The sequence below is a fragment of the Bradyrhizobium sp. 142 genome (genome assembly GCF_023074015.1).
In the GTDB taxonomy this organism is placed as follows: Bacteria; Pseudomonadota; Alphaproteobacteria; order Rhizobiales; family Xanthobacteraceae; genus Bradyrhizobium.
Genome location: NZ_JADPKQ010000454.1, coordinates 1 through 55,921 on the forward strand (window position 1 = coordinate 1; position 55,921 = coordinate 55,921).

At 64.4% G+C, this 55,921-nt stretch carries 52 protein-coding genes, 1 tRNA gene and 4 pseudogenes (1 of these 57 cut by a window edge); 23 read left to right on the forward strand and 34 right to left on the reverse strand.

Annotated features, from left to right (window positions below):
• A partial coding sequence (locus IVA82_RS41420) for a hypothetical protein (protein WP_247384252.1) occupies nt 1–192 on the forward strand: 192 nt, incomplete at its 5' end.
• A 191-nt stretch (nt 193–383) separates the two neighbouring features.
• A pseudogene (locus tag IVA82_RS41425) lies at nt 384–701 on the forward strand (transposase); the annotation flags it as partial.
• Between the two features lies 1 nt (nt 702).
• On the opposite strand, the pseudogene IVA82_RS41430 reads toward IVA82_RS41425, so the two are convergent.
• The 18 genes and pseudogenes from IVA82_RS41430 to pncA form a co-directional block, all read right to left on the reverse strand.
• Nucleotides 703–1,009: pseudogene (locus IVA82_RS41430) on the reverse strand (IS5/IS1182 family transposase); the annotation flags it as partial.
• A gap of 143 nt (nt 1,010–1,152) precedes the next feature.
• Complete coding sequence (locus tag IVA82_RS41435; RefSeq protein WP_247384254.1) at nt 1,153–1,950, reverse strand: Crp/Fnr family transcriptional regulator; 798 nt, start codon at nt 1,948–1,950, stop codon at nt 1,153–1,155.
• A gap of 187 nt (nt 1,951–2,137) precedes the next feature.
• Entirely contained in the window at nt 2,138–2,899 is a 762-nt protein-coding gene (locus tag IVA82_RS41440) for a Crp/Fnr family transcriptional regulator (RefSeq protein WP_247384257.1), read from the reverse strand.
• Nucleotides 2,900–3,337: 438 nt separating this feature from the next.
• Nucleotides 3,338–3,880, reverse strand: a pseudogene (locus IVA82_RS41445) (site-specific integrase); the annotation flags it as partial.
• Nucleotides 3,881–3,949: 69 nt separating this feature from the next.
• Nucleotides 3,950–4,651, reverse strand: a complete 702-nt coding sequence (locus IVA82_RS41450) for a DUF4102 domain-containing protein (RefSeq protein WP_247493879.1) — start codon at nt 4,649–4,651, stop codon at nt 3,950–3,952.
• 75 nt (nt 4,652–4,726) lie between these two features.
• A tRNA-Ser gene (locus IVA82_RS41455) sits at nt 4,727–4,816 on the reverse strand.
• Between the two features lie 490 nt (nt 4,817–5,306).
• Nucleotides 5,307–7,172 carry a dihydroxy-acid dehydratase gene (gene ilvD, locus IVA82_RS41460; RefSeq protein WP_247384262.1) on the reverse strand — a complete coding sequence of 622 codons (1,866 nt, stop codon included), beginning with the start codon at nt 7,170–7,172 and terminating at the stop codon, nt 5,307–5,309.
• A gap of 209 nt (nt 7,173–7,381) precedes the next feature.
• The gene (locus IVA82_RS41465; RefSeq protein ID WP_247384264.1) at nt 7,382–8,242 is read right to left on the reverse strand and encodes an ABC transporter permease; all 861 of its coding nucleotides are present in this window, start codon (nt 8,240–8,242) and stop codon (nt 7,382–7,384) included.
• Nucleotides 8,239–9,168 (reverse strand): ABC transporter permease, encoded by a 930-nt coding sequence (locus tag IVA82_RS41470; protein ID WP_247384266.1) that lies wholly within the window; start codon nt 9,166–9,168, stop codon nt 8,239–8,241. Before IVA82_RS41470 ends, IVA82_RS41465 begins: the two co-directional genes overlap by 4 nt.
• The gene (locus IVA82_RS41475; RefSeq protein WP_247384267.1) at nt 9,168–10,184 is read right to left on the reverse strand and encodes an oligopeptide/dipeptide ABC transporter ATP-binding protein; all 1,017 of its coding nucleotides are present in this window, start codon (nt 10,182–10,184) and stop codon (nt 9,168–9,170) included. The genes IVA82_RS41470 and IVA82_RS41475 overlap by 1 nt, the downstream gene beginning before the upstream one ends.
• A pseudogene (locus IVA82_RS41480) lies at nt 10,181–11,163 on the reverse strand (ABC transporter ATP-binding protein). Before IVA82_RS41480 ends, IVA82_RS41475 begins: the two are co-directional and overlap by 4 nt.
• Before the next feature lie 3 nt (nt 11,164–11,166).
• Nucleotides 11,167–12,804 (reverse strand): ABC transporter substrate-binding protein, encoded by a 1,638-nt coding sequence (locus tag IVA82_RS41485; protein ID WP_247384268.1) that lies wholly within the window; start codon nt 12,802–12,804, stop codon nt 11,167–11,169.
• 30 nt (nt 12,805–12,834) lie between these two features.
• A complete protein-coding gene (locus tag IVA82_RS41490; protein WP_247384269.1) occupies nt 12,835–13,650 on the reverse strand; it encodes a sugar phosphate isomerase/epimerase family protein in 816 nt (271 codons plus the stop codon).
• A 460-nt stretch (nt 13,651–14,110) separates the two neighbouring features.
• Nucleotides 14,111–15,193: a DUF1236 domain-containing protein gene (locus IVA82_RS41495; protein WP_247384270.1), complete on the reverse strand. Its 1,083-nt coding sequence runs from the start codon at nt 15,191–15,193 to the stop codon at nt 14,111–14,113.
• A gap of 319 nt (nt 15,194–15,512) precedes the next feature.
• Nucleotides 15,513–15,899: a GrlR family regulatory protein gene (locus IVA82_RS41500; protein ID WP_247384271.1), complete on the reverse strand. Its 387-nt coding sequence runs from the start codon at nt 15,897–15,899 to the stop codon at nt 15,513–15,515.
• Between the two features lie 14 nt (nt 15,900–15,913).
• Nucleotides 15,914–17,947 carry an NAD(+) synthase gene (locus IVA82_RS41505; protein WP_247384272.1) on the reverse strand — a complete coding sequence of 678 codons (2,034 nt, stop codon included), beginning with the start codon at nt 17,945–17,947 and terminating at the stop codon, nt 15,914–15,916.
• 155 nt (nt 17,948–18,102) lie between these two features.
• A complete protein-coding gene (locus IVA82_RS41510) occupies nt 18,103–19,218 on the reverse strand; it encodes an alpha/beta fold hydrolase (RefSeq protein WP_247384273.1) in 1,116 nt (371 codons plus the stop codon).
• Nucleotides 19,219–19,234: 16 nt separating this feature from the next.
• The gene (gene pncA / locus IVA82_RS41515; RefSeq protein ID WP_247384274.1) at nt 19,235–19,861 is read right to left on the reverse strand and encodes a bifunctional nicotinamidase/pyrazinamidase; all 627 of its coding nucleotides are present in this window, start codon (nt 19,859–19,861) and stop codon (nt 19,235–19,237) included.
• A gap of 278 nt (nt 19,862–20,139) precedes the next feature.
• On the opposite strand from pncA, the gene glk reads away from it, so the two are divergent.
• Nucleotides 20,140–21,168, forward strand: coding sequence for a glucokinase (gene glk, locus IVA82_RS41520; RefSeq protein WP_247384275.1), 1,029 nt, complete (start codon nt 20,140–20,142; stop codon nt 21,166–21,168).
• A gap of 151 nt (nt 21,169–21,319) precedes the next feature.
• Nucleotides 21,320–21,523 carry a hypothetical protein gene (locus IVA82_RS41525; RefSeq protein WP_148744426.1) on the forward strand — a complete coding sequence of 68 codons (204 nt, stop codon included), beginning with the start codon at nt 21,320–21,322 and terminating at the stop codon, nt 21,521–21,523.
• 115 nt (nt 21,524–21,638) lie between these two features.
• Here the strand turns inward: IVA82_RS41525 and IVA82_RS41530 are convergent, their stop codons facing one another.
• The 3 genes from IVA82_RS41530 to IVA82_RS41540 all read right to left on the reverse strand — a co-directional run bounded on the left by IVA82_RS41530 (nt 21,639) and on the right by IVA82_RS41540 (nt 23,160).
• Nucleotides 21,639–21,875, reverse strand: coding sequence for a hypothetical protein (locus IVA82_RS41530; RefSeq protein WP_247493880.1), 237 nt, complete (start codon nt 21,873–21,875; stop codon nt 21,639–21,641).
• Nucleotides 21,876–21,891: 16 nt separating this feature from the next.
• Complete coding sequence (locus IVA82_RS41535) at nt 21,892–22,269, reverse strand: response regulator (RefSeq protein ID WP_247384278.1); 378 nt, start codon at nt 22,267–22,269, stop codon at nt 21,892–21,894.
• A gap of 111 nt (nt 22,270–22,380) precedes the next feature.
• Nucleotides 22,381–23,160, reverse strand: coding sequence for a Spy/CpxP family protein refolding chaperone (locus IVA82_RS41540; RefSeq protein WP_247384280.1), 780 nt, complete (start codon nt 23,158–23,160; stop codon nt 22,381–22,383).
• Nucleotides 23,161–23,649: 489 nt separating this feature from the next.
• Between IVA82_RS41540 and IVA82_RS41545 the strand changes: the two genes are divergently transcribed.
• The 6 genes from IVA82_RS41545 (at nt 23,650) to IVA82_RS41570 (ending at nt 29,742) form a co-directional block, all read left to right on the forward strand.
• Nucleotides 23,650–24,990: an extracellular solute-binding protein gene (locus IVA82_RS41545; protein WP_247384283.1), complete on the forward strand. Its 1,341-nt coding sequence runs from the start codon at nt 23,650–23,652 to the stop codon at nt 24,988–24,990.
• 130 nt (nt 24,991–25,120) lie between these two features.
• Nucleotides 25,121–26,059: a sugar ABC transporter permease gene (locus tag IVA82_RS41550; RefSeq protein ID WP_247384284.1), complete on the forward strand. Its 939-nt coding sequence runs from the start codon at nt 25,121–25,123 to the stop codon at nt 26,057–26,059.
• On the forward strand, nt 26,059–26,970 hold the full coding sequence (locus IVA82_RS41555; RefSeq protein ID WP_247384286.1) for a carbohydrate ABC transporter permease: 912 nt from the start codon (nt 26,059–26,061) through the stop codon (nt 26,968–26,970). The genes IVA82_RS41550 and IVA82_RS41555 overlap by 1 nt, the downstream gene beginning before the upstream one ends.
• A 5-nt stretch (nt 26,971–26,975) precedes the next feature.
• A complete protein-coding gene (gene ugpC, locus IVA82_RS41560) occupies nt 26,976–28,076 on the forward strand; it encodes a sn-glycerol-3-phosphate ABC transporter ATP-binding protein UgpC (RefSeq protein ID WP_247384288.1) in 1,101 nt (366 codons plus the stop codon).
• A gap of 34 nt (nt 28,077–28,110) precedes the next feature.
• Nucleotides 28,111–29,100, forward strand: coding sequence for a hydroxyacid dehydrogenase (locus IVA82_RS41565; RefSeq protein ID WP_247384290.1), 990 nt, complete (start codon nt 28,111–28,113; stop codon nt 29,098–29,100).
• A gap of 180 nt (nt 29,101–29,280) precedes the next feature.
• Nucleotides 29,281–29,742, forward strand: a complete 462-nt coding sequence (locus IVA82_RS41570) for a hypothetical protein (RefSeq protein ID WP_247384292.1) — start codon at nt 29,281–29,283, stop codon at nt 29,740–29,742.
• Nucleotides 29,743–29,744: 2 nt separating this feature from the next.
• Here the strand turns inward: IVA82_RS41570 and IVA82_RS41575 are convergent, their stop codons facing one another.
• Nucleotides 29,745–30,254 carry a DUF1993 domain-containing protein gene (locus IVA82_RS41575; RefSeq protein ID WP_247384293.1) on the reverse strand — a complete coding sequence of 170 codons (510 nt, stop codon included), beginning with the start codon at nt 30,252–30,254 and terminating at the stop codon, nt 29,745–29,747.
• A 101-nt stretch (nt 30,255–30,355) separates the two neighbouring features.
• Here IVA82_RS41575 and IVA82_RS41580 point away from each other — a divergent pair, with 101 nt between their 5' ends.
• The 3 genes from IVA82_RS41580 to IVA82_RS41590 all read left to right on the forward strand — a co-directional run bounded on the left by IVA82_RS41580 (nt 30,356) and on the right by IVA82_RS41590 (nt 32,711).
• Nucleotides 30,356–31,138: a transporter substrate-binding domain-containing protein gene (locus tag IVA82_RS41580; RefSeq protein ID WP_247384294.1), complete on the forward strand. Its 783-nt coding sequence runs from the start codon at nt 30,356–30,358 to the stop codon at nt 31,136–31,138.
• A gap of 188 nt (nt 31,139–31,326) precedes the next feature.
• Entirely contained in the window at nt 31,327–32,175 is an 849-nt protein-coding gene (locus IVA82_RS41585) for a DUF2147 domain-containing protein (RefSeq protein ID WP_247493881.1), read from the forward strand.
• A gap of 185 nt (nt 32,176–32,360) precedes the next feature.
• Nucleotides 32,361–32,711, forward strand: coding sequence for a hypothetical protein (locus IVA82_RS41590; protein WP_247389241.1), 351 nt, complete (start codon nt 32,361–32,363; stop codon nt 32,709–32,711).
• A gap of 140 nt (nt 32,712–32,851) precedes the next feature.
• On the opposite strand, the gene IVA82_RS41595 is transcribed toward IVA82_RS41590, so the two are convergent.
• Nucleotides 32,852–33,256: a cupin domain-containing protein gene (locus tag IVA82_RS41595; RefSeq protein ID WP_247389240.1), complete on the reverse strand. Its 405-nt coding sequence runs from the start codon at nt 33,254–33,256 to the stop codon at nt 32,852–32,854.
• A gap of 23 nt (nt 33,257–33,279) precedes the next feature.
• The gene (locus IVA82_RS41600; RefSeq protein WP_247389239.1) at nt 33,280–33,978 is read right to left on the reverse strand and encodes a ribonuclease activity regulator RraA; all 699 of its coding nucleotides are present in this window, start codon (nt 33,976–33,978) and stop codon (nt 33,280–33,282) included.
• A 249-nt stretch (nt 33,979–34,227) separates the two neighbouring features.
• Here IVA82_RS41600 and pxpB point away from each other — a divergent pair, with 249 nt between their 5' ends.
• From pxpB to IVA82_RS41615, 3 genes are read left to right on the forward strand one after another with little or no spacing between them, the layout of a single operon-like run.
• Nucleotides 34,228–34,959: a 5-oxoprolinase subunit PxpB gene (pxpB, locus tag IVA82_RS41605; protein ID WP_247389238.1), complete on the forward strand. Its 732-nt coding sequence runs from the start codon at nt 34,228–34,230 to the stop codon at nt 34,957–34,959.
• Nucleotides 34,956–35,993 carry a biotin-dependent carboxyltransferase family protein gene (locus tag IVA82_RS41610; protein ID WP_247389237.1) on the forward strand — a complete coding sequence of 346 codons (1,038 nt, stop codon included), beginning with the start codon at nt 34,956–34,958 and terminating at the stop codon, nt 35,991–35,993. The genes pxpB and IVA82_RS41610 overlap by 4 nt, the downstream gene beginning before the upstream one ends.
• A gap of 32 nt (nt 35,994–36,025) precedes the next feature.
• Nucleotides 36,026–36,796: a 5-oxoprolinase subunit PxpA gene (locus IVA82_RS41615; protein WP_247389236.1), complete on the forward strand. Its 771-nt coding sequence runs from the start codon at nt 36,026–36,028 to the stop codon at nt 36,794–36,796.
• Here IVA82_RS41615 and IVA82_RS41620 read toward each other — a convergent pair whose 3' ends face one another.
• The 5 genes from IVA82_RS41620 to IVA82_RS41640 form a co-directional block, all read right to left on the reverse strand.
• Nucleotides 36,797–36,949, reverse strand: coding sequence for a hypothetical protein (locus IVA82_RS41620; protein ID WP_247389235.1), 153 nt, complete (start codon nt 36,947–36,949; stop codon nt 36,797–36,799).
• A 215-nt stretch (nt 36,950–37,164) separates the two neighbouring features.
• Nucleotides 37,165–38,778: a sulfite reductase subunit alpha gene (locus IVA82_RS41625; protein WP_247389234.1), complete on the reverse strand. Its 1,614-nt coding sequence runs from the start codon at nt 38,776–38,778 to the stop codon at nt 37,165–37,167.
• Nucleotides 38,775–40,556: a NirA family protein gene (locus IVA82_RS41630; RefSeq protein WP_247389233.1), complete on the reverse strand. Its 1,782-nt coding sequence runs from the start codon at nt 40,554–40,556 to the stop codon at nt 38,775–38,777. The genes IVA82_RS41625 and IVA82_RS41630 overlap by 4 nt, the downstream gene beginning before the upstream one ends.
• A 334-nt stretch (nt 40,557–40,890) precedes the next feature.
• Nucleotides 40,891–42,054, reverse strand: a complete 1,164-nt coding sequence (locus IVA82_RS41635; protein ID WP_247389232.1) for a CmpA/NrtA family ABC transporter substrate-binding protein — start codon at nt 42,052–42,054, stop codon at nt 40,891–40,893.
• The gene (locus IVA82_RS41640) at nt 42,051–42,641 is read right to left on the reverse strand and encodes an ANTAR domain-containing protein (RefSeq protein ID WP_148741541.1); all 591 of its coding nucleotides are present in this window, start codon (nt 42,639–42,641) and stop codon (nt 42,051–42,053) included. The genes IVA82_RS41635 and IVA82_RS41640 overlap by 4 nt, the downstream gene beginning before the upstream one ends.
• Before the next feature lie 108 nt (nt 42,642–42,749).
• On the opposite strand from IVA82_RS41640, the gene rimO reads away from it, so the two are divergent.
• Nucleotides 42,750–44,075: a 30S ribosomal protein S12 methylthiotransferase RimO gene (rimO, locus tag IVA82_RS41645; protein WP_247389231.1), complete on the forward strand. Its 1,326-nt coding sequence runs from the start codon at nt 42,750–42,752 to the stop codon at nt 44,073–44,075.
• 235 nt (nt 44,076–44,310) lie between these two features.
• Nucleotides 44,311–45,507: an acetylornithine transaminase gene (locus tag IVA82_RS41650; RefSeq protein WP_247493882.1), complete on the forward strand. Its 1,197-nt coding sequence runs from the start codon at nt 44,311–44,313 to the stop codon at nt 45,505–45,507.
• A gap of 109 nt (nt 45,508–45,616) precedes the next feature.
• On the opposite strand, the gene IVA82_RS41655 is transcribed toward IVA82_RS41650, so the two are convergent.
• From IVA82_RS41655 to pcsA, 3 genes are all read right to left on the reverse strand, one after another.
• The gene (locus IVA82_RS41655) at nt 45,617–46,591 is read right to left on the reverse strand and encodes a quinone oxidoreductase (RefSeq protein ID WP_247389229.1); all 975 of its coding nucleotides are present in this window, start codon (nt 46,589–46,591) and stop codon (nt 45,617–45,619) included.
• Between the two features lie 92 nt (nt 46,592–46,683).
• A complete protein-coding gene (locus tag IVA82_RS41660) occupies nt 46,684–47,409 on the reverse strand; it encodes a TerC family protein (protein ID WP_247389228.1) in 726 nt (241 codons plus the stop codon).
• Nucleotides 47,406–48,173 (reverse strand): phosphatidylcholine synthase, encoded by a 768-nt coding sequence (gene pcsA / locus IVA82_RS41665; RefSeq protein WP_247389227.1) that lies wholly within the window; start codon nt 48,171–48,173, stop codon nt 47,406–47,408. The genes IVA82_RS41660 and pcsA overlap by 4 nt, the downstream gene beginning before the upstream one ends.
• An 86-nt stretch (nt 48,174–48,259) precedes the next feature.
• Here pcsA and IVA82_RS41670 point away from each other — a divergent pair, with 86 nt between their 5' ends.
• Nucleotides 48,260–49,444 (forward strand): UbiH/UbiF family hydroxylase, encoded by a 1,185-nt coding sequence (locus IVA82_RS41670; protein WP_247389226.1) that lies wholly within the window; start codon nt 48,260–48,262, stop codon nt 49,442–49,444.
• A gap of 179 nt (nt 49,445–49,623) precedes the next feature.
• On the opposite strand, the gene IVA82_RS41675 is transcribed toward IVA82_RS41670, so the two are convergent.
• On the reverse strand, nt 49,624–50,577 hold the full coding sequence (locus tag IVA82_RS41675; protein WP_247389225.1) for an AEC family transporter: 954 nt from the start codon (nt 50,575–50,577) through the stop codon (nt 49,624–49,626).
• Nucleotides 50,578–50,683: 106 nt separating this feature from the next.
• On the opposite strand from IVA82_RS41675, the gene hspQ reads away from it, so the two are divergent.
• Entirely contained in the window at nt 50,684–51,016 is a 333-nt protein-coding gene (hspQ, locus tag IVA82_RS41680) for a heat shock protein HspQ (RefSeq protein ID WP_148741532.1), read from the forward strand.
• 77 nt (nt 51,017–51,093) lie between these two features.
• On the opposite strand, the gene IVA82_RS41685 is transcribed toward hspQ, so the two are convergent.
• Nucleotides 51,094–51,912 carry an invasion associated locus B family protein gene (locus IVA82_RS41685; RefSeq protein ID WP_247389224.1) on the reverse strand — a complete coding sequence of 273 codons (819 nt, stop codon included), beginning with the start codon at nt 51,910–51,912 and terminating at the stop codon, nt 51,094–51,096.
• Nucleotides 51,913–52,172: 260 nt separating this feature from the next.
• Between IVA82_RS41685 and IVA82_RS41690 the strand changes: the two genes are divergently transcribed.
• The 3 genes from IVA82_RS41690 to IVA82_RS41700 form a co-directional block, all read left to right on the forward strand.
• The gene (locus tag IVA82_RS41690) at nt 52,173–54,020 is read left to right on the forward strand and encodes an extracellular solute-binding protein (RefSeq protein WP_247389243.1); all 1,848 of its coding nucleotides are present in this window, start codon (nt 52,173–52,175) and stop codon (nt 54,018–54,020) included.
• Between the two features lie 4 nt (nt 54,021–54,024).
• Nucleotides 54,025–55,524 carry a class I adenylate-forming enzyme family protein gene (locus tag IVA82_RS41695; RefSeq protein ID WP_247389223.1) on the forward strand — a complete coding sequence of 500 codons (1,500 nt, stop codon included), beginning with the start codon at nt 54,025–54,027 and terminating at the stop codon, nt 55,522–55,524.
• Nucleotides 55,525–55,608: 84 nt separating this feature from the next.
• On the forward strand, nt 55,609–55,921 hold the 5' end (the start) of the coding sequence (locus tag IVA82_RS41700) for a GGDEF domain-containing protein (RefSeq protein ID WP_247389222.1). The gene runs 911 nt beyond the window's last position; only the first 313 of its 1,224 coding nucleotides appear in the window; it begins with the start codon at nt 55,609–55,611; the stop codon falls past the right edge of the window.

Below are 55,921 nucleotides of genomic sequence, written 5' to 3' on the forward strand. Positions count from 1 at the left end.
TCGCTCAAAACCTTCGTCGTCTCGCCAAGCTGGCGCTACACCCGCCCGACATGGCCGGGCCATGCGTCGCGTAAGTGGCGTCCGTTGCGTTGGTTGCGTTGGTTGCGTCAGCCGTTAGCGTCGCCGCCCACCCATTGCGGGCAGGCAGCGAGACATCGCAAGCTCCATTTTTCAGAACTCAGCTCCGACTGAGACCGCCGAGCCCGCCGACTTCTGCAACAACATCGGGTCCATCGCTTCCGTTGGCGCGGTGTCGCTGCATGTCGGCGCACAAGGGCAGACCGGAAGTTTGCAGCCGGGCGCCAGTTCGGCGGCTTGTGGCCCTGGCTGTGTGAAAACGTCGTGTCTGCTAGGATTCCCGCACTGAATCGGCGGGGCTGGGCATGGAGCGCTTCGTTCAAGGGGCTGATCGCGGGCAATCGACTTTGTTGCCGGAATGCCTGGATGACTGGGTTTCAGATGACAATCCGGTTCGCGTGATCGACGCCTTCGTTGCAGCCCTCGATCTGGCTGAACTTGGGTTCGGTGGCGTTGAGCCTGCCGGCACAGGTAGGCCGTCGTATCATCCGGCCGCGCTCTTAAGGCTCTACATTTACGGTTATCTCAACCGTGTGCACTCGAGCCGCCGGCTCGAGCGTGAAGCTGGCCGCAACGTCGAAGTGATGTGGCTGCTCGCCCGGCTTGCGCCCGATCACAAAACGAATCGGCGACAACATCGAGCGTGTCGGCCTCAAGAACGGCTTTGGCTTGCTGGGCTATGTTTGCAAGTTGTGACCGGTCTGAGCCGCTTGTTGTCACCTCGTGCGCGACGATCAGATGGCTTTCTGTATCGACCGCCGTCTGCACGTTGTAGCCGACGACACCGGAACCACGGCCGCTCGTGGCCATCGAACGGGCCATCGGGATCGGTGAACGATATCTGCTGATCGGGCGACGCCAGAACCTGTTTTTCAATGGCTGCGAGTTTCGCCATTTCAACGGTCAGATTTTCGAGCCGTTCTTTGATCCGGGTCTTTTTTAATTCCAGCGTTTCCGACGGCTCCTGCCGGTCGGCGGTATCGAGTTGAGGAATCGTCTGCCGTTAGCTCGCGATCTCTCCAGGTATGCTCAGTACCATTCCTGTCACGGAAGCGGGACACCGCCGCGCGAGTGCTATTTTCCCTCCGGCGAAGTGCCATTGAATTCAGGATCGGCTTTGTCGGAGGCGACGACGAAGCTTTCCCGGAACGGCGCAAGGGCAGGTTGCGGCGCGGGCAATTCCTGGCAGTACATGCGATCGATCGTGCGCTGCATCAGCGCATAGCAGTCGCACGCCACGCTCTCGAGCCGCGCCCGGTCGACTTCGACGAGGCCGCGCCGGTCGGATGGGACCGCACCCGCCGCGCGAAGATTGCTCATCGTCAGCGTCACCGTCGTCCGCCGCACCCCGAGCAATTGGGCAAGCGCCTCCTGCGTCAGCGGAAGCACGTCGTTGGGAACGCGGTCGTGGAGCTGCAGTAGCCACCGCGCCATGCGGCCATCCACCCGATGCAGCGCGTTGCAGGCGGCCACGTGCTGGAGCTGCAACAACAGCGAGCGAGCGTGGACCTGCACGACATGCCTAATGGCCGCGCTTCGCGCATAGGCGACCCGGAATTTTGCTGCGGAAATCCGCGATGCGGTGCCGGCCACGCGAGCAATCGCGGTGACTGACGAACGCGCGGGGCCCAGCACCGAGAGCGAGGCCAAGGCGCCCTCCCGTCCCATCAACGTGGTCGCGACCGTTTCCCCGTCCGGCATATCGACCATGAAGACGATCGCGCCGCTGTGGGGAAAATAAACCTGGTCGAGCTCATCGCCCGACCGCACTAACACGGCGTCGGGTTCGAACGAGACTCTCTGGAAGTGAGGCGTGAGCGAGCCCAAATCCGCCGGCGGCAACGCCGCCAGAAGCCGATTTTCAATGCTCATTGGGCGCCCGATCACGGTATCTCTCTGTGAACGAGCAACCAATGCATCAAGGTGTTTGAGGCCGCATCCATGAATGTCATTTTTGGCTTAACGCAACGCGCGGCGGGTACAGGTCTTCTCGCCTGGGCCCGGCAGCACGGCACCGGCTTCCGCACCGTCGCCTGACTCACCCATTGAGATGTGCCCATCATCCGGAACATCCAGAATGCGAGATCGGCGCCGTTTTCATCGAAAAGATTGCTTCGACGTCGAGACGGATGGTGCCATGGCAATCGCACGCCGCCGCAGCGAGCCGCGATCGGTCGACCTCAATCTGGCCGCGTCGCTCTGATCTGATCGCTCCGGACGCGCGCAGATTGCGCATCAGAAGGTTCACGGTCGTCCGCCGCACGCCGAGGATCTGCGACAGCGCCTCCTGGGTGAGCGGGAGGACGTCGAGGTCGATGCGGTCGCGAAGATGGAGCAGCCAGCGTGCCATGCGGGCTTCGACCGGATGCAGCGCATTGCAGGCTGCGCTGAGCTGAAACTGTATCAGCATGGCGCTGACGTGGATCTGGATCATGTGCCGGATCGCGGGGCTGCGATTGAAAGCGGCGTGAAATCGGGAAGTGCGGATCCGCGAGGCGGTCCCCGCCGCGCGAACGATGGCGGTTATGGCCGAAGGTGACGGCCCCAGCACCGAGAGGCTGCCGACTGTCCCTTCGCGCCCGACCATCGCGGTGGCAACCGACTGCCCGTTCGCGTCGATCATCAGCGAGATGGCACCGCTATGAGGGAAGAAGAGATGCTCGATCGGGTCACCCGCTCGCGAGAGTACCTCGTCCTGGTCGAGCGCGACCGTCTCCAGCCCGGGCGCCAGCAGATCAATATCCGCTGGCAGCAGTGTTGCAAGAAGGCGGTTACCAATTCCGACGCTGCGGGTCACCGCAGGTAACCCGCCGTGAGGCATCCGCCGTCTTCTGCATTCCGAGCAGCGTGGAACGGCGGCTTCAAACTTTGTTTTAATACGCCTACGCTGCGCGCTCCGAGATCGAATTCAGTTGCGGAAGCTCTCAGTCTCAAAACAAAACTCCAAACTCGCCACCGCGAGGCGAACTTCTGCCTCGCATCATTGGGATTAAATGTGGGGACATGCTGCCCGCCACAATTGCAAAATACGTATAGGTAATACCGTAGGGAGTTCCAGTTTCCGGGTCGCGGCAAACGCTGCCGGCATCGCCGTTGAGGCGGAGGATGCGCGGCATTTCCGACATCCGCCTTTGGCCCTTAGCCGACCGTTTTCCGAGCGCCTTCCCATATCGGCTTCTTGGAGCAGACCGGACGACATGAAGATTGGGCGCATCCAACGCTTTTGCTTCCCGTTGTATAAGTCCGGCCGCTCGACGCCCTACCCTGTCCTCCAGTCATCCAATTGGGTCACCTTGGTGCCGCTCAGGAACACGGCCCAATCCTTCATTAGTGCCCGGCGCTTTTCTAACTTTTGGCCTCGCTGATATGCTGCGGTGGTTTCGCTCTTGTACTTGTGGGCCAGCGCGGCCTCGCGCACGCCGTCCGGATAGTCGGTGCATTCCTCAGCCCAAGTTGCGAAGGTCGACCGGAAACCGTGCACCGTTACATGTCCGTAGCCGAGGCGATCAAGTACGGCGAGCATAGCGTTTTCGGAGAACGCTCCGCCTTCGGGATTGGTGAAGATCAGTTCGCCTTGACGGCCGCCTCGCATCTCGTCGAGGACCGCCAACGCGGGATCTGTCAAGGGGACGTATTGATCCTGGTCCATCTTCATTCGCTCACCGGGGATTTTCCAGGTCGAGCTCGGGGGATCGATCTCCCAATGCCCTTCGACCGCCTCGTTCGTGCGGCAAGCCGTGAAGATTAGGAAGCGTAGCATGGCGGCAGCTGTGCCCGACGTACCGGCAAGTAGCTTCATGAACGCAGGCGCCTCGGTGTACGGTAAGGCCGGATGATGGCGGACGGCCCGCTTGGGGCGCTTTGGTAACTTTTAGCGCAGCTGCCTCGTAAGCTCGGCCGGATTGCGGAAGTCTAGATCGTCGATATCGACGTTCTTCGCGATAATCGTTTCAATGCGGCCGCGAACCCGGTTCGCAGTCTCGCGCTTCTCTACCCAGATCGGCTTTAGCAGATCGTGGATGTGGCTTGGCCTGATCTCCTGGATGGTGAGCATGCCAATGGTGGGATAGACGTAACGCTTGAGGGAGGACGGCCACTGATCGCGATGCTTCTCGCTCCAGGTCGACCAATTCGTCCGGATGTACGCTTCCGCGCATTCCTCGAACGTCGGCAACACAACCTTGGCCTCGACAGCTTTCGCCTCTTCGCGCGCCTTTCGCCTCTCCTGCACAATGTCCACGCCGGCGGTGCTGCGATCGCCTTTCACGCGCAGCCGCGCCGCATCCCGTGCCAGCCGCGCATCCTTTAGCGACACGTCTTTTAAGGAGCCGAGGCCGTGCCAGCGCTCCTTGCCGTCCTTCCAATATCGGTATGACCAGCTCTTCGATGTTGGTCCGGTAACGATCAAATAAAGCCCGCCGCCCTCGGCGTATTTGCCGGGCTTGGTTTGGCGTTCTACGTCGAGCGGTTTGAACCTTCCAGCCATTGTCCCTCCGGGAAAAACCGTCCTCCGAACCCACGGGCCAAAACCACGGTCAGTGATCCGATCAGGAGGAACACCGGCGAACTGCAAAGTACAGTCTTTCGGCGCAAGACCCTGATTTTGCTGTGGAGTTCGAACGACTGAGAACAGAGGAGAACAATATACTGGCGGAAGGGGTGGGATTCGAACCCACGGTACCCTTGCGGGCACGCCGGTTTTCAAGACCGGTGCCTTAAACCACTCGGCCACCCTTCCGGATCAGCAGCATCAAGCACTTACAGGCGCCGAGATCAAGAACAGCCGCGCACAGATTGTGGTTGGGGACAAGTTCGGACACTTTCAGGACCACAGGAAGCTAAGGGGCAATGAGGTAATCGCCGCTTGCATCGATTGTTTACGCTTCACGTAGGCAGCGCCGTCGTCCCCTCAGCCGACTTGCTCCGATCGGCCCGCGGGCGTCCGCATAGTCGCTTCAACTATTCTCTTTCGGTCAACGCCTCAATGAATGGCCGGTATTTCTTGGAGACCTCGCGAAGCGCCTCGACGATCCGCTCTTTCTTGGCTTCAGTCATATCGGGCTGGTCAGCAAACGCTGTGAGGTTGACTTCGACTTCGCGCCAGAAGGTTGGCCCGGCACAGCGCAATCCGGGACGGTGTCCCGTCCGGTCTCGCACTTGCCCCGATTGCGCTCTCGGACGGCGCTTCGCGCCGACCCGTTCGCTCCATCCGGGCTACAAGGACGCGCTTACCTCGGGCGACGCTTGACCTCGCGCACCGCGCCGCGCGCGGCGCTGGTGGTGAGTGCGGCATAGGCCTGAAGCGCGGTGGAGACGGTGCGTTTGCGGTTCGTCGCCCGCCAGGCGGCATCGCCCTTCGCCTCTTCCGCAGCGCGGCGGCTGGCGAGCTCCTCGTCGGAGACCTCCAGGCTGATGCTGCGGTTCGGAATGTCGATCGCGATCAGGTCGCCGTCGCGCACGAGCCCGATGTTGCCGCCTTCGGCGGCTTCCGGCGACAGATGCCCGATCGACAGGCCCGACGAGCCGCCGGAGAAACGGCCATCGGTGACGAGCGCGCAGGCTTTGCCGAGGCCCATCGATTTCAGATAGCTGGTCGGATAGAGCATCTCCTGCATACCGGGACCACCGCGCGGGCCTTCGTAGATGATGACCACGACCTCGCCGGCGACGACCTTGCCGCCGACGACCTTGCCGCCCAAGATGCCTTCCACTGCGGCGTCCTGGCTTTCGAACACGCGCGCGGGGCCGGAGAATTTCAGGATCGAGGCGTCGACACCGGCGGTCTTCACGATGCAGCCGTCCTGCGCGAGGTTGCCATAGAGCACCGCAAGGCCGCCGTCCTTGCTGAAGGCGTGCGCGAGGTTGCGGACCACACCTTTCTCGCGATCGGTATCGAGCTCGTCGTAACGGCGCTCCTGGCTGAAGGCGACCTGCGTCGGGATGCCGCCGGGCGAGGCGCGGAAAAAGGTGCGGACCGCTTCGCTTTTCGAGCGCTTGACGTCCCAGCGCTCCAGCGCGTCGCTCATGGTCGGTGCATGCACGGTCGAGACCGAGGTGTCGATCAGGCCGGCGCGATCGAGCTCGCCCAGAATGCCCATGATGCCGCCGGCGCGATGCACGTCCTCGACATGCACATCGGCGACCGAGGGGGCGACCTTGCAAAGGACAGGCACGCGACGCGAGAGACGATCGATGTCGCGCATGGTGAATTCGACCTGCCCTTCATGGGCCGCCGCGAGCAGATGCAGCACGGTGTTGGTCGAGCCGCCCATCGCGATGTCGAGCGTCATCGCGTTCTCGAACGCCTTGAAGTTGGCGACGTTGCGCGGCAGCACCGAGGCGTCGTCCTGCTCGTAATAGCGGCGGACGAGATCGACGATGGTGTGGCCGGCCTCGACGAACAGCCGCTTGCGGTCGGCATGGGTAGCGACCACCGTGCCGTTGCCGGGCAGCGCAAGGCCCAGCGCCTCGGTCAGGCAGTTCATCGAATTGGCGGTGAACATGCCCGAGCAGGAGCCGCAGGTCGGACACGCCGAGCGCTCGATCACCTTGACGTCCTCGTCGCTGACCTTGGAGTCGGCCGCCGCGACCATCGCGTCGATGAGGTCGACGGCCTTGGTCTTGCCCTGCAGCTTGACCTTGCCGGCTTCCATCGGCCCGCCCGAGATGAACACGGCGGGAACGTTGAGCCGCAACGCCGCCATCAACATGCCGGGCGTGATCTTGTCGCAATTGGAGATGCAGACGAGGCCGTCGGCGCAATGGGCGTTGGCCATGTATTCGACGCTGTCGGCGATCAGCTCGCGCGACGGCAGGCTGTAGAGCATGCCGTCATGGCCCATGGCGATGCCGTCGTCGACCGCGATGGTGTTGAACTCTTTCGCCACACCGCCGGCCTGCTCGATCTCGCGGGCGACGAGCTGACCGAGGTCCTTGAGGTGGACGTGGCCGGGCACGAACTGGGTGAAGGAGTTGACGACCGCAATGATCGGCTTGCCGAAATCGGCATCCTTCATGCCCGTCGCGCGCCAAAGGCCGCGGGCGCCCGCCATGTTGCGGCCGTGGGTGGTGGTGCGGGAGCGATAGGCTGGCATGGCGGTTTCCGTCCTGGTTGGGCAGCCGGGCGGGAAATATGGAAGCCGCCTCAGGCCTTTCCGGCCGGATAGCGCACGGGGTGGGCGCGCGCAACGGGAACTTGGCCCGGACAGAGCTCCCCTGCTCCGGACGCGGGCTTTTCGTAGCCTGGATGGAGCGTAAGCTCCATTCAGGCTACGATAGCGGCGCTTGGGCTTCGCCTTGCCCCCTACTGCAAGGTCGGATCGAGTTTGTCACGCAGCCAGTCGCCGATCACGGAGACGGCCAGCGTCGTCACCACGATCGTCGCAGCCGGCGCCAGCATGATCCAGGGCGCCCGGGTCAGATATTCGCGGCCATACCCGACCATGTTGCCGAGGCTGGTCATCGGCGGCTGCACGCCGAGGCCGAGGAAGGACAGGCCGGACTCCATCAAAATCACCTCGGGGAAAACCAGCGTGGTCGAGACGATCAGGGTCGAGGCGATGTTGGGCAGGATATGGCGCAGATAGATCCGCGACGGCCGCGCGCCGAGCTGGCGGACCGCGGCCGCGTAGCCTTGCGCATTGGCGGAGATGGCGAGCCCGCGCGCGATGCGGGCGTAGCGCTCCCAGCCGAAAAAACCCATCAGGCCGATCAGCAGCGGCAGCGAATTGCCGAAGAAAGCCAGAACGGCGAGCGCCATGATCAGGAACGGCATGCTGGCCTGGAAGTCAGACAGCATCAGCACGAGCTGCTCGACGAGGCCGCGGAAATGCGCGGCGAGGAAGCCGAGGGTGGTGCCGACGACGGCAGAAATGGCCGTCGCGCCGAACGCGATCAGCAGCGAGATGCGGATCGAGACGAGCAGCCGCGACAGCACGTCGCGGCCGAGCTCGTCCGTGCCGAGCCAATGCGCCACATTGCCAGGTGCGGCCAGGCGATTGCGCAGGTCGAGTTGCGTATAGCCGTAGGGCGCGATCTTCTCGGCGAGGGCGGCAATCACGAGCATCGCGATGATCCAGCCCACTGCAAGCGCGACCGAGACCGGAATCGCGGGAAGGCTGATGCGGCGGCGGACGGCGGTGTCCTTCAGGGTCGCGTCCGTCATGCATGGGCTCCCTTCATGCGCAGGCGCGGTTCGAGGAAGCCGTAGAGGAAGTCGACGATCAGATTGGACGTGACCATGGTCAGCGCGACCAGCAAGAGGATGCATTGCACGACGGCGAGGTCGCGGTTGGCGACGGCAACGACGAGCAGGCGCCCTACTCCCGGCCACGAAAACACGCTCTCGACCACGACTGCGCCCGCGATCAGCGTGCCCACCATGAAGCCCAGAATGGTGACGGTCGGGATCGCCGCATTCGGCAGCGCATGCGATGTCACCACCTTGCGCCACGGCACGCCCTTGGCCGAGGCGGTGCGGATATAGGGCTGGCCCAGCACTTCCAGCATCGCGCTGCGGGTGAAGCGCGCCAGCACCGCGGCGCCGCCGAGGCTCAGCGTGGCGATTGGCAGGATCGCATGACGCCAGCTGTCCTGCCCGCCCGACGGCAGCCATCCCAGCTGCACGGCGAAGACGAGAACAAGCAGCAGCGCGAGGACAAAACTCGGCACCGTGAAGCCCGCGACCGCCGCTGTCATCACGGCGCGGTCGATCGCGGAGCCCCGATGCAGCGCGGCGTAGAGGCCGGCGGGAATGCCGAGCGCCACCTTGAACGCGAAGGCCGGCAGTGTCAGCGCCAGCGTCGCCGGAATCCGCTCCAGCACGAGTTGAATTGCAGGCCGGCCGTCGCGCATGGAGCGACCGAGCTCGCCCTTAGCGATGGCGCCGAAGTAATCAAGATACTGCATCCAGATTGGATCATCGAGACCCCAGGCCTTGCGGAACGCCGCGAGGACCTCCGGCGGCGCTTCCGGTCCCAAAATCATCAGCGAGGGATCGCCGGAGAGGCGCAACACCACGAAGGCGAAGGTGACGACGAGGACGATGGTCAGCATCGCGCGTCCGATGCGGATTGCGAAATAGCGTCCCATCACGCCGCGTCCCGCGTCGCGGGCTTGGTCTCGGGCTTGGTCGCAGGTTTGGAGCCCGTCACGAGATGGCACGCGACCTGGCGGTCTCCGCCGACGGCCGAGAGAATTGGTGTCTCGGTCGCGCACCGCGCCACCGCGCGCGGGCAGCGCGGATGAAAAGCGCAGCCTTGGGGGCGCGCAGCCGGGTTCGGCGGATCGCCTGACAGCACGATGCGGCCTGCGCTGCGGCGGCCCGGCGCCGGCGAGGCCGAGACCAGCGCCTGCGTGTACGGGTGCTCCGGCCGCGCAAAGAGATCATCGGCGCTGCCGATCTCGACGATGCGGCCGAGATACATCACAGCGACCACATTGCTGATCTGCCTGACAACGCGCAGATCGTGGCTGATGAACAGCAAGGTCAGCGAGAGCTGCGCCTGGAGATCGGCGAGCAGGTTCACCACCTGCGCCTGGATCGAGACATCGAGCGCGCTGACCGGCTCGTCGCAGACCAGGAAGTCGGGCTTCGTGGCCAGCGCCCGCGCCATGACGATGCGCTGACGCTGGCCGCCGGAGAGTGCGCCGGGATAACGCGCGCCATGCGCCGGCGTCAGCTCGACCGCGCGCAGCAGTTCGCGAACACGCTCCTCGCGCTCGGCGGCCGTGCCGACACCGTGAATGTCCAGCGGCTCGCGTATCTGCGCGGCCACCGGCAACCGCCGGTCCAGCGCGCCCAGCGGGTCCTGAAAGATCATCTGCATGCGCGCCCGCTGTGCGCGCCACGCCGCCGTCCCGGGCGCGGCCATCGGTTTTTCGTCAAACTGCACCTCGCCGCGATCCGGCGGCTCCAGCCCGAGCACAATGCGTCCCGTGGTGGATTTGCCTGAGCCGGACTCGCCGACGAGACCCAGCGTTTCACCCCTAGGAATCGTGAGCGACACGCCATCGACTGCGTGAACTGCGGTGCTTCGCCCGAACATTCCGGAGCGCATGGCGTAGCTGCGCGAGATCGCGGCCACCTCGACGAGCGGCGCACTCATTCGGCGGCCATCCCCAGCAGCGCCCGGCGCGAGGCCTCGGCGCGAATGCAGGCGACGGTCCGGTTGTCGGCAACTGGCGCCAGGCTCGGCGCAGCGTGGCGGCACGGCTCGGCCGCAAGGGCGCAGCGCGGCGCGAAGGCGCAGCCGCCCGGCATGCTGGCGGGATCGGGCACGGTCCCGGGAATGGCGGTGAGGCGGCGGCGCGGCCCGTCAAGCGGCGGCAGCGCACCGATCAGGCCTTGCGCATAGGGATGCACGGGATCCGCAAAGAGCTGGTTGCTAGGTGCCTCCTCGACGATGCGGCCAGCATACATCACCGCGACGCGGTCGCAGTTCTCCGCAACGACGCCGAGATCGTGGCTGATCAGCACCATCGCCATGCCCATCTCACGGCGGACCGACGAGAGCAGCTCCAGGATCTGCGCCTGAATGGTGGCGTCGAGCGCGGTGGTCGGCTCGTCCGCGACGAGGAGATCGGGATTTCCGGCCAGCGCCATCGCGATCATGATGCGCTGGACCTGGCCGCCGGAGAATTCGTGCGGATAGGCCGACAGCCGCCGCGCCGCATCAGGAATGCCGACGAGGTCGAGCAGCCGCAGTGCTTCCGCCTTCCCCGCCGCGCCCGAGAGCTCGCGATGCAGCGCCAGGGTTTCGCAAAGCTGCTTGCGGATGGTCAGCACCGGATTGAGCGCACTCGCCGGGTCCTGGAAGATCATGGCGACGCGCCCGCCCCGCACCTGGTCGAGCTCGGCTTCGCCGGCGCCGAGGATCTCACGTCCGTCGAGCCGCACCGAACCCGACACCTGCGCGTGCCGCGGCAGCAGACCCAGGGCAGCCAGCCAGGTCACCGACTTGCCGGACCCGGACTCGCCGACGAGGCCAAGGCCTCGCCCTTCTGCAATTTCAGATCGACGCCGCGCAGGACCATGACGCCGTTGAAGGCGACGCTCAGGCTTTCGATACTGATCAGCGGTGACACCGATCAGACCTCGAAATTGCCGGCGCGGAAATCCATCGCGAAGGCCGGCGACGCCTTCCACTTGATCGACTTCGGTTTGGCCGTGAAGGTTGCGTTCTGATGCAGCACCGTAAAGGCCGGGTCCTCGCGCTCGGCGATCTCCAGCATGCGGCGGAACGCCTTCTTGCGCGCAGCACGGTCGATCGAGGTTTCTAGGAATTCTGAGAGCGTGTTCAGCTCGGCATTGGTCCATTCGCCGATCTGCTGCTGCTGGCCATTCGGCCCGTGCTGGGCAACCAGCGAGGAGACGGGATCGTTGAAGGCGGCCGAGTTCGACCAGTCGCGCACTGCCCGGGTCGGCGCGCGTTCCATGATCTGGGACCAGTTCTCCTTGGTCTCGATCTGGACGTTGAGGCCAACCGACTTCCACATCTCGACCAGGACCTGCGCGGTTGCGACCTGGTTGGTGTAGTAGTTGTTGAGCAGGCGATAGGGGATCGGATCGCCCTTGTAGTTGGCCTGCTTCAACAGGTCCTGCGCGAGTTTTGGATCATAGGCCGGCACGCTCCAGTCGGCGTTGAACATGTCGCCGTAAAATTCCCACTGCAGGCCCTTCGGCACGCGGGTGCGGCCGGCCCACAGGCTGTCGACGATCGCCTGCCGGTCGATCGCGTGGGTGAAGGCGCGTCGCACCAGCGGATTGGCGAGCTGGACGTGGTTCTTGTCGAAGACGGTCAGGCGGTGGTTGAGGATGGTGCCGCCCTGCACTTCGAACGCGGCGTTCTTCTCGATGCCGGCGATCTGGTCCGGCGGGATATCGCAGGCGAACTGGTACTCGCCCGACAGCAGGCCGTTGATGCGGCTTGCGACCTCGGGCACCTCGAGGAAGTGGATTCGCTTGAGCGGCGGCCGGCCGCCCCAATATTCGTCATGCGCCTCCAGCGTCAGCGAGACGTCGGGCTTGAGCTCGACGACCTTGTAGGGGCCGGTGGTGATCGGCTTGCGCGCCCAGTCGAGATAGCTGGCGGATTCGGCCCAGGCCCGGCGGTTCGCGATGTCGGAGCCGTAACGCGACAGCCGGCCCTCGATCGTGACGTCGGGCGTGGCGTTGTAGAAGCGTACCGTGTACTTGTCGACGGCATCGACGCGCACGAGGTCCGGCCAGATCCGGCGTGCCACCGCAGGAACGTCCGGCGGCAGCTCCTTGCCCGGCCGAGGCGTCGGGATCTTTTCAAAAGCCTGGATGGTGGAGCGGCTCTTGGCCTCGGTCTCGCCGAACATGCGCTCGCGGCTGAAGGTGAAGACGACGTCATCCGCCGTCAGTTCGTCGCCGTTGTGGAATTTCACGCCCTGGCGCAGCTTCACCTCGACGGTCTGGTCGTCGATGCGGCGCCATTCGGTGGCGAGCCCCGGCGCGGCCTCGAGGCTGCCGCGCCAGTTCTTGGAGATCAGCCCTTCCCAGATCGAGGAGAAGAACACGCGCTCGCCGACATTGGATTGCTCGCGCAGCACATCGAGCACGTTCGAATTCGTGACCTTCTGCACCGCGATCGTCACCGACGGACGATTGTCGCCTTGCGCGATCGCAAAGCGCGGAAGGAACAACGTGCCTGCGGCTGCAGTGCCGGACTTCAGGATGGTGCGACGGGTGAGCTTGCTCATGACGTTAACCCCTGCCCTCTGTGATGCCGGTTAGTCAGCGAGACCGAGCGCGGCGAGATGCGCGGCGCCGGCGCGGACGTCGTCGTGATTGCGCAGTTCCAGGATCAGCCGCGGATTGGAGGTCAGCCGGCCGAGTGCGCGGAAAACGGCGGTCCAGTGGATGTTGCCCTCGCCCGGTGCCCAGTGCCGGTCAGCAAAGCCGTCGGAGTCCTGGAGATGGACATGCGTCAACATGTTGCCGGCGGCATCGACGTAATAGTCGACGGGCGGCGCGCCGGTGGACACATGTGCGTAGTTGGCATGCCCGGTATCCAGCGAGACGCGCACCCTGGTGCTCTCGAGCGCCTTGGCCAGATGCACGCGGTCGCGCGGATCCTTGTCCTCGATGTTCTCGAGGACGATTTCGCAGCCGATCGTCTCGGCGCGTGCGATCACCTCGGCGAGCGTCGCGCGCACGCGCTCGATCAGGTTGCCGCGATTTTCAGGATAGAGGTCGAGATTGTTGCGGTCCCAGGTGGTGAACGGCGAATGGATCACCATCTGCGTCGCGCCGAGGAATTCGGCGGCGTCTAACCCCTGGAGCAGGCGTTTTGTCACTGCCTGGCGGATCATCGCGTCGTGGCTGTCGATCTTGAACCCCCAGAACGGCCCGTGAATGCCGAGCCGGCCGGTGTGGCCTGCGAGCATCTGCTTGATGTCGCCGGCTGCGCTGCGCCAGTCGCCGTCAAGCAGGTCCGCGCGAAAGAAGTCCTGGATTTCGAGATCGCGCTGCCGTTCCAGCAGCCAGTCGCGGTGCGCGGGGATCGATCTGATGGACAATGCGGCGCCCAGTACCGGCTTCGACATAGCTTGCTCTCCTTGGCCGTCAGCGATGACGAGAGCAGCGCTAAACCAGTTCAATGACAGGCCGGTGAAATGCAGGTTCTGCAACGCTGAAGGATGTGGACATCCTGCCGATCGTCTGCATCGATTTCAGGCAGAGACGATCACGTCTTGATCGCAACGCGCATACTTGCAGTGCGCGGAGTGCGCGCGTGTCCGTAGTGATCCGGAATGGAATCCTATTGCGATGTCGCGTACATCGCGGGACATCGATCGGCGGCCACTTCCAGGGCATCATCCTCTGATCGCGCGACATGGGGTTGGGGGACCACATGGGGCGGGGATTGAAGGCTGAGGCAAGGTGAGAGGTCCGGACTCCTAGGCACTCCGGACCTCGAACTTTTGACATCGAACGCGATATCGCGCCGCCCGGCTCTTCAGCCTGGCGGCGCGTTTTCGTGTGCCGTCCTGTTGGCGCGGGCGCTCACCGCGTCTGCGGTTCGATCGTGACGGTGCAATCGTCCTGCCCTTGCGTGGCGACCACGATATCGCCGGCTGCAGCCCCGAGCGCGATCGGCGCGGACGAGCCGCCGCCGGGCAGTTGAACAGTCACGCTCAACGAATCCGTGCGGGCGCTCGAGCCAACCGTCGACGGTTCCGCTTCCGCGACGTTGCCTGAGGCATCGCGCCGCATGATCCGGCAGTTCACATTGCTGCCGCCGGCCGCCGCCATGCTCGAGATGGCACCGCCAACCATTTGCGCCCGGGCTCGCGAAGGATCGCGCGGCACCTGGCTCACGATCCGGTGGGTCCCGGGCTCCACAATGACGACATCGTCATCCGTAGCGAAATATTCGTAGTCCCGATATTCGGGCTCGATCGAAACGATCCCGGGCGGCAGCCGATAAAGGCGTACGCGCGGAGGAATCGTCTCGCCCACACGGATCGAGATATTCAGATTGCGTTCCGGCTGCGCCAGGCGTTCTCGGCTCAGCGTTTCGGAGATCCGCACCTGCTTCTCGGAAGTGACGCGGGTCTGCTGATCGACCTGCGCGTTGCTCTGGGTCGTTTGATTGGCTTGATTGGTCTGCGTGCCGGTTTGAGCCGGCGCGGTCTGTGCATTGGTGCTCGGAGGTGTCCGGCTCGTGTCGGTTGCCGTTGCCGGACGGTTGCCCTGTTGCGCAGGAGCTTGCTGCTCGGTCGCATTGCGCTGCGGCTGGTTCTGGTTGCGCTCGTTCTGGCTGGCCGCCGTGCCGGCGCGATCATTCTGCTGGCCGGCCGTTCCCGCCTTTGATTTCTCTGACTCGGCCGTTGATTTCTGCGGCGCGGACTTATCCTGCTTGGTCTCGGCGCTGCTCTTGGTCTCTGCGCTGCTCTTGCCACTCTCGCGACCTTGCTTGGCGCTCTCCGCCTCACGGTTGCGACCTCGCGCCGGCTCACGGGATTCTTGCGCCTGCTCTTTCGCGTTGGGTTGACGGCGCTCGGTAGCCGCCGCGGGCCGGTTCTTCTCGTCGTTGGCCTGGCGATTGGCACCGCCCTTGTCCTCGCGTCCGGCGGTCCCCTGCATTCTTTCCTGGCGGCCTTGCGCGCGTTCCGGACCGCGTTCTTGAGCCCGTTCCTGAGCCGATCCACGATCGTGTTGTTGTGCGCCCCCTTTCGCCGGTTCCTCCGTCCGTCTCGGTTCGTCTTTCCGCTCGCCGGGCGCCTGAGCGTAGGCCAAACCCGTTGCGAGCATCAGCCCGACGGCAGCAGTCGACAGCATCAAGTGCTTGCGCATATCCCTCTCCTGATGATTCTACCAACAAACGCGAACGTGGGTTGCGTGCGAAGGTTCCTGAGGAGAACGGCGGCCGTGCGCCTCATCAGCGTGCCGGATCAGGACGTGCTCACATCGCATCCTTCAGCGTGAGCCGTGCCGTGAATGTCACGCTGGTCTTGCCGACCAGCGCCATGCCTTCGACCTCGGCGGCGTCGGCGGAGTAGTCGCCCGAGAACCCGCAGGTCACCTCTCCGCCGCCGAACGCGAGTGTCTTGCCGACGGCCTCGGTGTGCTGATTGACGATCATGTCGCCGCGCCACTTGCCGTTCCGGAAGGTGTAGCTGCCGGTATAGTAGAAATAGCTGTCGCCGCCCATGATGCGGCCATCGTAGAGCACGACGACACCTTTGGCCTGGCCGCGCTTGCCGTCGCGCATCTCAATCTCAAAGATGTAGAGGCCGTTGAGGACCTTGCTCTGGTCGCCGCTCTGCTCGGGCTCATCGCCGGCCGACATGGCTCATCTCCCGCTCAAACCGGCACGTTCAGTTCCAGATCCTCGAGCCACGCCGCTGCGCTCGAATCGGACGGCGCGCGCCAGTCGCCACGCGGCGACAACGAGCCACCGGCCGAAACCTTCGGTCCGTTCGGCATGGCCGATCGCTTGAATTGGCTGAAGGCGAAGAAGCGGCGCAGGAACATCTCCAGCCAGCGGCGGATCTCGGGGAGATCATAGGCCTTGCGCCGGTCGTTCGGGAAAGCCGGCGGCCACTCGCCCTTGGCAACATCCTTCCACGCCTGGAGCGCCATGAAGGCGATCTTGGAGGGCCGCATGCCGAACCGGAGTGTGTAGAACAGGTTGAAATCCTGGAGCTCGTATGGCCCGACTGAGGCTTCACTGCTTTGCGGCTTCTCGCCGGGCTTGACCGGAACCAGCTCGGGCGAGATCTCGGCCGACAGGATCAACGAAAGGGTCCGGTTCACCTCGTCGCTGAACTGCTTCGAGGCGATCACCCAACGGATCAGATGCTGGATCAGCGTCTTCGGTACGCCCGCGTTGACATTGTAGTGCGCCATCTGGTCGCCGACGCCATAGGTGCACCAGCCGAGCGCGAGCTCGGAAAGGTCGCCGGTGCCGATGACGATGCCACCACGATGGTTGGCAAGCCGGAAAAGGTAATCCGTGCGCAGGCCCGCCTGCACGTTCTCGAACGTAATGTCGTAGACCATCTCGCCCTTGCCGAAGGGATGGCCGATATCCTTTAGCATCTGCGTGGCCGTGGTGCGGATATCGAGTTCCTGCCAGGTCGTCTGCAGCGACTTCATCAGCGCAAACGCATTCGTCTTGCTCTCGCCGCCGGTGGCAAAGCCCGGCATGGTGTAGGCGAGGATGTTTTCGCGCGGCAGGCCGAGCAGGTCGACCGCCTTGGCGGCGACGATCAGGGCGTGGGTGGAATCGAGCCCACCCGATACGCCGATGACGACACGCTTGGTGCCGGTGGCGCGCAGGCGCTGCACCAGGCCGGCGACCTGGATGTTATAGGCCTCATAGCAATCCTGTTCGAGCAGGCTCTCGTCGCTCGGCACGAACGGAAAGCGTTCGACCTTGCGTTGGAAGCCGATATCGGCGGCCGGCGGCTTCACGGCGAAGGCGACTTTGCGGAAGAAACCCTCGCGCTGACGGCGGTTGTCGTCGAACGTCCCCATCAGCGCGCGCTCCTGCCGCAGCAGGTCGAGATCGACGTCGGCGAGGGTGATCTGCCCGCCCTGCCGGAACCGCTCGCCCTCGGCCAGAAGCACGCCGTTTTCATAGATCGAGGTCTGGCCGTCCCAGGCCAGATCAGTGGTCGACTCCCCTGCTCCGGCGGCGGAATAAACGTAAGCCGCAAGGCAGCGCGCCGAGGTCGATTGACACAGCAACGCGCGCGAGCGCGCCCGGCCGATCGTGATCGGGCTGCCGGAGAGATTGATCAGGACGCTCGCACCCGCGAGCGCCAGCTCCGATGCCGGCGTCACCGGGATCCACATGTCCTCGCAGATCTCGACGCCGATGGTCAGGCCCGGAACGTCCTCGGCCGCAAACAGCAGATCGACACCGAACGGTGCGCGCAGCTCGCCGAAAGCTATCGCTTCCCCGACGATCCCAGCGCCGGAGGCGAAATGCCGTCCCTCATAGAACTCGCGATAGGTCGGCAGGTACGTTTTCGGCACCACGCCCAAAACGGCGCCGCGGTGAATGACGACGGCGCAATTGTAGATGCGGGCTCCAAAGCGCAGCGGCGCGCCGACGATGAGGACGGTCATCAGCGTCGACGAGGCCGCGACGATCGTGGCGAGCGCCCGCTCGACCGCATCGAGTAGCGGATCCTGTTTCACGAGGTCTTCGATCGCATAGCCTGACAGGCAGAGCTCGGGAAACACGGCCACCGCCACCGACTGCTCATGGCACGCATTCGCCGCAGCCAGAACCGCTTTGGCATTGGCCGTGGGATCGGCCACATAGGAGGTGGTGACGCAGGCCGCGACGCGCGCAAATCCGTGGGCGTAAATCGAGTGAAAACTCATCGAGCGCAGTACCCTTGATCTTTTCGCGAGCGGCGGAGGTGATCCGGCCGCCGTCGGGTCAGGCTATATTTAGCCCATCGACGTCGCCTCGTGCAGGCCATTCGCCGTCATGCATAACGGAATTGCAACTTCGCCTGTCCCAGCCGCTGGCGGTGTCAGGCGCTGCGCGCCAGCACGCCGGGCAGATCGTCGCGCAGCCACTCGGCGATCCGGGGCCAGGCATGCGCATGCGTGCGCGCGCCCATGAACAGACCGAGATGATTGCTGGGCTGGGAGGCCGCCGCAACGAACGCTGGTGGCGTACCGAGCAGCTCGGCGGTGGCGAGCGCCTGCGCGGCCGGAACGACCTCGTCGTCGAGCCCCGCCAGCAGGAAGACAGGGGCCTCGACGTCCTTCAGATCAATCGCGCGGCCGAGGGCTTTGAAATCGCCGGTGGCAATCCGGTTCTCCCGGAAAATCCAGTTGACGATCTGGAGATAGTAGGTGCCCGGCAGGTCGAGCGTTTCCGTGTTCCAGCGATCGAAACGCGCGAGCAGCGCCGCGGCCTCCTCATCCGCGAGGTCTATCTGCAACGTCTTCGCGATGTCGTCGCGGCTCGGCGCCCTGGACCAGAACCGCAGCATCTCCTCGCCGCTGACATTGCCGCCACCGCGCGCGACGAGCTGGTCGTAGACCATTTCGGGCGCGTTGCGAGCAAGACGCGACAGCAACGAGTCGATCGCGAGATCAACCGGGGCGCCAACCAGAACCAGCCGCCGCACCTTGGCCGGAAAACGAGCCGCATAGAGCAGCGACAACCAGCCTCCCTGACACAGTCCGACCAGGTCGACCGGTGCGCCGATCTCGTCGACGGCGACGTTGAGATCGCCGAGATAGCTGTCGATCGAGAGATGACGCATGTCCGGCGACGCCGAGCGCCAGTCCGTGAGATAAACCCGCTCGATACCGCCATCTTGCAGGGACTGCACCACGCTGTGGCCGGGCGCGAAGTCGGCAATCAGGGCACGATGCAGCGCATAGGGCGCGCAGACCAGGGCCGGCTGACCGGACCGGGCCCTCGTGCAATCGCGCAGGCGCATAGTTGCAAGCTCGAGCGCAACGGTATTGGGCGTTGTCCAAGGCAGGCGGCTTTCGTCGTTCCCCGCCGGTTCCTGCTCCAGCCACCAGAAACAGGCGTCCATGGCCAGACGCGCCGCCGCAAACGGCCACAGCAAGGGGACTTCCGGGACATGCTCGGGTCCGCTTGGCCGATTGCCGGTCTTTTCCACCACAACTACCTCGCGATCTTCACAGGAATGCCTCAAGCCCAACGATGGAAATGCCGCGCTCCCTGAAGCTCTGATGGGTCGCAGCCACGGAGCCGTCGAGGTCGATGCCGCGGCAGGCGTCTTCGATGACGGCAACCTCGAATCCCGCGTTGCGGGCGTCCTCCGCCGAAAAGCGCACACAGAAATCGAGCGCGAGGCCGGCGACGAAGACCGTCTGCAGCTCGCGTTCGCGCAAATATCCGAGCAGGCCGGTCGGCGTCTTCTGGTCGTTCTCGAACAGCGCCGAATAGGAATCGATGCCGCGGCGAAATCCCTTACGCACCACGAGGTTTGCCCGCGCGACGTCCAGATTCCGGTGGAATTCGGCACCGGCCGTGCCTTGTACGCAGTGTGCTGGCCAGAGCACCTGGGTGCCATAGTCGAGCTCGAGGGTCTGGAATGGCTGCCGCCCCGGATGGTTCGACGCAAAGGAGACGTGGTCGTGCGGATGCCAATCCTGCGTCAGAACCATATTGGTGAATTTTTGGGCGATGCGGTTGATGGCGGGGACGACTTTCTCGCCGCCGGGAACGGCGAGCGCTCCGCCGGTGCAGAAGTCGTTCTGCACGTCGATCACCAGCAGCACGTCGGCTTCGGAAATCTTCATCGCAGCTCCATTCCGTCCGCCTGGCACGTCCAGCGCCAAGCGCTCTCGCCAATGTCGATCTTCCCGCGCCGCTTCGCAACCACCGACGCGTGCGGCGATCTGCCTGAATGGCAGGTTGGCCCGTTTCCGGAATGCAACGGTTTGGCTTCGTCCGAGTTGACTTAGGTTGACTAGAGGCATCCAAGGGCGGATTCTCGATCCGGCCGCGACACGCGGATCGGGCGAAGGAGCGGAGGAATGGGCTCCCGCAGCCGCAAGGCGGTGGGAGCGTTGACGTCATGGATATCGGCAGAACAGGAAAAATTCTTCTCGCCGATATCGGCGGCACCAACGCGCGCTTTGCGCTGAGCCAGGACGAACCGAGCCAAGACGGAACGGGCCGAGGCGGATCTGGCAAGGGCAAGCCAAGCGACGGCGAGCGGATCGGACCGATCGACTATGTCAAGGTCGCCGATTTCCCGACAGTCCAGGAAGCCATCATCGATGTCCTTCGCCGATCGGGCGGCGAGCAGCCGAAAAGGGCCGTGCTGGCCGTCGCAGGTCCCGTGACCAACAACCGCTGCGTCATGACCAACAGCCCGTGGGTCATCGATGGCAAAGAGCTCCAGCCGGCGCTCGGCTTGGACAGCGTGCACGTGCTCAACGATTTCGAAGTGGTTGCCTGGTCCCTGCCCGCCTTGCAGCCCGCCGATCTAATCCCGCTCGGTGGCCAATCCGGCATGGCGGGAGAACCCCTGCTGGTGGTCGGACCGGGAACCGGCTTCGGTGTCTCCTGCCTGGTCGAACGCCATGGCGCCCGGCTCGCCGTTGTCACCGAGGCCGGCCACGCCACCTTGCCGGCGGAGAACGAGCGCGAGGAACGCGTGATCGCGTGCCTGCGCCGGCGCCTCGGCCATGTCTCCATTGAGCGCGGCGCGCTCTCCGGCTCCGGCATGCAAAATCTCTACGAGGCCATGGCGGAAGTCGACGGCAACCGGGCGCTGCAGCGCGATGCAGCCGCCATCACCAAGGCAGCCCTCGACGGCAGCTGCGAGCTCAGCCGCGCGACGCTGGAGATGTTCTGCGCCATCCTCGGCTCCGTCGCGGGCAATCTCGCCGTAACCTTCGGTGCCCGCGGCGGTGTCTACGTCGCCGGCGGGATCGTGCCGCGCTTCCCGGAATTCCTTGCCGCGTCCGCATTCCGCGCGCGCTTCGAGGCCAAGGGACGCTTTCAGGACTATCTGCGCAACATTCCCACCCGGCTTGTCGTCAAGCCCGATGCCAGCTTCGTCGGGCTCAGGATGTTTGCCAGCCACAACGCCGATTGAGCTGGTGCACGCTTGGTCGGCTCCGTCTCACTGCCCGCAATACACAGGTGATTGCATAGTCCGCGCGGTTCCACGCAGGATCGCACTTGCCGGTTTGTTTTCGATAGGAAACAATCCCACCCGTCTGTGGCGTTGTGTACGGGGGCGTGACATGCGTAAGCAGGATATTGGGTTCGACTATCATCGCTATCACCGCCTGCTGATCGAGGCGGATGATGAGAACAAGCGACGGGCTCTGATCGAGCTGTTGATCGAGGAAAAGGCGCGGGACCGGCTCGCCGCCCAGCGCGCTTCGGATCGCGCCGCCATGACCGCCCACACCATTGCCAACGTTCTGAAGCTCGGCCGCAACTAAGACTTGCGGACCCGCCTCTGTTCGCGAGAACAGCATCCGATTGCGATTGCGTTAACGATCCCTCTCAAGCCCGTATAAAACTTTTTTGCTCTAAGAGTTCCCCACCTGATGCAATTCAGGTCAACAAAAAGGGGGAATGAACATGAGCATGATTACACTTGCCGCAATCGCTGTCGAAACGCGTCTTGAAACGCGTCTTGGCGATTCTTCGTTCAAGACCATCTTGCTGATCTGCTGCGCAGGCCTGGCCGCCTCGTTCGGCCTGATGGCGCACGGCATCGACCTTGGCGCCGGCCTGATGTGGGACGACAACACAGGTCCTGACATCAATGGCCGCCTTCGGGGCGGCCATTTCGTTTGGCCCTCAATCAGCTTTGAACAGCGTTAGGCGTCTTGGGAAACATCGAATCGATCATCGCCTTGAGCTGGTCGAGGGAGATCGGCTTGCGCAGGATCGGCCTGCGCCGGAGCAAGGACGGCAGCAGTTCCGGACCGTAGCCCGTCGCGAACAGGAACGGCTTGCCGCGGCGTTCGATCAGGTCGGCAACGGGATCGACATAGACACCCATGAGATTGATATCGAGGATCGCAAGGTCGTACTGCGCGGTCATCGCATAGGCGCTGGCGTCCTGAATGTTATCCGCTTCGGCGACGACGTGGTGGCCAAGCTCCTCCACCATGTCAGCCATCATCATCCGGATCAGCGCTTCGTCTTCAACCAGGAAAACGGAGAGTCCGCTTGCCATCTCAACCCCGCAGCCATTGTATGAAGCTAATCATAACCGAGCCTGTGGGAGCATTCACGAATTCGTGGCACGCGGCGTTAATCCGGATGCGCTCGATCCGCTTCAAGTTGATCAATCCAATCCGCGCTCGTGGCTCAGGCGCACCATCTCCTGGATGAAGACCTGCTTCTGCTTGTCGTCGAGGCTCGAATAGAGCGGCTCGGCCGCGTCGGCGACGTTGCGCTGGTCGGCGGCGCGATCGATCAGGAATTGCGCCTCATTGCGCATCTGCTCGACGATGTCGTCCGGCGGATCCCGCTTGGCGCGGGCGACCCGCAGGTTGAGCCGCTCTGCGCCGTTATGCCCGAGATAGTGCATGGCGCTCGAGAAACCGTACCAATGCTTCTCCTGATCGGGCGTGAGGTTCAGTTCGGCCTTGATCCGGTCGATGTAGGAATCGCTGTTGGCGACGATCTGTTCGGCCGTGAGCTGCGGCGCGCCGCTCTGCGTCAGGACCGTAACGTCCTTGTCCTGGGGCGCGTTCTTGGCCTCCTTGGTTCCCTTAGCGCCCTTGCCGGACTTGGCGCTCTTGGCATCCTTGTCCTTTGCGGCGCCCTGCTGCTTGGCGTCCCTGGTTCCATCCTTCGTACCGTCCTTTGCAGCCGGCGCTTGGCTGTTGTTGCCGACTCCGAGGACGCCAGTAAAGACGCCGACCACGCCGCCGATTGCACCGCCCAGCACGCCGCCGACCGGACCGGCCGCCTTGTTGCCGGCCGCCGCTCCGTCCTGAACGCCTTTGACCAGGCCTTGCGCGTGCGCAACCGCGGCTGCGCCGAGCAGCAACGTGAGCACGGACCCCAGCGCGCACCATCGTCGCAGGTAAAGCCGCGCTGCCGGTGCCGGGTTGATCATTCTCGTCTCCATCGTCAATCCGATTGGCCTGTTGGGGTGAGAACCACCCGCCGGGTTCAACTCTATCGTTTTCGCAGCTTCGAGGTCTAGGCGCCGGCAATCGCTATCCACGCCCGAAAAGTCTTTTGCGCTAAGCGGTTATGCAGGCTTATTCGAAACTGCGGCGTAATTGCGCATGCAACCGTCCAACTGGCGTCGCGCAAAGTGTGCGTCGCAAAATACCGCGCGGTGGTTCACCTCGCACGCGCGCCATCGAGCAGCGCAGCACGCGCCGGACCGACATTAGTTCTAGACGGCGAGCAGTTCGGCTTCCTCGACAGAGGCGATCAATCATGATCTGATCGCGCTACCAATTTGCCGCGGCGCGCGGGATTTTGCCGCCGCGGCGACGGCATCAAACAAGAAACTTCCAACAAGAAAATCAAAAAAGTAAAACTCGGAAAGTTCAGGAAACGCCAGAACAATAAAACATCCAAGCGAGGAAACGAGATGTCACGCAAGACACTGACGCGACGTCAATTTGTGGCTGCCACTGCAATGTCCTCTGCGGCGCTGATCACGGCGCCCTATGTCCGAGGCGCTTACGCCGCGGGCAAACTCTCGATCGGCTTCTGGGACCACTGGGTGCCCGGCGCCAACAAAGCCTCCACCGACCTCGTCAACGAATGGGCGGCGAAGGAGAAGGTCGAGGTCTCGATCGACTACATCACCAGCAACAACAAGAAGATCGAGTTGACCGCAGCAGCCGAGGCCCAGGCCAATTCCGGTCACGACATTCTCCAGATGCCGTCATGGTGGCCGCAGGCCTATGCCGATCAGCTCGAGCCGCTCAACGATGTCATGGAGCCGCTGATCAAGCAGAACGGCGAGGTCAACGGCACAGTCAAATATCTCGGCCAGTCCGCCGGCAAATGGCTCGCCGTACCCGCGACGCCTGGCAGTCAGATCAAGGGGCCCTGCACCCGCATCGATCTGATGAAGAAATATGCCAACATCGACGTTCAGGAGATGTATCCGGCCGGCAGCCCGCCGAAAGCCGACAACTGGACTATGGAGACATTTCTGAAGGCGGCGGAAGCCTGCCAGAAGGGTGGCTTTCCGTTCGGCATCGGCTTGGGCGAGACCACCGACAGCGTCGACACGGCCGGGGCAATCTTCCAGTCTTTCGGCGCGGAGCTCGTCAATGCCAAGGGCGATATCACCGTGAAAACAGATGCGGTGCGACAGGCGCTGGAATACTACAAGAAGCTGATCTCGTTCCTGCCGCCCGACGCGCCGTCCTGGGACGACGCCTCCAACAACAAATGGCTGATCTCCGGCAAGGGCGCGCTCATCATGAATCCGCCGAGCGCCTGGGCCGTCGCCAAGCGCGACGCGCCGCAGGTGGCCGAGCAGTGCTGGACGCACGGCTTCCCCTCCGGCCCGAAAGGGCGTTTCGCACCCTTCCTGCCGTATTTTTGGGGTGTCTGGAGCTTCGGCAAGAACAAGGAAGCGGCCAAGAGCCTGCTCACCCATCTGTCGCAGCCGTCGTCGATCGAGAAATTCGTCGCGGTGAGCGGCGGTTACGATCTTCCGGCCTATGCGAACATGACGAAGCTGAAGACCTGGGCCGAGGAAGGGCCACCGAAGGGCACGCTCTACCACTATCCAGATCCGCATAAGCAGCAGACGCTGTCGATCGCCGCATCGCCCGCGCCCCCCAAGATCGCGCAGCAGATCTACTTCCAGGCGACGCTGACCAAGCTGGCCTTGCGTCACGCGCAAGGTGAGAAGATGGAAACCGCGCTCGCCTGGGCCGAAGGCGAGTGCGAAGGCTTCATGCGGAGTTGATGCCGGGTGCATGCCGTGGCGGTTCACGCACCGCGCGTGAGCCGCCGGGGCGCCGCTCTATCCGGTCCCGACTGAAGCCGACGGTTGTGCCGGCTTCGCCGTTCCACATCCTTCGAAAAAGGCTAACGTAATGGCCGATGCCGTCGTTGACCAAGGTCGCCTCGCCCGTGCTGCGAGCCCGCGCAAGCGGGCCAGCCTGCACAATAAACTCGGGCGCAAATCGACCGTGGCGTTCTTCCTGACGCTGCCGCTGATCCTCCTGATCGCGGTACTCGTGCTTTATCCCGCGCTCTACTCCGTCCACCTCGCCACCCTGAACAAGTCGATGCAGAAGTTCGTGGGCTTCGGCAACTTCACCTTCCTGTTCAAGCGCGAGACGTTCTGGATGGTGGTGAAGCAGTCCTGCCTCTTCGCGATCACTGCCGTCATCTTCAAGGCGTTGATCGGTTTCATCGTCGCGCATTTCGTGCATAACATCCCGGCCAAGGGCCAGCGCAAATGGCGCGGCATGCTCCTCGTGCCCTGGGTGATTCCGCCTGCGATGAGCACGCTCGCCTGGCTTTGGCTGTTCGATCCATCCTACAGCGCCTTCAACTACACGCTCTCGTTCTTCGGCATCGGGCCAATCCCCTGGCTCGGCGATGCGTCCTGGGCGCGTTTCTCCGTCATTCTCGTCAATGTCTGGTACGGCGCGCCGTTCTTCATGATCATGTATCTGGCGGCGCTGAAGTCGGTTCCCGACCAGCTCTACGAGGCGGCAGCCATTGACGGCGCCAACTGGTGGCAGCGGATCTGGTTCATCACGCTGCCGATGATGCGCAACATCATCGCCATCACCACCTTGTTCTCGCTGATCGTGACGTTCGCCAATTTCGACATCGTGCGCATCCTGACCTCCGGCGGCCCGCTGGATTCGACGCATCTGTTCGCAACCTGGGCGTTCCAGGTCGGAATCCAGAGCAGCGACATTCCGCTCGGCGCCTGCGTCTCGCTCTTCATGGTGCCGATCCTCGCCGTCGCAGCGATCTTCATCCTGCGCGATGTCTCCAAACGCGGGAACGAATCCTGATGAGCATGCTTGCAATCGACAAGGGCGGCCCGAGCCGCAAGGTCAAATACGGCAGCATGAGCCGCGACCGGACCTGGGCGCTGCGATGGTCTTATTTCTTCCTGGTGCTGTTTGCTGCCTTCTCGCTCATCCCGCCAATCTACATGCTGATTACCTCGCTCAAAAGCAGCGCGGAGATCTCGGCCGCCACCAACCCGTGGTGGGTGTTCCATCCCACACTGTCGAACTACGTCGAGCTTCTCACCTCAAACCAATTCCTGCGCTTCTTCTGGAATTCCGCGATCGTCTCGATTGTAGTCGTGATCGTCACCATGCTGATCAGCATCCCGGCGGCCTTCGCACTGGCGCGGATGAAGTTCTGGGGCTCGGCGACTCTCGCGACCGGAGTCTTCCTCACCTATCTCATTCCGGACAGCCTGCTGTTCATTCCCCTGTTCAAGATGCTTGCAGTCATCCAGGATTTCACCGGGATCGCCCTGCTCAACAGATGGTATGTGTTGTTGCTCATCTATCCGACGCTGACGGTGCCCTTCTGTACCTGGATCATGATCGGCTATTTCGCCTCGATCCCGAAGGAACTCGATGAGGCCGCGATCATCGACGGTGCTTCCTGGCTCCAGACCCTGATGCGGATCTTCATCCCGGTCGCGCTACCCGGCCTGATTGCGGCGACGATCTTCGCCTTCACGGTATCCTGGGCGCAATTCCTCTATCCCCTGGTGTTCACCACGTCCGTAGACCAGTTCGTGCTGCCGGTCGGCATCACCACGACGCTGATCAAGGGCGACGTCTTCAACTGGGGGCAGATCATGACCGGCGCGCTGCTCGGTGCCGCCCCGCCGCTGATCATCTATGCCTTCCTCATGGACTACTACATTGCCGGCTTGACCGCCGGCGCGACAAAGGGTTGAGATTTATGGCCGACGTTGCTTTGCGAAAAGTGGTCAAGCGTTACGATGACGTCGAGGCGGTGCGCGGCATCGATCTCGACATCTCCGACCACGAATTCATCGTGCTGGTAGGTCCGTCCGGGTGCGGCAAGTCGACGACGCTGCGGATGATCGCGGGGCTGGAAGACATCACCGACGGCGACATCATGATCGGCGGCGACGTCGTCAACGACGTCCCGCCAAAGGATCGCGACATCGCGATGGTGTTCCAGAACTACGCGCTCTATCCGCACATGACGGTCGCGGAGAACATGTCGTTCGGACTGCGGCTCAAGCACTATCCCAAGGCCGAGATCAAGGCTCGGGTGACGGAGGCCGCGCGGCTTCTGGACATCACCGACCTGATCGACCGCAAGCCGAAGCAGCTATCCGGCGGCCAGCGCCAGCGCGTTGCCATGGGACGCGCCATCGTGCGCAATCCAAAAGTCTTCCTGTTCGACGAGCCGCTGTCGAATCTCGACGCCAAGCTGCGCGTGCAGATGCGGATCGAGATCAAGAAGGTGCACCAGAAGGTCCGCACCACCACGGTTTATGTCACCCACGACCAGGTCGAGGCGATGACGCTGGCCGATCGCGTCGTGGTGATGAACAAGGGACGCATCGAGCAGATCGGCACGCCGAACGAGCTCTACCACAAGCCGGCGACACGCTTCGTCGCGGGCTTCATCGGCTCGCCCGCCATGAACTTCATCCCGTGCCGGCTGGAGGATGCCGGCGGCAAGCTCACGATCCGCCTGACCGACCGCATCTCCTTCCCGCTGCCGCCGGCCCGCGCCGCCCGCTATAACGCGCTGCCTCGAACTGAAAACCTTTTGCTCGGCATCCGTCCCGAACATCTCACGGAATCGCACGCGCATCTGCAGCCCGGCGTCGAGACTTTCGACACCGTGCTTGACGTCACCGAGCCGATGGGGATGGAGACGCTGGTCTATTTCGGACTTGAAGGTACGCCGGTCTGCGGCCGTGTCGACCCCAATGCCGGCGCCAAGGACGGCGCTCCGATGCGTTTGGCGGTGGACCTCAACAACATGCACCTGCTAAACGAAGCGACCGGCGCCGTGCTGTGACGGCTACGGAAGAAACGCGAGCAGGCAGGGAGCGATGACGACCAACAAGAAGAAAATTTTCGTTACACAAACTTTGTCGCAAGGGGCACGCGCCCTCCTCACCCGGCGGGACGATATCGAGCTCGTCGAATTTCCGAACCTGATCTCGGCGAAAGATTTCGAGGCCTTGCTGAAGAGCCATGCGCCGGTCCATGGCGTGGCGCTCGGCGCCACCGCCTTCGGCGAGACCGAGCTCGAGGCATCCAGGGACATGAAAGTGGTGACACGGATCGGCGTCGGCTACGACGCCGTCGACGTGCCCGCCCTCTCCCGTCGCAAGGTGCCGCTAATGGTCGCCGGCAGCGCGAACTCGCCATCGGTCGCGGAAGCGGCGCTGTTCATGATGCTGACGCTGGCCAAGCGCGCGCAGGAGATGCATGCCTGCGTCAAGGACGGCAAATGGGCCGACCGGCTCGGCATGCTGCCGTTCGATCTCTACGGCAAGACCGTGCTGGTCATAGGCTTCGGCCGCATCGGCACCCGCACCGCCAAGCGCTGCCTGGCGATGGAAATGAACGTGCAGGTCTACGACCCCTACAAGGGAGCCGCCGAGATCAAGACCGCCGGTTGCGAGCCCGTCGCCGATCTCGACGCCGCCCTGCCTCAAGCCGACTTCGTCACCATCCATTGCCCGAAGACGCCGGAGACGGTCGGCCTGTTCAACACCGCGCGGATCGGCTTGATGAAGCCGAAATCCTATCTCATCAACACCGCGCGCGGCGGCATCGTCAACGAGACGGCGCTGTACGAAGCGCTGGTCTCGAGCAAGCTCGCCGGCGCCGGCATCGACGTGTTCGAAGTGGAGCCGCCGCCGGTCAGCAACGCGCTGTTCGCGCTGCCGAACGTCATCATGGCCCCGCACGTCGCCGGCGTCACCGTCGAGGCGGTGAGCCGCATGAGCGAGCAGACCGCGCGCAACATCCTGAGTGTGCTGGACGGCGATCCGATCCGGCAGAACATCATCAATCAGGGCGTGCTTGGCTGAGCAAATCCCAAGGCGGGCTCCCAAGGCGAGCGGGGAAGCCGCACGCCTTCGGAGCGCCAGAATGCGTCCCATTTTGGTGCAGATCGAGCCCCAACTCAGCCTTAATCAAACCCGCGTAATAGGTCTGCCGCGCCGGCAGTGGGACAGATTTGCCGGCCGCCTCGAGCTGGAGGATGGACCTTGTCACAAATCGACCCGACCGACCACGCGCTGGCGACCATCGCCAGCATCCTGGAGCACCCCGAACCCGTCCTCGTCGTCCGGGAAACCGTGACCGAGACGGAAACCGAGATGGCCGCGGTCGATGAGCATGCGATCGCAGACGAGCATCCCGAAGTCGAGGAACAGCCGCTGGTGCCGGAGCCGGCCGATGCCGACGGTTACAGCAAAGTCGGCCCCGGGCCGATGGTGGCGATCCGTCTCAAATGGACCGTCCATCGTGGCGACGACGGCCAGTACTACGTACACGAGACCATCGGCGAACAGTCCACGCCCGTCATCAGCGGTCCGATGACGAGCGAAGCCGCGGTGCATTTCGTCGACGAGCACGAAGACGAGGCGCATCGGCGCTTCGAGGAGCTGCGCAGCGAAATCGCCGGCCGCAGCTCGCTCGCGGAATTCGAGCGCAAGGGCGAGGCCTAAGCCTACTTCCGGCCCAAAAAATCCTTCTTCACAAGCTCGACGCCTGCGTGCCGCAGCAGGTCGTAGGCGGTCGTCACGTGAAAGAAGAATTGCGGGATGCTGAAGGTCAGCAGCAGGGAGCGCCCGGTGAAGGGCAGCTCGGTGCCGTTCTTCAGCCTGAAGGTGACATCCCGCTCTGCCGCGGCGTCGATGGCGGCGCGCGGCAGGCTCTCGATGAATTCGATCGATGTCGCGATGCGGGCCTGAAGCCCGGCCATGTCGTGCTCGAGCGCCGGCAGTGCCACCGGCTCGCGCTGCGCCAGCAAGGCCGGAGCCACCACGGCGTGACGGCAGGCCTCGCCGACCTGTTGCGCCAGATCGTACATGTTCGGCGACAGCCGCATGCCGAGCAGGATGGCGGGATCGAATTTGCGAGCCTCGGCATGGGCCACGCCCTTGTCGAGCAGTCCGGACAGGTTGCGCAAATGCGGCACGAAGAGGCCGACCGAGGCCTCGTACGTCGAGATCGTCATCTCGGGATTCCCTTCAATTCCATCTCGCCAGCAAGTCGCATCTGGTCTAAATCCAACCTCAAGAGCTGCATAATGACAGCTCACGCGGAGGTGGAAAAGACATGCTCGTTCGAATTCTGGCGGCTTTGGCCGTGGCGTTGCTGGCGAACTTCTCGGCGCATGCGCAGCAAGCGGCGCCCTCGCGCCTCGACGAGATCGTCAAGCGCGGCACGTTGCGCGTCGGCATGACGGGTGACTACAAGCCCTTCACCTATCTCGACAAGAGCACGCAGCAGTTCAGCGGCTTCGACGTCGACATGGCGGAGGCGCTGGGCAAGGCGCTCGGCGTCAAGGTCGAGTTCGTGGCGACGGCCTGGCCGAAGCTGATGAAGGATTTCGAGGCCGACCAGTTCGACATCGCGATGGGCGGCGTATCGGTGACTCTCGACCGGCAGAAGAAGGGCTTCTTCTCCACGCCGATCATGCGCGAGGGCAAGACCCCGATCACGCGCTGCGCCGATGTCGGCAAGTACCAGACGCTTCCCGACATCGACAAGAAGGGCACCCGGGTGATCGTCAATCCCGGCGGCACCAACGAGCGCTTCGCGCGCGCCAACGTCAAGGACGCGGAGATCACCGTCTTCCCGGACAATACCGTGATCTTCGATGAGATCGCCAAGGGCAATGCCGACCTGATGATGACGGACGCCTCCGAGACCCGCTACCAGCAGAAGCAACATGCCGGCGTGCTCTGCGCGGTACATCCAGACAAGCCGTTCGACTTCTCCGAGAAAGCCTATTGGCTGCAGCGCGACATGGCGCTGAAGGCCTTCGTCGACCAGTGGCTGCACATCGCGATGGAGGACGGCAGCTACAAGAAGATCTACGCGGCCTGGTTCGACTAGACCGCGGTGGCATCCCAATTCCGACGGCGGCCAAACTATGGACCGTTTCCGGGCGTATTGAACCCGATCCCTATTGAACCCGAACCCACGGGAAGACGACTCATACGGATGAAAGTGATCCAGATCACTTTTCGCGATCGGACCGGGGCGTAAGCGTCGGTGCGGGACCATCTGTTCAGGAGACGGAAATGAGGAAGCTGTTGGCCACGGCCGCATTCCTGTTGGCGAGCACGGCTGCTCAGGCACAATACACCTTCGAATATGGCGGGCGCACCATCCGCATCGATCCCGATCGCGGCACGGTGTCGATCCCCGGTGTCTATGACAACACCGGCCAGGGCAAGGCGAAGAAGGCCAAGAAGAACGAGACCCAGCCCGACCAGCAGGCGCCGCAGCAAGCCACGGTCAATCCGCAAACGCCGGCTGCCCCTGCGCCGGCCCCCGCTCCCGTCGCCGCGGCTCCCGCAGCGCCCCCTCCCGCGCCACCGACTCCGCCGCCGACCACCACCGCCAACAATGCGCCGGCCGATACGGCTGTGCTGCCACCGCCCGCACCGCCTCCGGCTCTTGCTCCGATCGAGCAGCAGGCGGCTTCCGCCGTGACGCCGCCGCCGGCGCCGACCGTGGCTGCCGCTCCGCCCACGCCCCCTGCGCCGCCTCCGCCAGTTGCCCCGACGGCGCCCGTTCAGTCGGCCGCCGTCGCGCCGGCTCCTACAGCGGCGCCTACGCGCGATCTCAACTCGCCGCTTGGCGTCTGGCTGACCGAGGAGAAGGAAGGCAAGGTTCGCATCGAGCAATGCGGCACCAATCTCTGCGGCTATTCGCTCGATTCCAAGTCGAACCAGAACGGCGAGCAGGTCCTGATCAATATGAAGCCCGGCAAGGACCAGAAATGGTCCGGCCGTATCCTCGATCCCAACTCCGGCTCGACTTACGACTCCACGATCGCGCTGAAGGGCACCGACCGCCTGCGCGTGCAGGGCTGCGCCTTCGGCGGCATGTTCTGCGGCGGCCAGACCTGGACACGGGTGAACTGAGCCCGCGTTCGAGGTTGTGACGGAAGCAAGGGCCCCGTGATCGGGGCCCTTTTGCTTTTCGCGTCAAGGGCCGCGTCATCGCATGGTGCGCCACCTCAGAGGCCCCTTCGGGCGTGACACCTCTCACATCACCGGCTCCGCGGCCATGACAAGATCCCCGCATGGTCAACCCACAGGGGCGTGTCATGAACGGTTTTCGCAAGTGTCTTTTCGCCACGATCCTCGCCATCGCGACGCCGGCCACGCAGGCAAGCGCCAGCACTTTCGATGGCGCATGGAACGTCCGTATCGCATCGTCGAGCCAGACCTGCGGCAACGGCTCAACCGTCGCAATCGGCATCAACAACGGTCAGATCGCCTCGAGCAGCGTCGCGGTAACGGCGTCCGGCCGTGTGGCGGATGCCGGCAGCATCAACGTCACCTTGAGCACCGGCATCAAGCGCGCGGTCGGCTTCGGCCGGCTCAGCGGCACCTCCGGCTCGGGCACCTGGCGCGGCGCGATGTGCACGGGAACATGGACCGCCGAGCGGATGTAAGGTGGCGTGTCCCGGACAAGCAGCGACGCGAAGCGTTGCTGCGCAGAGCCGGGACCCAGCAGTCTTGATGCCGTCAAAGTTCTGGGCCCGGATTGGCGACGCATCGCCGCGGGCGATGCGTCTTATCCGGGGCACGAGAGCTAGCCGACCGCCGCTCCATACTCCGCGTCGGTCACCGGCTCCAGCCAGGTCGAATAGACGCCGTCGAGCGCTTCCTGCATGGCGATGTGGGTCATGCCGTTGGTCGGCGAGCCCCCGTGCCAGTGCACCTCGTTCGGCGGAATCCAGACGGTGTCGCCGGGACGGATTTCGATGACAGGCCCGCCCTTGGTCTGAACGCGCCCGACGCCCGAAATCACGTAGAGCGTCTGTCCGAGCGGATGGTGATGCCAGTTGGTGCGCGCACCCGGCTCGAACGAGACGCGTGAGCAGTTCAGCCGCGCCGGCGCGGGCGCCATGATGACGGGGTCCTGCCAGACCGTGCCGGTGAAGTGTTCCTTGGGCGCGCGGCGGGTCGGCCGCGTGCCTGCGACGGTGATCTCCATGGGTAACCTCGCTTGTTGTCTCGTTACTTCTTGCTTGCCGCGTAGCGCGCCTTGGTCTCGGCGTTCATGGGATATAAGCCCGGCAGCACCGCGCCGTTGTTCACCTCGTTGACGATCCAGGCTTCCATCCGTTCCTGCTCGACGCCCTCGGCGAGCACGTGATCGAGCATCGCCTGCGGGATCAGCACGCAACCGTCCTGATCGGCGACCACGATGTCGTTCGGGAACACCGCGACGCCGCCGCAGCCGATTGGCTCGCCCCAGCCGACGAAGGTGAGGCCCGCAACCGACGGCGGCGCGGCATAGCCGTCGCACCACACCGGCAGATTGGTGCCGAGCACGCCCTCGAGGTCACGCACCACGCCGTCGGTGACGAGCGCGGTGACGCCGCGCTTGACCATGCGCGCGCAGAGGATGTCGCCGAAGATGCCGGCATCGGTGATGCCCATGGCATCGACCACGGCGATGCAGGCGTCGGGCATGGCCTCGATCGCGGTGCGGGTCGAGATCGGCGACGACCAGGATTCCGGCGTCGCCAGATCCTCGCGCGCCGGCACGAAGCGCAGCGTGAACGCCGGTCCCACCAGACGCGGCAGGCCCGGCCGCAGCGGACGGGCGCCGCGCATCCACACGTTACGCAGGCCCTTCTTCAGCAGGACCGTGGTGATGGTGGCAGTGGTGATGCCGGCGAGGGTCTTGCGGGCTTCGGGGGACAGCGACATGGAAAAAGACGAGCTCCGGATGGGCGGAAAGGAACGCTGCGCATCTTGCGAGGCGGGCGCTGCGCGTCAAGGGCCAAGAACGCGGATCAAGAGCGCGCCCCACGCGGCTGTTATGCGACGCGATAACAAGGCTTTATCGCCTGCCCTTGCATTAATTTATTGGACTTGCGGACGCATTTACGCGAAGCAGGGCGATGCGGAACTCAAGGCTGAGCCCGCGTTACTCCAGAAGCCCGATTTCGACAGCTCATGGCCGCGACGCTTCCCCCGCCCCGCCTTCTGCCCAGTGGCGACAGCGCCGTCACGGTCGAGTTTAGCCGCACCATCGACGAGGACGCCAACCAGCGCGTGCTGGCGCTCGACAAGGCGCTGGCAGCAAGCCCTGTCGATGGCATCACCGAATCCGTACCCACCTATCGCTCGCTGCTGGTGCATTACGATCCCGGCAAGATCGGCTTCGATACGCTCGGCGAAAAGCTGCTTGCGCTCGCCAGCCAGCCGCTACCGCCGGCCACGATAGCGCGGCGCTGGCGCATTCCCGTCGCTTATGGCGGCGAGCACGGCATCGATCTCGAGGATGTCGCCAAGGCGCTGAACACCACGCCCGACGACATCGTCGCCAAGCATGTGGCCGGCGACTACAAGGTTGCCATGATCGGCTTCACCCCGGGCTGGTCCTATCTCAGCGGGCTGGACAAGTCCCTGCACATGTCGCGGCGGCAGAATCCGCGGCTACTGACGCCCGCCGGCACGATCTCGATCGGCGGCATCCAGGCCGGAATCCAATGCCTGGCTGCTCCGAGCGGATGGCACCTGCTCGGCCGCACGCCGGTGCGGACCTATCAGCTGCACCGGAATCCGACCTTCCTCACCGAACCCGGTGATCGCGTGACGTTTTTCGCCATCGACCACAAGACCTTCGAGGAGCAGGACCGCGCCGCGGAAGCCGGCGAGATCATCGCCGAGCAGGTGGTCGCATGAGCCGGCTCGTCGTCGCCAGCATCGGGCCTGCAAGCTCCGTCCAGGATGGCGGGCGTCTGGGTGCGCAGCGCTATGGCCTGACGCCGAGCGGCGCGATGGACCGGCTGGCGCTGGCGGCGGCGAATTGCCTGGTCGGCAACGAGCTGTTCGCAGCCGCTGTCGAGATTGGTCCATTCGGCGCCGCCTTCACCGCCCGCGACGGCGCCGTGCGGGTCGCGATCGCAGGTGCGCCGCGCAATGCCGACATTGCCGGGCGGCCGGTGGCCATGGACACATCTGTGACGCTGAAGGACGGCGAGACGCTGACGCTGGGCTTTGCCCGCGGCGGCGCCTTCACCTATCTCGCGATCGAAGGCGGTATCAAAGGCGAGCCCGTGTTCGGCAGCCTCGCGGTGAACGCGCGCGCGGGCCTCGGCAGCCCCTACCCGCGCCCGCTCCAGGCCAGAGACGAATTCACTGTCGATGCCGCGAGCGGCGCGCCCGAATTGCGGATCGAAATGCCGAAGCCGTCGAGCGGTCCGATCCGCGTCGTGATGGGTCCGCAGGACGACGAGTTCGACGACGCCAACAAGGCGCTGTTCTTAGATAGCGAGTGGAAGATCTCGGCGACCTCCGACCGCATGGGCTACCGGCTCGAAGGACCCGCGATCAAGCATCTGCACGGCCACAACATCGTCTCCGATGGCACCGTCAACGGCAGCATCCAGGTGCCCGGCAACGGCGCGCCGATCGCGCTGATGATGGACCGCGGCACGTCCGGCGGCTACCCGAAGATCGCAACCGTGATCACGGCCGATGTTGGCCGTCTCGCGCAGACCTCGGCGGGAACAGCGTTCCGCTTCAAGCAGGTCACCATGGCCGAGGCGCAGGACGAGGCACGCAAGTTTGCGCAGTTGATCCGGAACCTGCCCGATCGCCTGCGCTCTTCCGACACCGTCGAGCTCAACATCGAGGCGCTTCAGGATGCTAACGTTGCGGGCTATGCGGTGAGCGCCGTCGATGCCGGCACATGGCAGGTCATTGCGGAGCCGTAAACCACAAGACGACCAGAGGCGGAGAGCACCCCATGAAGACGATCGATCTCAATTGCGATCTCGGCGAAGGTTTTGGCGCGTGGGAGATGGGCAACGACGCTGCGATGATCGAGCTGGCGAGTTCGGTCAACGTTGCCTGCGGCTTCCATGCCGGCGATCCCGATATCATGCGCCGGACGGTCGAGCTTGCGAAGGCGCGCGGCGTGTCGGTCGGTGCGCATCCCGGCTATCGCGACCTGCACGGGTTTGGCCGGCATCCGATCGCGGGCCTGAAGGCTTCCGAGATCGAGAATCTCGTCGCCTACCAGATCGGCGCGCTGCAGGCGATCGCAACCGCCGCCGGCCACAAGGTGACCCATGTGAAGGCGCATGGCGCGCTCTCCAACGTCGCCTGCGAGGACGACATGACCGCAAAGGCAATCGCCGCCGGCATTAGGGCGGTCGATCCCAGCCTGATCTTCGTCGTGCTCGCCAATTCGAAGCTGGTGAAGGCCGGGGAAGCGGCCAATCTGCCGATGGTGCACGAGGTGTTCGCCGACCGCGCCTATGAGGACGACGGCAATCTGGTCTCGCGCAAGAAGCCCGGCGCCGTGCTGCACGACGCCAAGGTCATCGCCGACCGCGTGGTGCGCATGGTGCAGGATGGCGCGGTGGTCTCGGTCACCGGCAAGGTCATCAAGATGCGCACGGACACGGTCTGCATCCACGGCGACACGCCCGGCGCCGTCGACATCGCGCGCGGCCTGCGTCAGGCGTTGAAGGATGCAGGAATCGAGGTGGCGCCGTTCAAGCGCGGGGCGTGATCAGAACGGATGCACCGACAGCGTGCCGAACACGATGGCGGCGATGACGGCGAAGGCGCTGTAGAGCACCAGCTGATGGGCACTCGCCCCGGTCCGCCGCGAGAGCGAGCGCGCGTAAAAGTGCAGCCTGGCTTCCGCCGATAGTTCGCGCATGGTCGATCTCCAACGCCCCATTGGTGGGATTATGAAGGCTCAACCCTGGGTTCAGGCAAGATCGCAGCGGAAATAGCGATGGAGGTTCTCTTGGGAAGCCCCATTGCAGCAACAAATTCTCCGCATCCGCGGGTTCCGAGAATCCTATTCGTTAAAATCCGAGCCGATTGGAACCGAGTCACACCCCCAGAAGCACGACGCGTTGGGATCGCGCTTTAATACACGTCAGCCTGGAAGCGTCCCGTCTTCTTGAGCTCGGCGACAAAACTGACGGCTTCATCGGTCGAACGCGCGCCGAACTGGGCGACGATGTCGACCAGCGCGCGCTCGACGTCCTTGGCCATGCGCTTAGCATCGCCGCAGATGTAGAGATGCGCGCCCTCGGCGAGCCAGGTCCACAGCTCGCGGCCGACCTCGCGCATGCGGTCCTGCACGTAGAACTTCTTCTCACCGTCGCGCGACCAGGCCAGCGACAGACGCGTCAGCAGGCCCGAGGTCTTCATCGCGTTGAGCTCGTCCTGGTAGAAGAAGTCGCAATCGCTGCGCTGGTGGCCGAAGAACAGCCAGTTCTTGCCGGGCGCGCCGGTCGCCTTGCGGTCGAACAGGAAGGCGCGGAACGGCGCGATGCCGGTGCCGGGGCCGATCATGATGATGGGCGCCTTCGGATCCTGGGGCAGACCGAAGCCGTGCGCCTTCTGCACATAGACCTTGAGCTTTTCGCCCTCCGAGATGCGTTCGCCGAGGAGGGTCGAGGCGACGCCGATCCGCTTGCGCTTGCCGATAACGTAGCGCACGGAATCGACCGTCAGCGACAGCTTGCCGGGCGTCGCATTGTGCGAGGACGAGATCGAATAAAGCCGCGGCTGGAGCGGCTCGAGCGCCTCGACGAAGGCCTCGGGATGCGGCCGCGTGCCGGAAAACTTCTGCAGCGCCGCCATGACGTCCAGCGTCGCGGCATCGCCATCGGGATCCTCGCCCTGCGCCAGCGCCCGCGCCTTTTCGCGCTGCGCGCCGCCGGTGATGAACGAAATCAGCTCGAACAGCGTGTCGGGCGCCGGCGACAGCGAAACGTCGTCGATCAGCACCTCGCGCAGCGTCTTGCCGTTGACCTTGGTGGTGTGGGAGGCGCCGAGCAGCGCGATGATCTGATCGACGAGGCCGACATCGTTGCGCGCGAACACGCCGAAGGAGTCTCCGACGACGTAGTCGAGCTTGCTTTCGGAGAGATCGAAGTCGACATGATAGGTCTCCTTCTCCGACTTCCCCTTGTTGAGCAGGCGCCGCGACAGGAAGGTCGCGGTAACAGGGTTGTCGCGCGAGCGGCCGGGTTCGGCAATCGTCACCGTCACGGCCGGCGCGGTCACTTTGTCCTGCTTGTCAGTAGCTTTGGCCGCCGGTGCCTTGTCCAGCTCTTCGTGCAGAGCCTTGAGCATCCGCGCGGTTTCCTTGCCGCCGGGGACGCAAAGGTTGAGCCGGGCCTCACTGCGGCTCGCAATCGCCTCCGAATAGTCGTGGCAATTATAGCCGCACTGGCCGCAATCCTGCTGCGCCATCGCCGCCATCATCTTACGGCGCACGGGGCGGCCTTCGGCGAGCTTCATCCGGTCGGCAATCGGCATGGTCTGGTCGTGCCATGGCGCTTCGCCGTCGTCGCCGTCACCGGCTGCGCCTTGCATCACGGCGGCGCCCTGCTCTGCCGACAAAGGCGCGGCGACGTCAGGCGACAATAGGCCGGCAAAGAAGCCGTTCAGCCAGGAGCGCTGCGCGTCGGAAAACGGTGCGCTCGCGGGAATGATGTCGAGTTTGGGCGGAGGGCTGATCTGGTTCATGAGGACACCTCTGCATCGGCAAGCTTGCGCAGCGTCTCGCCATCGTGGCGGCGCGCAAAGGAAAGGAAGGTTTCTTCGGAAGATGCGCGATGGGCGATATAGGCCTTGAGCAGACCTTCGACCGTCTTCGGCGCGTCCTCGGCCTTCAGGTCGTGATAGACCTCCTGCCCGACATCGGCGTCGGGACCGAACCCACCGCCGGTGAAGAGATGATACCCCTCCACGGTGTCGTCCTCGTTCACCGGCACACGCGCACCGATTAGCCCGATGTCGCTGATGTAGTGCTGCGCGCAGGAATGATGGCAACCGGTGACGTGAATGTTGACTGGCTTGTCCATCGCGACGCGCGGCTCGCACCAGTCGCCGATCTCGGCGGCGTGAAGCTTGGTATTCGCTGCGGCGAAGCGGCAACCGGCGTTGCCGGTGCAGGCAATCAGGCCTGCGCGGATGTGGGAGGCTTCGACCGCAAGCCCGATCTGCTTGATCGCCGCAATCGCCAGCTCGACATTCTCGTCGCGCACGCCCGGGATCAGCAGGTTCTGCCAGACGGTCAGGCGGATATCCCCGTCGCCGAGATCCCGCGCGACCTTGGCGAGGCCCCGCATCTGTTCACAGGTGATCTTGCCGAGCGGCACCGACACGCCGATCCAGTTCAGGCCGTCCTGTTTCTGCTTGTGCACGCCGATATGCGCCATGCGGTCCGACGCAGGCCGCGGCACAAACGCCTCTGCCGGCACGCGCGTAAACGGCTTCTTCAGCCGCTCCTCGACAAGCTTGAGGAAGCCGTCATGGCCCATGGCGTCGAGCACATATTTCAGCCGCGCCTTGTTGCGGTTGGTGCGGTCGCCATGCTCGATGAACACGCGCACGATGGCGTCGGCGACGGCGGTGGCCTCTTCCGGCTTGACGACGATGTCGGAGTACTTTGCGAAATCCTTGTGTCCAGTGATGCCGCCAAGGCCAAGGCGAAACCAGATCCCGGGATCGACGCCGAAGCCGTCCTTCACCTCGAACGCCGTGAATGCGATGTCGTTGGTCTCCTCGAGCACGGCAATCCTGCCGGCGCCGTCGAAGGCAACATTGAACTTGCGCGGCAATCCATACAGCGAGCGATCATTCAGGATGTAGTAGTGCCACTCGCGCGCGTAGGACCGCGTATCGATCAGCTCCTGCGGATCGATGCCTGCGGTCGGCGTTCCCGTCACGTTGCGGATGTTGTCGGCGCCGGAGCCGCGTGAGCACAGGCCGAGGTCCTGGATGCCCTCGATCAGCTTCACTGCGTGCTTCGGCGGGATCTCGCGAAGCTGGAGATTGGCGCGGGTGGTGACGTGGCTGTACGGGCCGCACAATTCCTCGGCAAGATCGGCAAGGCCGGACAGCTGCCAGTGCTTCATGATGCCGTTCGGAATGCGCAGGCGGCACATGTAGGAGTCCTGCGTCGGCGCGACATAGAAGATGCCGAAATAGCGCCAACGGAAGTTGTCCGCGGGGCTCGGCGGCGCGTTGTCGAGCGCCTGCTGGCGCAGCCGCGGATAGGCATCGAAGGGATGCTCGTCGCGCTTGAATTTCTCCTGGTCGGCGAGCTTCTTGCCCGCGGCAATGACCTTGTCCTGCGCCTTGATGTGGACGGCATCGGGACCGGTGGGCTCAGCGTTCGCCTTGCCGACGCCGCCGCCGAGACCGCGACCGACCCGGCTGATCTGCAAACCGGTCGTGAAGCCTTCGAGATAGCGTTTCTGGTCGTCGGTAAAGTCGACTGAGACAGTGTCGATTTTCATGGTCGGTAACGAAGCTCCTGCGGCCACCTGAGTGGTATCGACGGAAAAGTGCACGACCCGCGAGGAGCTCCGCTGGCTCGAAAGCCGGCTCTGCACCCAACGGTCCGGTCAGCTTCGTTGCTGCGGGACTTGGCTCAGCAGGCATCTGTGACAGGCTGGCCGCAGTGCAACATTCAAGTTGCGTGCCAGCTTTGACGAAATGGAAACTTTCGAAATTTCAGGTAATTAGAGAGGTCACGCGAGATCCCCGGTTGGGGAACCCTCACGAAATTCGAGCAGCCAGCTCAAAATTTAGACGATGATCCTGCGCGCCCAAAAACAGTGCAGGCCCGAATCAGGCCTTCCAGCGGCCCACCTCGAAGGCCTCAAGATGCCCTCGAATGTTGTCGGGATCGAAGGCGGGGCCGGCGAACGCCCCGAATGCCGCGGGGGCCTCCGCAGGCGGCCGCTGGCCGAGGGCCGCGTCGTAAAGATCCGGCCTGAACACGGCCATGGCCGTCTTGACGCCGTCGGGCGTCAGCGTCGTCTGGCCCCAGCGCACCATCTGCGCATAGAGCCAGGCCGCCTGGACCGGATCCGGGCGCCCTGCCCCTTCGCGTCCGACCAGAAGGTAGCGGCCGCTTTCGCGGAAGGTACCGTCGGGCGATATCTTTAGGCGCCCGTCAAGCGTGCGCTGGATCACCTCGGCGTCGACGCCGATCCGCTCCGGCTGCGCCAGAATTCGCGCCGCCTCGGCCAGGTTCGAAGGCTGCTCAATGAACGCCGCGCCCTTCACCGCCGCCCGCACCAATGCCGCGACCACATCTGGATGGCTGTCAGCCCAGACCTGGCGAACCGCGAGCACCTTCTCCGCCGCACGGTCGAGAATGTCGGAGACGAAATGCAGGATGTGGCCGATGCCGAGATCGACCGCGACCGAATTCCAGGGCGCGCCGACGCAGAACGCATCGACCTGGCCGTTGGCGAGGCTGTCGACCATGTAGGGCGGCGGCAGCACGACGAGGCGAACATCCTCGTCCGGATCGACGCCGGCGGCCGCCATCCAGAACCGCAACTGGTAATTGTGGGTCGAAAACGGAAAGGTCATGCCGAAGGTCAGCGGATCAGCCCCCGCCTTGCGCCGCTTGGCGACCACCTTTGCCAGCGCCTTCGCGGTGGCCAGCGGATCGAAGCGGTCGCCGTCGATCTCTTCCATCAGCGCCGCATGCAGCGTCGGCGACACCGTGATCGCATTGCCGTTGATACCGAGGTTGAAGGGCGCGGCGATCGGAACCTTGACGTGGCCGAGCCCGAGCGAGGACGCGATCGCGACCGGCGCGAGCAGATGCGCGGCGTCGAACAGGCCGATATTGAGCTTGTCGCGGACGTTGGACCAGGAAACCTCGCGCACCAGCTCGACCTCGAGCCCTTCGGCGGCGGCAAAGCCCTTGTCCACGGCGACGATCAGGGCGGCGGCATCGACCAGCGGGATGAACCCTATGCGGAGGGCAGCGGTCATTTCAGCATCTCCGACGCGGTGATGATCGACTGGGCGATCTCACCGATTTTCTTCTTCTCGCGCATCGCGGTCGAGCGCAGCAGCACATAGGCCTCGTCCTCGGTGAGGCCTTTCACCTTCATCAAAATGCCCTTGGCGCGTTCGATGATCTTGCGGTCCTCGAGCTGCGACTTGGTACGCTCCAGTTCCTCCTGGAGCTTGGCGAAAGCGTTGAAACGCGACACGCAGAGGTCGAGGATCGGCTTGATGCGCTCTTTCTTCAGCCCGTCGACGATGTAGGCGGACACCCCGGCCTCGACGGATGCCTGGATCGAGGCCGAGTCGCTCTGGTCCACGAACATCGCGATCGGCCGCTTCACGGCGCGGCTGACCTGGAACATCGCTTCGAGCACGTCGCGGCTTGGGTTTTCAAGATCGATCAGGATGATATCGGGATCCACCGCGTAAATACGGGCGAGCAGGCTCTGCATTTCGCGGATATGGACGACCTGCGTGAACCCGGATTCCCGCAACCCTTCCTCGAGGATCGCAGCCCGGATCGGGCTTTCGTCAACGATCACGATTTTGGGCGACTGTTCAGCGCTCATTGCTCACTCACCACGGCGATTCATCCATAGCACGCCCGCGGGCCATGCAAAGGGTTGTAATTATGGGCAATTGGGACTAGCTCAGGCCGTCAATCAGGCAGATTAGATATGGATCAGACGGCTGCGCCCAAGGTCAGCTTCGTGTCGCTCGGGTGTCCCAAGGCATTGGTGGATTCAGAGCGCATCATCACGCGCCTGCGCGCCGAAGGCTACGAGCTCGCTCGCAAGCATGACGGCGCCGACATCGTCATCGTTAACACCTGTGGCTTCCTTGACAGCGCCAAGCAGGAATCGCTCTCGGCGATCGGCGAGGCCATGGCCGAGAACGGCAAGGTGATCGTGACCGGCTGCATGGGCGCGGAACCCGAGCAGATCGAGCAGGCCTATCCCGGCGTGCTCTCGATCACCGGCCCGCAGCAATATGAGAGCGTGCTGGACGCCGTGCACCGCGCGCTGCCGCCGGCCCACAATCCGCATGTCGATTTGGTGCCGCCGCAGGGCATCAAGCTGACGCCGCGCCACTACGCCTATTTGAAGATTTCCGAGGGCTGCAACAACCGCTGCACCTTCTGCATCATCCCGAAGCTGCGCGGCGATCTCGTCTCGCGTCCGGCTGGCGACGTGCTGCGCGAGGCCGAGCGCCTGGTCGGCGCCGGCGTCAAGGAGCTGCTGGTGATCTCGCAGGACACCTCGGCCTACGGCGTCGATCTGAAATATGCCGAGAGCCCGTGGAAGGACCGCCAGGTCCGCGCCAAATTCCTCGACCTTGCGCGCGAGCTCGGTGAGCTTGGGGCCTGGGTCCGGCTGCAATATGTCTATCCCTACCCGCACGTCGACGAGGTCATCGCGCTGATGAACGAGGGCAAAGTGCTGCCCTATCTCGACATCCCGTTCCAGCATGCGAGTCCCGATGTGCTGAAGGCGATGAAGCGCCCGGCGGCGCAGGACAAGACGCTGGCGCGGATCAAGCGCTGGCGCGAGCAATGTCCAGATCTCGCATTGCGCTCGACCTTCATTGTCGGCTTCCCCGGCGAGACCGATGCCGATTTCGCCTATTTGCTAGACTGGCTGGATGAAGCCGAGATCGACCGTCTCGGCTGCTTCAAATACGAACCGGTCGCCGGCGCCACGTCGAACGCGATCGAAAATCCGGTACCGGAAGAGATCAAGCAGGAGCGCTACAACGCACTGATGGCCCGCCAGCAGAAGATCTCAGCGCGGCGGCTGAAGCGCAAGGTCGGCACGCGCCAGCAGATCATCATCGACGAGGTCGGCCCGACCGTCGCAAAGGGCCGTTCGAAAGCCGATGCGCCCGAGATCGACGGCGCCGTTTACCTAACAAGCCGCCGCCCGTTGCGCGTCGGCGAGATCGTCACAGCGAAGATCGAGCGCGCCGACCAATATGACCTGCACGCCAGCGTCGCGGGATTCTAACGCCTGCTTGACAAGTCCTGCCATTCACCTGTATTGCCGCGCCCCATGATCAGCTCCCGGACCCACCTGCGCCAAGCCATGCGTCGTCGCTTCCGCGACGATGATGGGTTGCGCCATGTCCGACGACGCCGCTGAAGCACTGACATCAGCAGAGTTTTCGAGAAGGCCGCACCCGCAAAGTGCGGCCTTTCTGCTTTTCGCGCGCCCTTTCCACCCGCCTCCAGAGGAGTTCGACATGACCGACGCCACCCATGCGTATGACGCGCTGATGGACATCACCGCACGGCCCAAGACCGTGTTCGTCCGCGGCGCCGGCTCCTACGTCTGGGACGACAGCCGCAAGCGCTATCTCGATTTCGTGCAGGGCTGGGCCGTGAACTGTCTCGGCCACTCGCCGCCGGCGATCGCGGACGCGCTTGCCGCGCAGGCCAAGCGGCTGTTGACACCGAGCCCGGCCTTCTACAACGAGCCGAGCCTCAAGTTGGCGCAGGCGCTGGTCGCAAACAGCGCCTTCGACCAGGTGTTCTTTGCGAACTCCGGCGCAGAGGCCAACGAGGGCGCGATCAAGCTCGCGCGCAAATATGGCACCCTGCACAAGAACGGCGCGTTCGAGATCATCAGCTTCGAAGGCGGCTTTCACGGCCGCACGCTGGCGACGATGTCGGCCTCGGGCAAGAAGGCTTTCGAACCACTGTTCGAGCCGAAGGTTGCGGGCTTCAAGAAGGCGAATCTCAACGACATTGCCTCGGTCGAAAAGCTGATCAACAGCAACACTGTCGCTGTGATACTCGAGCCGATCCAGGGCGAGTCCGGCGTGTGGCCCGCGACCGATCAGTTCCTGCAGGAGCTGCGCGCGCTCACCGAGGCGCACGGTCTGCTCTTGATCTTCGACGAGATCCAGACCGGCATGGGCCGGACCGGCAAGCTGTTCCACTACGAGCACGCTGGCATCGCGCCCGACATCATGACGCTCGGCAAGGGCATCGGCGGCGGCGTGCCGCTTGCGGCCTTGCTCGCGACCGAACGCGCGGCCTGCTTCGAGCACGGCGATCAGGGCGGTACGTTCAACGGCAACCCGATTATGTGTGCGGCGGGGCTCGCGGTGCTGGAGGAGGTCAGCCAGCCCGACTTCCTCAAGTCGGTCGCCGAGACCGGCCTGCTACTCGAAAGCGAGTTGCAGAGGGTTTCGGCAAGGCACGGCCTCGGCGAGGTGCGCGGCCGCGGCCTGTTGCTGGCGCTCGACCTCAAACTGCCGATCGCGCCCGGCATCGTCGCGCAGGCGTTCGAGGCCGGCGTGCTGCTGAACGCACCGCAAGTCGACGCGCTGCGCTTCATGCCGGCGCTGAACGTCACGAAGGCGGAGATCGCCGAAATGATCGATTGTCTCGACGGGATATTGACGAAGGCCGGGGCGGCAAGGCGCGTGGCGTAGACGCTCCATACCCGCCGTCATGGCCGGACTTGTTCCGGCCATCCACGCCTTGAGGCACAGCACGGAGAACGTGGATGCCCGGGACAAGCCCGGGCATGACGACCCTTGCCTACGGCTTCAAAATCGACGCGCCCGTGGTCTTGCGGCTTTCGAGATCGATATGCGCCTTGGCGGCGTCCTTCAGCGCGTAGGCGTGGTTGATCGGCACGTGCAGCTTGCCGTTGATGACGGCGGCGAACAGCGTGTCGGCGCCTTCTAGAAGCTCCGAGCGCTTGCCGATGTAGTCGTTGAGCTTCGGCCGTGTCGCAAACAGCGAGCCGTGATTGTTGAGCTCGGCGATCGAGAACGGCGGCACGGGCCCAGAGGCATTGCCGAAGGAGACGAACATGCCGCGCGGCTTCAGGCAGGACAGCGAGCCCGGAAACGTCGACTTACCGACACCGTCATAGACGACGTCGCAGCCCTCGTTGCGGCTGATCTGTTTGACGCGTGCGACAAAGTCTTCCTCGTTGTAGAGGATAACGTGATCGCAGCCATTGGCCTCGGCGAGCTCGGCCTTCTCGCGCGAGCCGACCGTGCCGATCACATGGGCGCCCATCGCCCTCGCCCACTGGCAGGCAAGCAGGCCGATGCCGCCAGCCGCGGCGTGGATCAGCACGCGGTGATGCGGCTCGACCTTGAAGGTCTTGTGCAGGAGATACCAGACCGTGAGCCCCTTGAGCATCAGCACGGCGCCCTGCTCGTAGGTGATGTGGTCGGGCAGCTTGACCAGCCGCTCCCAGGGAATGTTGCGCTCGCCCGCATAGGCGCCGAGATTGTGGTAGTAGGCGACGCGGTCGCCGGGATGAAAATTCGTGACGCCCGGTCCGACCGCGACGACCTCGCCCGCGGCTTCGTTGCCGGCGATGAAAGGCAGCCCCGGCGCCTTGTAGAGCCCGGTGCGATAATAGACGTCCATGAAGTTCAGCCCGACCGCATGCTGGCGGATGCGCACCTCGCCGGTAGCAGGCGCAGGCACATCGACGCTCTCATAGACCAGGGCCTCAGGACCTCCGACCTTGTGCACACGGACGGCTTTGGTCATCGTTTGACCTCCTCTCGGTCTTTTCGCTGATGAGCGAAAGACATCGCGCCCGCCTTGTCAACTCGATGCCGGCACTGAACGGAGGAACCGAACTATTTGGCGGCTTTCCTGCGGTTGCGCTTCGCCAGCACGTTGAAGAACTCGACCGCCGCCGAGAACGCAATCGCGAAATAGATGTAGCCGCGCGGAATGTGGAATTGGAATCCGTCCGCGACCAGCGCGACCCCGATCAGCACCAGAAACGCCAGCGCCAGCATCTTCGTGGTCGGATGTTCCGCAACGAATCGCGACACCGGTCCCGAGGAGATGTACATAATCAGGCAGGCGATCACGACGGCCGCGATCATGATCTCGATATCCTGCGCCATGCCGATCGCGGTGATGATCGAATCCAGCGAGAACACGATGTCGATGACGATGATCTGGACGATCACCCAGAAGAAGGCGTTGCGGCCGGGGGCGCCCTCGCCGTCCTCATCGTCCGCGTCGACCTCGGCATGGATCTCGTGGGTCGCTTTCGCGATCAGGAACAGGCCGCCGCCGATCAGGATGAGATCGCGCCAGGAGAAGTCGTAACCGCCGAACGAAAACACCGGCGCGGTCAGGCCGATCAGCCAGACCAGCACGCTAAGCAGGATGATGCGGAAGACCAGCGCCAGCGCCAGCCCGATCTGGCGGGCGCGATTTGCCTGCTTCTCGGGAATGCGCGAGACAATCACCGACAGGAAGATGACGTTGTCGATTCCGAGCACGATCTCGAGCGACGTCAAGGTGAGCAGCGCGGCCCAGGCTTCGGGGCTGGTGAGCAGATGCATCATGCGAAGGATCTTACGAGCCGGATCAATGCGTCGCTGAAGACGATCCAGAGTGCGATCGCGCAGAGCGCCACGGTGACGGCCGTGCCGACGTGAAAGTCCATCTTCAGCGCGTAGATCGCGAGCAGCGCCCAGATTGCGATCAGCGACATCGTCAGCCAGCGCAGCCGCACCACGCGCAGCGGATGCAGCACGTGGAACGGCACGAAGGTCAGCACCACCAGCGCTGCGACCAGCAGCGTCGACAGCAATGGCGGCCAGTGCAGCAGGAACAGGTAGAACGCTGCCGCATTCCACAGCGCCGGGAAACCGCGAAAATGATTGTCGGCCGCCTTCATGCGCAGATCGGCGAAATAAAGTGCACTGGTGACGATGATGGCGACGCCGAGCAAGGGAGCTGCGACCGGCAGCAGCAGACCGCTCGCGACGATGGCGTAGGCCGGCACGAAGACATAGGTGACGAAGTCGACCACGAGATCGAGCACCTCGCCCGACCAGTTCGGCTGCACGTTCTTGACGTCGAGCCGGCGCGCGATCGGACCGTCGATCGCATCGATGATCAGCGCCACGCCCAGCCATTGAAACATCGCCGCCCAGTGCTCGCGCACAGCCTCCAGCATCGCCAGCAGCGCGATCGCCGCGCCGAAAGCGGTGAAGATATGCACCGAGAAGGCCGCGGCGCGGATCGCAGGCGTCGGCTTCAGGGAATCCTCTTGGCTGTCCATGGCTCCTGCTATCAGAATGACACCGGTTTGCACATCCGCCATTGCGGCGCTCGGTCGCACAATTCGTCATAAAATCAGGCAAAATCAGCGGGCTTGAATTTGCCGTGGAGCGTGTCAATTGTCGTTCCATGACAGACGCATCAACGCTCTTTGACGCAGCCGTGATCGGCGGCGGACCAGCCGGCCTTGCGGCGGCCGTCGCACTGGCGCAAGCCGGCGCCCGGACCGCGCTGGTGGCGCGGCGCCTGCCCTATGCCGACAACCGCACCACCGCGCTGCTTGGCGCCTCCGTCGAGCTGCTGGAGACGCTCGACGTCTGGCCGCGCTGCAAGGACAAGGCCGCCGCGCTCGAAGTCATGCGCCTTGTCGACGACACCGGGCGGCTGTTCCGGGCGCCGGAGGTACGGTTCTCCTGTCACGAAATCGCTCTCGACGCCTTCGGCTACAACATCGACAACCGCTCGCTGATGCTGGCGCTGGAAGCACGCGCGGCTGAATTTCCCAACCTCGTCCGTTTCGACGACGAGGCCCAGGCCGTCGTGATCGAAGCCGACGACGTCGCGATCCGCACGGCGTCCGCACAATTCCTCTCGGCCCGGCTGGTGGTCGGCGCGGACGGCCGCCATTCGCCGTGCCGCGAGGCTGCCGGCATTGCGGTGACGCGGCGCGACCTGGCGCAGACTGCACTGACCTTCAGCGTCGGCCACGCGCGGCCGCATCGCAACGTCTCGACCGAATTCCACACGCCGCACGGTCCCTGCGTGTTCGTACCCCTGCCCGGCGATCGCTCCAGCATCGTCTGGGTCGCGGCGCCAGCGGAGGCCGAACGGCTGCGCGGCTTGAGCGACGCGGAACTGTCCGCCGCGATCGAGAAGCAGTCGCATTCCATTTTGGGACGCATGACGGTCGAGCCCGGACGCCACCTGTTCCCTCTCGCCATCGAGCGACCCAAATCCTTCGCCCGCGACCGTATCGCGCTGGTTGGCGAAGCCGCTCATGTGGTTCCTCCGATCGGCGCGCAGGGCCTCAATCTCGGCCTGCGGGATGCCGCCGACATTGCCAGGCTCGCGGGCGAAGCCGTCGCCGTCGGTAGCGATCCCGGGTCCCCCGAGGTGCTCAAGCGCTACGACCGGGCGCGGCGGCCCGACATTTTGAGCCGGACGTTTGCGATCGATATCGCCAACCGCTCGCTGCTCAACGATTTCCTGCCGCTTCAGCCGGTCCGCGCCATCGGCATGCACCTGCTCGGCGCCATCGGCCCGCTGCGGCGCTTCGCCATGCGCGAGGGGCTGACGCCGACCTGGCGGCGGTAGTCGCGAACTAGCTATCGGCCGGAGTGTTCGAACACCTCTCCCGTAGGGAGAGGTCGGATCGCATCGAAGATGCGATCCAGGTGAGGGCTTACGGTCTCGTCGTGTGCTGCGCCCCTCACCCGGATTGCTGCGCAATCCGACCTCTCCCCGCTGGGGAGAGGTGAGCATCCCGCCGCCCCTCAGGGAAATGCCAGTCGGCCGCTCTGGAGCAACCACATCACGCTCGTCAGCGTGACGACGGACGCAAAAGTCCCGAGCAGCACGGCGACGGAGGCGGATTCGATCCAGGCATCGTTCTGCCGGGCGATCACGAACACGTTCAGCGCCGGCGGCAGCGAGGCCATCAGCACCGCGGTCGCGGCCCAAGGCTGCGCGAACGGGCCGAATGCCAGCATCAGGCCGAACGCCATGAGTGGATGGATCAGGAGCTTGACCGCGATCACGCCCGGCACTTCCCAGGGCACGCGATCGAACGGGCGCAGCGCCACCGTCACGCCGAGCACGAACAGCGCGGTCGGAGCCGCCGCGTTCTGGAGGAAGGTGATGGTGCGGTCGAGCGCGACCGGCAACTCGATATGCAGCGCCGCGACCGCCGCGCCAAAGCAGGCCGACATGATCAGCGGGTTGAGCACGATCTGCTTCAGCACGACGCCGAAGGCGTGCACCAGCGAGGGATGGTCGCGGTCGGAAAGCTCGATCAGGAGCGGCACGATCGTGAACAGGAAGATGCTGTCGCAGCAGAAGATCAGTGCCGTGGGGGCCGAGGCCTTCGCTCCGAGCACGGCAAGCGCCAGCCCCGGTCCCATGTAGCCGATATTGCCGTAGCCGCCGGACAGGCCGGCGAGCGTCGCCTCGCGCAGCGACAGCCGGCCGAGAACCTTGCCGAGGACGAGCGCGAGGGTGAACGCCGCAACCGTCGACAGCGTGGTCGCAACCAGGAACGGCGGGTTGTTCAGCTCCGAAAACGGCGTCTTCGACATGATCGCAAACAGCAGCGCCGGCAGCGACACGTAGAGCAGGAAGAAGTTCATCCAGGCCAGGCCCGATTCCGGCAACGACTTGACCTTGCCGCAGGCAAAACCGACGAAGATCAGGCCAAAATAAGGTAGGGCCAGATTGAGGATATCGACCATTGATGAAGTGTTTTCTGAGGACCTGGGGGCTATCCGCCCCTTAAGCGAAGGTTAATTCCAATTCAGGCCACTAGCATCGGCCACAATCCTGGTCTATCGACGGGGAATGATTAAAGCGCGGACCGCCAAATTCCAGATCGGACAGGTCGTGCGCCACCGGATCTTCTCGTTCCGGGGCGTGATCTTCGACATCGATCCGGAATTCAACAACACCGAGGAATGGTGGCTGTCGATCCCCGAGGAGGCGCGGCCCCACAAGGATCAGCCGTTCTATCACCTGCTCGCAGAGAACGCTGAGTCGGAATACGTTGCCTATGTCTCCGAGCAGAACCTGCTGCCGGACGAATCCGGCGAGCCGATCCGTCATTCCCAGGTCGCCGAGATCTTCATCAAGGACAAGGGCGGCGGATATCGCCCGCGCAATCCCTCACTGAACTGATCTTCGCCGCGACACAACGGGTCAGAAAAAAGGCGCTCGAACCGAGCGCCTTTTTCACGTCCGGGATTTGGTCCCGATTACTTCTGAGCGGTCGGAGGTGCGCCAGGCGCACCATTCTGCTGCTCGAGCTTCTTGCGCTGCTCGTCGGCCTTCTTCTGAAGCTCTTCCTGGAGCTTCTTCTGGGTCTCCTCGAACACCTTCGGGTCGGTCGGCGGACCGTCATAGGCCTTCTGGAATTCGCCGGCGAGCGGCAGCGGCAAGGTCAGCGGTGCGCCGTTGGCGTTGATCGCCTGCACCACGAGGTTCTGGCCCTTCTTCATGTTGGCGAGAAGCTCGGGCGTCGCCTCGTAGTCCGACATGCAGCCGTTCTGGAAGCAGATCACATAGGGGCTCTGCAGCGGCGCATTGCTGTCGACGATGATACGGGTGCCGTGCACGAGCTGCATGCCGAGCGGCAGCGTCACGCGCAGGATCTTCTTGGGCTCGCCTTCCGGCTCGATGATCACAGCCGCGATGACCGGCTGACCCGATTCGATGCGGCCGTCCTTGCCGGTGAAGCAGACCTGCTTGGCGTTGGCGTCCTGGCCCTTGAGGCAGAACTTGGTCCAGGGGGCGTAGATCAGCTGGATCTGCTGATCCGCCGGCTGAGCCGCGCCCTGCTGCGCCGGAGCGCCTTGAGCGGGGGCCTGCTGAGCCTGGGGCATCTGGGCGGGCGCCGGAGCCTTGGGGGCAGCCTTCGGTGCGGCTTTCGGCGCCGGAGCCGCCTTGGGCGCGCCGGGGGCCGGCGCTGGGGTCTGCGCCTCAGCGGCAAAAGGAACGGCCAACGCCGTCGCCGTCAACAGGGCGAGAAGTCGCCCGCGCGGCCGGACGGACGCGGCCAAGTAACGTAAATTCATTGCGGAAAACCCTTTCTGAACGGGAAGTGCCCGAACCGCTCCGAAGCGCCGAACCTGGCCGCCTTGGGCGCGGCTCTCTCCCCGTCAATTGAGGCGGTTAAGTGACGGGCTCGGCGTACTTGCGCGATTGCCCGCCTTCATAGCGTGGCCGACGAAAAGATCAATGCCGACAACCATCTTTGACCGCATCCGGGCCTGACCTCCGTGAAATTCCCTGTGATAGGATTCAGTCCCGCCGCTCCTCGAATCAACGTGTGCCGATGTTCATGTTCCAGCGCCTTTTCGAGGGCCCCGGCGTCCGCCTCGCGTTTGTCTTCACGTTTGGCCTGGCCGTGGCGCTGTCGGCCAGCGGGGCGCAGGCCGGGGAAGCCCATGCCATCGCCATGCACGGCAAGCCGGCGCTTCCTGCCGATTTCACCCACATGCCCTACGTTAATCCAGACGCGCCCAAGGGCGGGCGGCTGACCTGGGGCATGCTCGGCACCTTTGACAGCCTGAATCCGTTCATCGTCAAGGGACTGGCCGTGCAGCAGATCCGGAGCTACGTGGTCGAGAGCCTGCTGGCGCGCGGCAATGACGAGCCGTTCACGCTCTATGGCCTGCTCGCCAAATCGGTCGAGACCGACGACGAGCGGACCTTCGTCACCTTCCGCCTCGATACCCGCGCCCGCTTCTCCGACGGCAAGCCGGTGCGCGCCGAGGACGTGCTGTTCTCCTGGCAGCTCCTGCGCGACCACGGCCGCCCGAACCACCGGCAGTATTATTCCAAGGTCACCAAGCTCGAGGCGCTCGATCCCCTCACCGTTCGCTTCGACCTCACCGGCGCCAACGACCGGGAGTTGCCGCTGATCCTCGGCTTGATGCCGATCCTGCCGAAGCACGCGGTCGATGTCGCAACCTTCGAGGAGACGACGCTGGCGGGCCCGATCGGCTCGGGTCCTTATCGCGTGACGGCGGTGAGGCCCGGCGCCAGCGTGACATTAACTCGCAATCCCGACTATTGGGGCCGCGACCTGCCGATCAATCGCGGGCTCTATAATTTCGACGAGATCCGGCTCGACTATTTTCGCGAGGCCAACGGCCAATTCGAAGCCTTCAAGCGCGGCCTCTATGATTTCCGCGTCGAGAACGAGCCGCTCCGCTGGCACGATGGCTACGATTTTCCTGCGGCGAAAAGCGGCGAGGTGATCCGCGACACCATCAAGCCGGGCATGCCGCAGCCCTCGGAATTCCTGGTGTTCAACACAAGGCGTTCGATCTTCGCCGACATCCGCGTGCGCCAGGCGCTGACGCTCTTGTTCGACTTCGAGCTCATCAATCGCAACTACTTCTTCGGGCTTTATTCGCGCGTGGCCGGCTATTTCGCCGGCTCGGACCTGTCGGCCTATGGCCATCCTGCCGATGCGCGCGAGCGCGAACTGCTACGGCCCTTTGCAGCGCAGATCCCGCCCGACATCCTGGACGGCAGCTACCGTCTGCCGATGACCGACGGCTCGGGGCGCGACCGAACGACGCTCCGCGCCGCGCTGAAACTTCTGTCCGAAGCCGGCTACGATCTCGACGGCACCGTGCTGCGCAACCGCGCCACCAAGGCCCCCTTCACTTTCGAGATTTTGGTGACGACCCGCGATCAGGAACGCATCGCGCTCGCCTTCCAGCGCGATCTCAAGCGGGCCGGCATCGCGCCGACCGTGCGCTCGGTCGATCCAGTGCAGTTCGACCAGCGCCGGCTCGCCTACGAATTCGACATGATCCAGAACCGCTGGGACCAATCGCTGTCGCCCGGCAATGAGCAATATTTCTACTGGGGCAGCGCCGCCGCCGACAATCCGGGCACCCGCAACTACATGGGCGCCAAAGATCCGGCGGTCGATGCCATGATCGCAGCCCTGCTCGAGGCCCGTGATCATACGGACTTCGTCTCGGCGGTGCGGGCGCTCGACAGGGCTTTGATCGCCGGCTTCTACACAATCCCCCTGTTTAACGTATCGGAGCAATGGATCGCGCGCTGGAATCGGATAGAACGGCCAAAGGCAACCGCGCTGTCCGGCTACCTTCCGGAGAGCTGGTGGTCGAAGGGTGAGCCTAAAGCCAGTCAAGCGAAGTGACGCCGTGAACCAGCCAGCCGTATCGCCGACGCTCGACACGCTGTTCCAGCGCACGCTGTCCCGGCAGCCCCACGCTTTGGCCCTGCTTGATCCCCTCAACAAGGCCCGCGTGACCGGCCATCAGCCACGGCGGCTAACCTATGCAGAGGCCGACACCGCCATCGAAGCGCTGTCGGCGTATTTCGTCGAATCGGGCCTGCCGGCCAATTCGGTCATCGCGATCCAGCTGCCCAACACGGTCGAGTTCGTGCTCACGGTGCTCGCCGCCCATCGCGCCGGCCTCGTGGTCGCCGTGCTGCCGCTGCTCTGGCGCCATGCGGAACTAACCGCTGCGCTGAACCGCACCGCGGCGCGCGCCATCGTCACCATGAGCAAGGTCGACGGCGTCAACTATTCCGACCTCGCCATGCACGCCGCGGCCGAGGCCTTCTCGATCCGCCATGTCTGCGGCTTCGGCACCGACCTGCCCGAAGGCATGGCCTCGCTCGACGAGGTGATGGCGCGCCCGCCCGGGACCACTCGGGCCGTGATCCAGGACGGCCGCAAGGCGGCGATGATCTCGTTCGACGTCACCGCGGAGGGCTTTCGCCCGGTGCCGCGGCCGCATTTCAGCCTGATCGCCGGCGGCCTTGCGATGTCGCTGGAAGCGGACATCAAGCAGGGTGCGACGGTGATGACCGCGTTCGCGCCGATGTCGTTCGCGGGCCTCGCGTCCTCGCTTGCGGTGTGGCTGCTCTGCGGCGGCACACTGGCGCTGCATCATCCCTTCGAGATCGACGTGCTGGAGCAGCAGATCAACGAGCATGAGTGCCAGGTGCTGATTGCGCCCGCGCAGCTCGCCCTGCGGCTCGGCGATTCCGATCTCGCCGCGCGGATGCCGACCTTGCGCAACATCATCGGCCTGTGGCGCGCGCCCGAGCAGGTGGCGGCGAGCGAAGCCTGGATCGCACCGCATGCGCCGCTTACGGACGTCTATCTGTTCGGCGAGGCCGGATTGTTCGGCGCCCGGCGCGGCAAGGATGGCATGCCGGTGGCGGTGATGCCCGGGCCGCACGGCGCACCGCGCGAGCAGTCGGGCTCCCCGATCGGCGGCGAGATCCTGCTGACGCCGAAGGGCACGCTCGGCCTGCGCGGGCCGATGGTGCCGATCGCAGCCTACGCCCCGCCGCAGCCCGTCGACACCCTGACGGCCCAGCCGCCGCGCGACTATGTCGACACCGGCTATGCCGCGCGGATCGACCGTCCCACCGGTGCGATCTGCATCACCGCGCCGCCCTCCGGCATCATGGCCGTTGGCGGCTACCGCTTCCTCTCCAACGATCTCCAGGAATGGGCGCGCCGGCTCGGCCAGGGCGCGCTGCTGACCGCCCTGCCCGACCGGCTCTCTGGTCACCGGCTGGCTGGCCGGGCCCAGGACAATGCCCGCGCTCGCGAGGCGCTCAGCGAACTCGGTCTTAACCCCCTGATGGTCGAGGCTTTTCGCGACCGTTCCGGGCCGGCTTGAGCGCAGTTTCGGCAGATGCGTTGACGCTGCATTAAGGCGGCCAAACTAGATTGCGCAGCATCGATTGCGCGATCAGAGTTTGCGATGTCCCAAGCCGGTCCGATCCTGTTTGTGTCTGATGCCGAGCGGCCGGCCTTCATTGCGGCGCTGGACGAGGCGCGGCTCTTTCCCCTCGTCGACAGCGATTGGGCCAGCGCTGCGCGCGCCGTCCAGGAGATGCAGCCGGCCGCGGTTCTCGCCGCGATGCGCGGCGGACACGAGCCGCATATCGCCGCGCTCGCGAAAGAGATCGCCGACCAATCGCTGTACCTGCCGCTGGTCGCGCTGGACCCGCAAGGTAGGCTGCCCCACAACGCCCTGCCCTTCTCTTCGCAAGGCGGCAATCCGGACCGCCTGG

Bases quoted from the DNA above. Each gene is read 5' to 3' on its own strand.
- IVA82_RS41690 (WP_247389243.1), top strand. From the start codon at position 52,173: ATGTTCATGTTCCAGCGCCTTTTCGAGGGCCCCGGCGTCCGCCTCGCG.
- IVA82_RS41635 (WP_247389232.1), bottom strand. From the start codon at position 42,054: ATGACCGCTGCCCTCCGCATAGGGTTCATCCCGCTGGTCGATGCCGCC.
- pxpB (WP_247389238.1), top strand. From the start codon at position 34,228: ATGGCCGCGACGCTTCCCCCGCCCCGCCTTCTGCCCAGTGGCGACAGC.
- IVA82_RS41585 (WP_247493881.1), top strand. From the start codon at position 31,327: ATGAGGAAGCTGTTGGCCACGGCCGCATTCCTGTTGGCGAGCACGGCT.
- IVA82_RS41580 (WP_247384294.1), top strand. From the start codon at position 30,356: ATGCTCGTTCGAATTCTGGCGGCTTTGGCCGTGGCGTTGCTGGCGAAC.
- ugpC (WP_247384288.1), top strand. From the start codon at position 26,976: ATGGCCGACGTTGCTTTGCGAAAAGTGGTCAAGCGTTACGATGACGTC.
- IVA82_RS41675 (WP_247389225.1), bottom strand. From the start codon at position 50,577: ATGGTCGATATCCTCAATCTGGCCCTACCTTATTTTGGCCTGATCTTC.
- IVA82_RS41590 (WP_247389241.1), top strand. From the start codon at position 32,361: ATGAACGGTTTTCGCAAGTGTCTTTTCGCCACGATCCTCGCCATCGCG.
- pcsA (WP_247389227.1), bottom strand. From the start codon at position 48,173: ATGGCGGATGTGCAAACCGGTGTCATTCTGATAGCAGGAGCCATGGAC.
- IVA82_RS41505 (WP_247384272.1), bottom strand. From the start codon at position 17,947: ATGAGTTTTCACTCGATTTACGCCCACGGATTTGCGCGCGTCGCGGCC.
- IVA82_RS41470 (WP_247384266.1), bottom strand. From the start codon at position 9,168: ATGGGACGCTATTTCGCAATCCGCATCGGACGCGCGATGCTGACCATC.
- IVA82_RS41500 (WP_247384271.1), bottom strand. From the start codon at position 15,899: ATGTCGGCCGGCGATGAGCCCGAGCAGAGCGGCGACCAGAGCAAGGTC.
- IVA82_RS41490 (WP_247384269.1), bottom strand. From the start codon at position 13,650: ATGTCGAAGCCGGTACTGGGCGCCGCATTGTCCATCAGATCGATCCCC.
- ilvD (WP_247384262.1), bottom strand. From the start codon at position 7,172: ATGCCAGCCTATCGCTCCCGCACCACCACCCACGGCCGCAACATGGCG.
- IVA82_RS41670 (WP_247389226.1), top strand. From the start codon at position 48,260: ATGACAGACGCATCAACGCTCTTTGACGCAGCCGTGATCGGCGGCGGA.
- IVA82_RS41640 (WP_148741541.1), bottom strand. From the start codon at position 42,641: ATGAGCGCTGAACAGTCGCCCAAAATCGTGATCGTTGACGAAAGCCCG.
- IVA82_RS41535 (WP_247384278.1), bottom strand. From the start codon at position 22,269: ATGGCAAGCGGACTCTCCGTTTTCCTGGTTGAAGACGAAGCGCTGATC.
- IVA82_RS41485 (WP_247384268.1), bottom strand. From the start codon at position 12,804: ATGAGCAAGCTCACCCGTCGCACCATCCTGAAGTCCGGCACTGCAGCC.
- pncA (WP_247384274.1), bottom strand. From the start codon at position 19,861: ATGAAGATTTCCGAAGCCGACGTGCTGCTGGTGATCGACGTGCAGAAC.
- IVA82_RS41525 (WP_148744426.1), top strand. From the start codon at position 21,320: ATGCGTAAGCAGGATATTGGGTTCGACTATCATCGCTATCACCGCCTG.
- IVA82_RS41495 (WP_247384270.1), bottom strand. From the start codon at position 15,193: ATGCAGGGGACCGCCGGACGCGAGGACAAGGGCGGTGCCAATCGCCAG.
- IVA82_RS41660 (WP_247389228.1), bottom strand. From the start codon at position 47,409: ATGATGCATCTGCTCACCAGCCCCGAAGCCTGGGCCGCGCTGCTCACC.
- IVA82_RS41575 (WP_247384293.1), bottom strand. From the start codon at position 30,254: ATGACGATCTCGACGTACGAGGCCTCGGTCGGCCTCTTCGTGCCGCAT.
- IVA82_RS41555 (WP_247384286.1), top strand. From the start codon at position 26,059: ATGAGCATGCTTGCAATCGACAAGGGCGGCCCGAGCCGCAAGGTCAAA.
- IVA82_RS41595 (WP_247389240.1), bottom strand. From the start codon at position 33,256: ATGGAGATCACCGTCGCAGGCACGCGGCCGACCCGCCGCGCGCCCAAG.
- IVA82_RS41565 (WP_247384290.1), top strand. From the start codon at position 28,111: ATGACGACCAACAAGAAGAAAATTTTCGTTACACAAACTTTGTCGCAA.
- IVA82_RS41530 (WP_247493880.1), bottom strand. From the start codon at position 21,875: ATGGCCGCCCCGAAGGCGGCCATTGATGTCAGGACCTGTGTTGTCGTC.
- IVA82_RS41615 (WP_247389236.1), top strand. From the start codon at position 36,026: ATGAAGACGATCGATCTCAATTGCGATCTCGGCGAAGGTTTTGGCGCG.
- IVA82_RS41600 (WP_247389239.1), bottom strand. From the start codon at position 33,978: ATGTCGCTGTCCCCCGAAGCCCGCAAGACCCTCGCCGGCATCACCACT.
- IVA82_RS41610 (WP_247389237.1), top strand. From the start codon at position 34,956: ATGAGCCGGCTCGTCGTCGCCAGCATCGGGCCTGCAAGCTCCGTCCAG.
- IVA82_RS41685 (WP_247389224.1), bottom strand. From the start codon at position 51,912: ATGAATTTACGTTACTTGGCCGCGTCCGTCCGGCCGCGCGGGCGACTT.
- rimO (WP_247389231.1), top strand. From the start codon at position 42,750: ATGGATCAGACGGCTGCGCCCAAGGTCAGCTTCGTGTCGCTCGGGTGT.
- IVA82_RS41435 (WP_247384254.1), bottom strand. From the start codon at position 1,950: ATGAGCATTGAAAATCGGCTTCTGGCGGCGTTGCCGCCGGCGGATTTG.
- IVA82_RS41440 (WP_247384257.1), bottom strand. From the start codon at position 2,899: ATGCCTCACGGCGGGTTACCTGCGGTGACCCGCAGCGTCGGAATTGGT.
- IVA82_RS41655 (WP_247389229.1), bottom strand. From the start codon at position 46,591: ATGACCAAAGCCGTCCGTGTGCACAAGGTCGGAGGTCCTGAGGCCCTG.
- IVA82_RS41620 (WP_247389235.1), bottom strand. From the start codon at position 36,949: ATGCGCGAACTATCGGCGGAAGCCAGGCTGCACTTTTACGCGCGCTCG.
- IVA82_RS41475 (WP_247384267.1), bottom strand. From the start codon at position 10,184: ATGAGTGCGCCGCTCGTCGAGGTGGCCGCGATCTCGCGCAGCTACGCC.
- IVA82_RS41650 (WP_247493882.1), top strand. From the start codon at position 44,311: ATGACCGACGCCACCCATGCGTATGACGCGCTGATGGACATCACCGCA.
- IVA82_RS41625 (WP_247389234.1), bottom strand. From the start codon at position 38,778: ATGAACCAGATCAGCCCTCCGCCCAAACTCGACATCATTCCCGCGAGC.
- glk (WP_247384275.1), top strand. From the start codon at position 20,140: ATGGATATCGGCAGAACAGGAAAAATTCTTCTCGCCGATATCGGCGGC.
- IVA82_RS41465 (WP_247384264.1), bottom strand. From the start codon at position 8,242: ATGACGGACGCGACCCTGAAGGACACCGCCGTCCGCCGCCGCATCAGC.
- IVA82_RS41550 (WP_247384284.1), top strand. From the start codon at position 25,121: ATGGCCGATGCCGTCGTTGACCAAGGTCGCCTCGCCCGTGCTGCGAGC.
- IVA82_RS41540 (WP_247384280.1), bottom strand. From the start codon at position 23,160: ATGATCAACCCGGCACCGGCAGCGCGGCTTTACCTGCGACGATGGTGC.
- IVA82_RS41630 (WP_247389233.1), bottom strand. From the start codon at position 40,556: ATGAAAATCGACACTGTCTCAGTCGACTTTACCGACGACCAGAAACGC.
- hspQ (WP_148741532.1), top strand. From the start codon at position 50,684: ATGATTAAAGCGCGGACCGCCAAATTCCAGATCGGACAGGTCGTGCGC.
- IVA82_RS41545 (WP_247384283.1), top strand. From the start codon at position 23,650: ATGTCACGCAAGACACTGACGCGACGTCAATTTGTGGCTGCCACTGCA.